At 65.4% G+C, this 41506-nt stretch carries 39 protein-coding genes (1 of these 39 running past the window's edge); 14 read left to right on the forward strand and 25 right to left on the reverse strand.

Annotated elements, in window-relative coordinates:
- The 4 genes from MRBLMU1_RS16440 to recD all read left to right on the forward strand — a co-directional run.
- Window positions 1–2313, forward strand: the 3' portion of a protein-coding gene (locus MRBLMU1_RS16440; RefSeq protein WP_363503236.1) for a CHASE domain-containing protein. 900 nt of this gene lie to the left of the window's left edge; only the last 2313 of its 3213 coding nucleotides appear in the window; its start codon lies beyond the left edge, outside the window; its stop codon occupies window positions 2311–2313.
- 64 nt (window positions 2314–2377) lie between these two features.
- The gene (gene recC, locus MRBLMU1_RS16445) at window positions 2378–5839 is read left to right on the forward strand and encodes an exodeoxyribonuclease V subunit gamma (RefSeq protein WP_363503238.1); all 3462 of its coding nucleotides are present in this window, start codon (window positions 2378–2380) and stop codon (window positions 5837–5839) included.
- Complete coding sequence (gene recB / locus MRBLMU1_RS16450) at window positions 5836–9594, forward strand: exodeoxyribonuclease V subunit beta (protein WP_363503240.1); 3759 nt, start codon at window positions 5836–5838, stop codon at window positions 9592–9594. Before recC ends, recB begins: the two co-directional genes overlap by 4 nt.
- Complete coding sequence (recD, locus tag MRBLMU1_RS16455; RefSeq protein ID WP_363503242.1) at window positions 9584–11566, forward strand: exodeoxyribonuclease V subunit alpha; 1983 nt, start codon at window positions 9584–9586, stop codon at window positions 11564–11566. The genes recB and recD overlap by 11 nt, the downstream gene beginning before the upstream one ends.
- 238 nt (window positions 11567–11804) lie before the next feature.
- Here the strand turns inward: recD and MRBLMU1_RS16460 are convergent, their stop codons facing one another.
- The 3 genes from MRBLMU1_RS16460 to MRBLMU1_RS16470 all read right to left on the reverse strand — a co-directional run bounded on the left by MRBLMU1_RS16460 (window position 11805) and on the right by MRBLMU1_RS16470 (window position 14286).
- A complete protein-coding gene (locus tag MRBLMU1_RS16460; protein WP_363503244.1) occupies window positions 11805–12677 on the reverse strand; it encodes a serine hydrolase in 873 nt (290 codons plus the stop codon).
- Window positions 12678–12934: 257 nt separating this feature from the next.
- Complete coding sequence (locus tag MRBLMU1_RS16465) at window positions 12935–13156, reverse strand: TOBE domain-containing protein (protein WP_019919846.1); 222 nt, start codon at window positions 13154–13156, stop codon at window positions 12935–12937.
- Window positions 13157–13260: 104 nt separating this feature from the next.
- The gene (locus MRBLMU1_RS16470) at window positions 13261–14286 is read right to left on the reverse strand and encodes a sulfate ABC transporter substrate-binding protein (protein ID WP_363503246.1); all 1026 of its coding nucleotides are present in this window, start codon (window positions 14284–14286) and stop codon (window positions 13261–13263) included.
- Between the two features lie 379 nt (window positions 14287–14665).
- Here MRBLMU1_RS16470 and MRBLMU1_RS16475 point away from each other — a divergent pair, with 379 nt between their 5' ends.
- Entirely contained in the window at window positions 14666–15136 is a 471-nt protein-coding gene (locus tag MRBLMU1_RS16475) for a GNAT family N-acetyltransferase (RefSeq protein ID WP_363503248.1), read from the forward strand.
- Window positions 15137–15242: 106 nt separating this feature from the next.
- On the opposite strand, the gene MRBLMU1_RS16480 is transcribed toward MRBLMU1_RS16475, so the two are convergent.
- Window positions 15243–16148: a class II glutamine amidotransferase gene (locus tag MRBLMU1_RS16480; protein WP_363503250.1), complete on the reverse strand. Its 906-nt coding sequence runs from the start codon at window positions 16146–16148 to the stop codon at window positions 15243–15245.
- Between the two features lie 63 nt (window positions 16149–16211).
- Here MRBLMU1_RS16480 and MRBLMU1_RS16485 point away from each other — a divergent pair, with 63 nt between their 5' ends.
- The 3 genes from MRBLMU1_RS16485 to MRBLMU1_RS16495 all read left to right on the forward strand — a co-directional run bounded on the left by MRBLMU1_RS16485 (window position 16212) and on the right by MRBLMU1_RS16495 (window position 18560).
- Window positions 16212–17045: an EAL domain-containing protein gene (locus tag MRBLMU1_RS16485; protein WP_363503252.1), complete on the forward strand. Its 834-nt coding sequence runs from the start codon at window positions 16212–16214 to the stop codon at window positions 17043–17045.
- 174 nt (window positions 17046–17219) lie between these two features.
- Entirely contained in the window at window positions 17220–17699 is a 480-nt protein-coding gene (locus MRBLMU1_RS16490; RefSeq protein ID WP_363503254.1) for a hypothetical protein, read from the forward strand.
- A gap of 93 nt (window positions 17700–17792) precedes the next feature.
- Window positions 17793–18560, forward strand: a complete 768-nt coding sequence (locus MRBLMU1_RS16495; protein ID WP_363503256.1) for a YcbK family protein — start codon at window positions 17793–17795, stop codon at window positions 18558–18560.
- 34 nt (window positions 18561–18594) lie between these two features.
- Here the strand turns inward: MRBLMU1_RS16495 and MRBLMU1_RS16500 are convergent, their stop codons facing one another.
- Window positions 18595–18813 carry a DUF3460 family protein gene (locus tag MRBLMU1_RS16500; RefSeq protein WP_363503258.1) on the reverse strand — a complete coding sequence of 73 codons (219 nt, stop codon included), beginning with the start codon at window positions 18811–18813 and terminating at the stop codon, window positions 18595–18597.
- A 54-nt stretch (window positions 18814–18867) separates the two neighbouring features.
- Here MRBLMU1_RS16500 and MRBLMU1_RS16505 point away from each other — a divergent pair, with 54 nt between their 5' ends.
- From MRBLMU1_RS16505 to MRBLMU1_RS16520, 4 genes are all read left to right on the forward strand, one after another.
- Window positions 18868–19278 (forward strand): hypothetical protein, encoded by a 411-nt coding sequence (locus MRBLMU1_RS16505; RefSeq protein ID WP_363503260.1) that lies wholly within the window; start codon window positions 18868–18870, stop codon window positions 19276–19278.
- 23 nt (window positions 19279–19301) lie between these two features.
- Window positions 19302–20147 (forward strand): transporter substrate-binding domain-containing protein, encoded by an 846-nt coding sequence (locus tag MRBLMU1_RS16510; RefSeq protein ID WP_363503262.1) that lies wholly within the window; start codon window positions 19302–19304, stop codon window positions 20145–20147.
- A gap of 2 nt (window positions 20148–20149) precedes the next feature.
- Window positions 20150–20824, forward strand: coding sequence for an amino acid ABC transporter permease (locus MRBLMU1_RS16515; protein WP_363503264.1), 675 nt, complete (start codon window positions 20150–20152; stop codon window positions 20822–20824).
- Window positions 20825–20961: 137 nt separating this feature from the next.
- Complete coding sequence (locus MRBLMU1_RS16520; RefSeq protein WP_363503266.1) at window positions 20962–23187, forward strand: putative bifunctional diguanylate cyclase/phosphodiesterase; 2226 nt, start codon at window positions 20962–20964, stop codon at window positions 23185–23187.
- Window positions 23188–23220: 33 nt separating this feature from the next.
- Here MRBLMU1_RS16520 and MRBLMU1_RS16525 read toward each other — a convergent pair whose 3' ends face one another.
- The 12 genes from MRBLMU1_RS16525 to flgB all read right to left on the reverse strand — a co-directional run bounded on the left by MRBLMU1_RS16525 (window position 23221) and on the right by flgB (window position 33355).
- The gene (locus MRBLMU1_RS16525; protein WP_363503268.1) at window positions 23221–24258 is read right to left on the reverse strand and encodes a hypothetical protein; all 1038 of its coding nucleotides are present in this window, start codon (window positions 24256–24258) and stop codon (window positions 23221–23223) included.
- A 23-nt stretch (window positions 24259–24281) separates the two neighbouring features.
- Window positions 24282–25199, reverse strand: a complete 918-nt coding sequence (flgL, locus tag MRBLMU1_RS16530) for a flagellar hook-associated protein FlgL (protein ID WP_363503270.1) — start codon at window positions 25197–25199, stop codon at window positions 24282–24284.
- Between the two features lie 9 nt (window positions 25200–25208).
- Window positions 25209–26579 (reverse strand): flagellar hook-associated protein FlgK, encoded by a 1371-nt coding sequence (flgK, locus tag MRBLMU1_RS16535; protein ID WP_363503272.1) that lies wholly within the window; start codon window positions 26577–26579, stop codon window positions 25209–25211.
- A gap of 153 nt (window positions 26580–26732) precedes the next feature.
- On the reverse strand, window positions 26733–27164 hold the full coding sequence (locus tag MRBLMU1_RS16540) for a hypothetical protein (RefSeq protein ID WP_363503274.1): 432 nt from the start codon (window positions 27162–27164) through the stop codon (window positions 26733–26735).
- Window positions 27165–27175: 11 nt separating this feature from the next.
- Entirely contained in the window at window positions 27176–28297 is a 1122-nt protein-coding gene (locus MRBLMU1_RS16545) for a flagellar basal body P-ring protein FlgI (RefSeq protein WP_363503276.1), read from the reverse strand.
- A 46-nt stretch (window positions 28298–28343) separates the two neighbouring features.
- Window positions 28344–29018, reverse strand: a complete 675-nt coding sequence (flgH, locus tag MRBLMU1_RS16550; RefSeq protein ID WP_363503278.1) for a flagellar basal body L-ring protein FlgH — start codon at window positions 29016–29018, stop codon at window positions 28344–28346.
- Window positions 29018–29809 (reverse strand): flagellar basal-body rod protein FlgG, encoded by a 792-nt coding sequence (flgG, locus tag MRBLMU1_RS16555; protein ID WP_363503280.1) that lies wholly within the window; start codon window positions 29807–29809, stop codon window positions 29018–29020. Before flgG ends, flgH begins: the two co-directional genes overlap by 1 nt.
- A gap of 32 nt (window positions 29810–29841) precedes the next feature.
- Window positions 29842–30567, reverse strand: a complete 726-nt coding sequence (flgF, locus tag MRBLMU1_RS16560) for a flagellar basal-body rod protein FlgF (protein ID WP_363503282.1) — start codon at window positions 30565–30567, stop codon at window positions 29842–29844.
- 14 nt (window positions 30568–30581) lie between these two features.
- Window positions 30582–31799, reverse strand: a complete 1218-nt coding sequence (locus tag MRBLMU1_RS16565) for a flagellar hook protein FlgE (protein WP_363503284.1) — start codon at window positions 31797–31799, stop codon at window positions 30582–30584.
- A gap of 24 nt (window positions 31800–31823) precedes the next feature.
- The gene (locus MRBLMU1_RS16570) at window positions 31824–32495 is read right to left on the reverse strand and encodes a flagellar hook capping FlgD N-terminal domain-containing protein (protein WP_363503286.1); all 672 of its coding nucleotides are present in this window, start codon (window positions 32493–32495) and stop codon (window positions 31824–31826) included.
- Window positions 32496–32498: 3 nt separating this feature from the next.
- Window positions 32499–32921, reverse strand: coding sequence for a flagellar basal body rod protein FlgC (gene flgC / locus MRBLMU1_RS16575; protein ID WP_315222252.1), 423 nt, complete (start codon window positions 32919–32921; stop codon window positions 32499–32501).
- A gap of 71 nt (window positions 32922–32992) precedes the next feature.
- Window positions 32993–33355 carry a flagellar basal body rod protein FlgB gene (flgB, locus tag MRBLMU1_RS16580; protein ID WP_363503289.1) on the reverse strand — a complete coding sequence of 121 codons (363 nt, stop codon included), beginning with the start codon at window positions 33353–33355 and terminating at the stop codon, window positions 32993–32995.
- Between the two features lie 302 nt (window positions 33356–33657).
- Here flgB and flgA point away from each other — a divergent pair, with 302 nt between their 5' ends.
- Window positions 33658–34242, forward strand: a complete 585-nt coding sequence (flgA, locus tag MRBLMU1_RS16585) for a flagellar basal body P-ring formation chaperone FlgA (protein ID WP_363503291.1) — start codon at window positions 33658–33660, stop codon at window positions 34240–34242.
- A gap of 108 nt (window positions 34243–34350) precedes the next feature.
- Window positions 34351–36087 (forward strand): DUF3300 domain-containing protein, encoded by a 1737-nt coding sequence (locus MRBLMU1_RS16590; RefSeq protein WP_363503293.1) that lies wholly within the window; start codon window positions 34351–34353, stop codon window positions 36085–36087.
- Window positions 36088–36163: 76 nt separating this feature from the next.
- Here MRBLMU1_RS16590 and MRBLMU1_RS16595 read toward each other — a convergent pair whose 3' ends face one another.
- The 8 genes from MRBLMU1_RS16595 to MRBLMU1_RS16630 form a co-directional block, all read right to left on the reverse strand.
- Complete coding sequence (locus tag MRBLMU1_RS16595; RefSeq protein ID WP_363503295.1) at window positions 36164–36958, reverse strand: glycoside hydrolase family 73 protein; 795 nt, start codon at window positions 36956–36958, stop codon at window positions 36164–36166.
- Window positions 36945–37406, reverse strand: a complete 462-nt coding sequence (gene flgN / locus MRBLMU1_RS16600; RefSeq protein ID WP_363503297.1) for a flagellar export chaperone FlgN — start codon at window positions 37404–37406, stop codon at window positions 36945–36947. The genes MRBLMU1_RS16595 and flgN overlap by 14 nt, the downstream gene beginning before the upstream one ends.
- Window positions 37403–37678, reverse strand: a complete 276-nt coding sequence (gene flgM / locus MRBLMU1_RS16605; protein WP_363503299.1) for a flagellar biosynthesis anti-sigma factor FlgM — start codon at window positions 37676–37678, stop codon at window positions 37403–37405. Before flgM ends, flgN begins: the two co-directional genes overlap by 4 nt.
- Window positions 37679–37730: 52 nt before the next feature.
- Window positions 37731–38792, reverse strand: coding sequence for a flagellar motor protein MotB (locus MRBLMU1_RS16610; protein ID WP_363503301.1), 1062 nt, complete (start codon window positions 38790–38792; stop codon window positions 37731–37733).
- Window positions 38749–39669: a flagellar motor stator protein MotA gene (gene motA, locus MRBLMU1_RS16615; RefSeq protein WP_363503303.1), complete on the reverse strand. Its 921-nt coding sequence runs from the start codon at window positions 39667–39669 to the stop codon at window positions 38749–38751. Before motA ends, MRBLMU1_RS16610 begins: the two co-directional genes overlap by 44 nt.
- A gap of 52 nt (window positions 39670–39721) precedes the next feature.
- Entirely contained in the window at window positions 39722–40456 is a 735-nt protein-coding gene (locus MRBLMU1_RS16620) for a FliA/WhiG family RNA polymerase sigma factor (RefSeq protein WP_090313985.1), read from the reverse strand.
- Between the two features lie 33 nt (window positions 40457–40489).
- A complete protein-coding gene (locus MRBLMU1_RS16625) occupies window positions 40490–40987 on the reverse strand; it encodes a flagellar basal body-associated FliL family protein (protein ID WP_363503305.1) in 498 nt (165 codons plus the stop codon).
- 16 nt (window positions 40988–41003) lie between these two features.
- A partial coding sequence (locus MRBLMU1_RS16630) for a flagellar hook-length control protein FliK (RefSeq protein WP_363503307.1) occupies window positions 41004–41506 on the reverse strand: 503 nt, incomplete at its 5' end.

Raw genomic sequence — 41506 nt, forward strand, 5'->3', positions numbered from 1 at the left:
GGCGACTATCTGGAGTCGGTGCTGCCGATTGATTTCAACGGCAGCCTGTGGAAGGCGCACTTCCAGGTGAAGAAATCGCAGCTGCTGACCGGTTTCGATGCCTACTTCCCGTGGCTGGCGGGGCTGACCGGGTTCGCCGGCACCTTGCTGCTGTATAGCTACCTGGCGGTGTTGTATTCGTCGCGGCGGCGCGCCGTCAAGCACCGGGTGCTGCTCGACACGGTGCTCAATAATGTCGACGCCCACGTCTACATGAAGGACCAGAACCGCCGCTTCATCTATGTCAACGCCCGCATGGCGCACAGCCTGGGCATGCCGGTGCAGGACATCGTCGGCAAACTCGATAGCGAGTTGATGCCGGCCGCCGCCGCCGACGCCGCCTGGGCGCTGGAGCAGCCCGTGTTCCTGGAAAACGTCAAGCGCTCCGGCGAGACGCAGTTCGTCGGCGCCGACGGCGAGGTGCAGTACCACTGGACCGTCAGGGCGCCGGTGGAGATCGGCCGCTCGGTGACGGCGGTGATCGGCATGTCGACCGACGTCACGGAGCTGCACCAGCTCAAGGAAAAGGCCGATACCGCCAACCAGGCCAAGAGCGATTTCCTGTCCAATATGAGCCACGAGATCCGCACGCCGATGAACAGCATCATCGGCATGGCCCACCTGGCGCTGAAATCGGTCACGCATCCGAAGCAGCGCGACTATCTGCTGAAGATCTATCACTCGGGCCAGCACCTGCTGGGCATCATCAACGATATCCTGGACTTCTCCAAGATCGAAGCGGGCAAGATGGATCTGGAGATGCTCGACTTCACGCTCGACGCGCTGCTGGCCAACATCACCAGCCAGCTCGGCGAGAGCGCGCGCGCCAGGGGACTGGAGCTGGTGTACGAGGTCAGCCCGGGCCTGTCGCGTCAATTGCGCGGCGATCCGCTGCGGCTCGAGCAGGTGCTGCTCAACTTTACCAGCAACGCGATCAAATTCTCCGAGAACGGCAAGGTCTTCGTGCGCGCGCGCCAGCTCGAGGATGGCGACTGCAGTATCCTGGTGCGCTTCGAAGTCGCCGACCGCGGCATCGGCATGACGGCGGAGCAGATGTCGCAGCTGTTCCAGTCGTTCCACCAGGCCGACACCTCGACCACGCGGCGCTACGGCGGCACCGGCCTGGGGCTGGTCATCAGCAAGCAGCTGGCGGAGCTGATGGGCGGCGGCGTCGGCGTCGACAGCCATCCGGGCGAGGGCAGCACGTTCTGGTTCACGGCGCGGCTGGCCAAGGGCACGCAACTGCTGCAGCCGAGCGTGGAGACGGTGCAGCCGGAGGTTCTCGACAGCATACGCGGCGCGTCCATCCTGCTGGTCGAGGACAATATCTTCAGCCAGCAGGTCGGCCAGGAGCTGCTGGAGGATGCCGGCGCCACCGTCTGCGTGGCCAACAACGGCAAGGAGGCGATCGACCTGCTGCTCAAGGAGCGCTTCGATTGCGTGCTGATGGACGTGCAGATGCCGGTGATGGACGGCTACGAGACCACGCGCCTGATCCGCGCCCATCCCAAGCTGTCGGCCACCCTGATCATCGCGATGACGGCCAACGCCGGGCGCGGCGACCAGGAGCGCTGCCTGGAGGCGGGCATGGACGAATTCGTGACCAAGCCGATCGCGCCCAAGCTGCTGTTTAACATGCTGTCGAAGTGGATGAGCCAGCGCGCCAGGAGCGCGGCCAGCGTGGCACGGCCGCCATCGCCGCCGCCGCCGTCGTATTTCACGATGGCCGATGGCACGGCGTCGGCGGCGATGGCGGCGTCCAACGCGATCGGCGCGCTGGCGCCGGCCCAGCCGCCGGTGCGGACGATGACGGAAGCGGAAGTGGAAATACGCGCGCAAGGCATCGCGCAAACGAGTTTGCAAACGATGCCGCCGATCTTGGAGCCGGAGCCGCGGCCGGAACCGCAGCCGATACTCGTCGAAGGAGAGTTGTTCGACCTGGCCGCGCTGGCGCAAACCTTCGGCGGCAAGCCTGACAAGATGCGCAAATACGCGCTGCTGTTTGTGGAATCGGCGCGCGACGGCATGCGCGAAGTCGACGCGGCGCTGGCGCGGGAAGACCTGGTGGCGCTGTCGGAACTGGGCCACCGCATCAAATCGTCGGCGCGCGCGGTGGGCGCCATGCAATTCGGGAATCTGTGCCTGGCGCTGGAACGGGTGCGCATCGACCCCGATACGGCCAACGCGCGCCGCCTGGTGGCGCAGATGCACGCCATGCTGGGGGTGCTGGACCGGCACATCGCACAGGAGTTGCTGGCCTACGCGCCGGGCTAGATGAGCGATAATAGGGTCTTGACTGCGGCGTTTTGACCGCGCTTCATCCCCTATAAAGAGTTTTATGCAACCCAGCATCACCCCCGGCTTGTTGATTTTGCACGGTAACCAAATGGAGCAGCTGCGCGCGGCTGTGTTCCAGTGGCTGCGCAATCACCCGCTCGGGGCGCTGGAATCGGACATCTTCCTGGTGCAGTCGAACGGCGTGGCCGAGTGGCTCAAGATCGCGCTGGCCGAGGAGATGGGCGTGTGCGCCGCCACCCGCGTGGCGCTGCCGGCCCGGTTTCTCTGGGAAACCTATCGCGGCATGCTGGGGCGCGACCGGGTGCCGGTGCGTTCCGCCTTCGACAAGGGGCCGCTGACCTGGCGCCTGATGCGCTTGCTGCCCACCTTGCTGGCCGATCCCGTTTTCACGCCATTGCGCCACTTCCTCGCCGACGGCGAGGCCGAGCGGCGCTTGCAGCTGGCCGAGCGGCTGGCCGACTTGTTCGACCAGTACCAGGTGTACCGCGCCGACTGGTTGGACGACTGGGCGCACGGCCGCGATCAACTGCGCAATGCCCGCAACGAAGCCGTTCCGCTGCCGGACGACCAACGCTGGCAGGGCCAGTTGTGGCGCGCCGTGATCGCCGACGTCGATCCGGAGGAGCGGGACCTGGGCCGGGCGACGGTGCACACGGAATTCGTCCGCGCCAGCGCCGCCAGCGAAGCGCCGCTGGGGCGCCTGCCGCGCCGCATCGTCATTTTCGGCGTCTCGGCGCTGCCGTATCAAAGCCTGCAGGCGCTCGCCTCGCTGGCGCGCTACGCGCAAGTGGTGCTGGCCGTGCCCAATCCCTGCCAGTTCTACTGGGGCGACATCATCGAGGGACGCGACCTGCTGCGCTCCGCGCACCGCCGCCAGCAATTGCGCAATGGCCAGGACCTGGGCCAGATCCCGCTCGAGGAACTGCATGCGCACAGCCATCCGCTGCTGGCCAGTTGGGGGCGTCAGGGACGGGACTTTGTCCGCATGCTCGATGAATTCGACGAGGCCTCGGCCAGCGCGGCGGCCATTGCCAGTGAGTCCGGCAAAGACGACCACGTGGCGCCGCTGCGCATCGACTTGTTCAGCGAGGGCGATGGCGGAACCCTGTTGTCCCAGGTGCAGGCGGCCGTGCGCGATCTGCTGCCGCTGTCCGAGCACCCGCATGTTCCGCCATCGGACGACGACCGTTCGATCGAGTTCCACATCACCCACAGCGTGCAGCGCGAGGTGGAGGTGCTGCACGACCAGTTGTTGAAGATGTTCGCCGGCGCCGGGGACGGCGAGCAGCAATTGCGTCCGCGCGACGTGGTGGTGATGGTGCCCGACATCGACACCTTCTCGGCCGCCATCCACGCGGTCTTCGCGCAGCACCGCCGCAGCGATCCGCGCTACATTCCGTTCGAGATCGGCGACGTCAACGACCGCAGCGTCAACCCGCTGCTGGTGGCGCTGGAGTGGCTGTTGCGATTGCCGCAGCAGCGCTGCCGCCAAAGCGAAATCCGCGACCTGCTGGACGTGCCGGCGCTGGCCTCGCGCTTCGGCCTGGGAGAGGAAGATTTGCCCACACTGGGGCTGTGGATCGAAGGCGCCGGCGTGCGCTGGGGACTGGACCAGGAGCACCGCAGCGGCCTGGGACTCGGCCCGGCGGGCGAACAGAACGCCTGGATCTTCGGCGTGCGCCGCATGCTGCTCGGTTATGCGAGTGGCGGTGGAGGCGATATCGGCGCCAGCTTCGCCGGCATCGAGCCGTTTTCTGAAGTCGGCGGTCTCGATGCCGCGTTGGCCGGCTCGCTGGCGCAACTGGTCGAGGCGCTGCTGCATTGGCGCGCGGTGCTGGCGCAGGCACGCTCGCCGGCCGAGTGGGGCGTGCAGGCCCGCGCCTTGCTGGCGGCGTTCTTCAGCGCCGGCGAGGAGGGCGACCGCCTGACCCTGGCGCAGCTGGACGATGCCCTCAACAACTGGCTGGAAACCTGCGAAGGCGCGCAGTTCGACGAAGCGGTGCCGCTGGCGGTGCTGCGCGAAGCCTGGCTCGGCTTGATGGACGAGCCGACCCTGAACCACCAATTCGTCTCCGGCGGCGTGACCTTCTGCACCCTGATGCCGATGCGCGCCGTGCCGTTCCGCGTGGTGTGCCTGCTCGGCATGAACGATGGCGACTTCCCGCGCCGGGCGCCGAAGGCCGATTTCGATCTGCTGGCGCAGCCGGGCATGGCGCGTCCGGGCGACCGCTCGCGCCGCGACGACGACCGTTACCTGATGCTGGAGGCGTTGCTGGCCGCGCGCGACAAGCTGTATATCAGCTGGGTGGGACGCAATGTGCGCGACAACAGCGAGCAACCGGCGTCGGTGCTGGTGTCGCAGCTGCGCGATTACCTGGTCAACGGCTGGCAGCTGGATCTGCACGCGCGCACCACCGAGCATGCGTTGCAGCCGTTCAGCCGCCGCTATTTCGAGGCTGGTGGCCTGCTGACCTATGCGCGCGAATGGCGCGAGGCGCACCGGGCCGGGGAGGATGGGGAGGATGGCCAGGCGCCGGCATCTTCGGAGCTGCCGCCGTTCGACATCGACGACAAATTCAGCCTCAAACTCATTAGCCTGAATAATTTCGTGCGTCAGCCGGTACGCTTCTTCTTCCGCCAGCGGCTGGGCGTGATGTTCGGCGAATCGGCGCTGGTGGGCGAGGACGAGGAACCGTTTTCGCTCAATGCGCTGGAACGCTATCTGCTCGAAGACACGATGCTCGACGACGGCGCCGACGCGGAACAGATCGAGGAAGTCTACGACAAGCTGACCGAACGCGCGGAAAGGCTGGCGCGCGAAGGCGTGCTGCCCATCGGTTTGATCGGCCAGCAGTATCAGCGCCAACTGGTCGAGGCGCTGGTGCCAGTGCGCTGCGCCTGGCTCACCTTGCGCGAGCACTATCCGAAACCCGCCGCCAAGGTGGCATTGAGCCTGGTGCTGGCCGGCGTGCGCGTGGACGACTGGATCGACCAGCTGCGCAGCAACGGCCTGGAGACGGTATGGCTGACGCAGATGTCGTCCAAGGTGACGGATAAGCAGGGCAAGCCGCGCGGCGACAAATTGATCGCCATGTGGCTGCGGCAGCTGGCCGCGGCGGCGGCGGGAATGCCGGTGACCGGCTACCTGGTGGCGCGCGACGCCATCGTGACGATGAAGGCGCTGCCGCGCGACGAGGCGCTGGAAGCGCTGCGCGAGCTGGTATGCCTGTGGCGCGACGGCATGAACCGTCCGTTGCCGACCGCCTGCAAAACCGCGCTGGCGCTGGCGCAGGGTGGCGATCCGCGCGCGGTCTACGACGGCGGCTTTGAAATCTCCGGCGAAAACGAGGAGCTGTGCCTCGCCCGGTTGTGGCCCGACTTCGCGGCGCTGAGCGCGCAGCCGGACTTCGCCGACGTCTCCGAGGCCTTATACGGCCCGTTGGCGAACTGGCTGGAACACCACATCACGATCGAGGCCATCGAGGCCGGGAGCCAGTCATGAGCACCGACGCGCTTCAGCCAACCAATCAACTCGCTCCGCTGACCTTCCCGCTGCACGGTTCGCGCCTGATCGAGGCCAGCGCCGGCACCGGCAAGACCTGGACCATCGCCGCGCTGTATGTGCGGCTGGTGCTGGGCCATGGCGGCGAGAACGGCTACCGCCGCCCGCTGCTGCCGGCCGATATCCTGGTGATGACCTTTACCCGCGCCGCGACGCGTGAGTTGTCGAACCGGGTGCGCGAGCGACTGGTGGAGGCGGCGGCCTACGTGCGCCGCTTCGAGGACATGGACGACGGCGACACCCGTGACGACTATCTGGACGCGATCCTCGAATCGTACCCGGGCCACGCCGAGCGGCAGCGGGCCGCGCACCGCCTGATGCTGGCGGCGGAGACGATGGACGAAGCGGCCATTTTCACCATCGACGCCTGGTGCCAGCGCATGCTGCGCGAGCACGCCTTCGACAGCGGCAGCTTGTTCGACGAGGAACTGGTCAGCGACGAGCAGGCCCTGTTCGAGGACGCCGCGCATGACTACTGGCGGCAGCAGGTCTATCCGCTCAATGCCGTGGCGCTGGAGGCGCTGCTGTCCTGCTGGGGCGACGTCGGCGCGATGAAGAAATCGATCCGCGAGCTGGTCAAGCGCGCCGACATCATCGGCGACGTCGATGCGACGCAGTCGCTGGGGGCGTTGATCGGGGCCGTCCAGCGCGAGCAGTTGGCGCAGCTGGCCGGTCTGAAGGCCGGCTGGAACGAGCGCGCCAACCGCATGGAACAGTGGATCGCCCAGCACCGCGAGATGTCGCCCAAATGCTTCAACGGTAACAAGATGCGGCCCGATTCGCTGGCCGGCTGGTTCAACGGCCTGCGCGCCTGGGCGCTCGATCCCGGCGCTGTCATGCCCGAGATTACCGACACCGCCTGGAAGCGGCTGACGCCCTGGGGCATCGAGGACGCCTTCTCCAAGGGCTTCAGCGCCGCCATCCCGGAAGATTTCGAGGCCACCGAGGTGCTGAAGCAGGCGCTCGATGAATTGGAACCAATGGCGCACGCGTTGTACCGCCACGCCGCCGCCTCGGTCGCCAAGCGCATGGACGAACTGAAAAAGCGCAACCGCCAGTTCGGTTTCGCCGACATGCTGGACCGCCTGAACGCTGCGCTGCAGGGCGAGAACGCCGACGCGCTGCGCAAGCGCATCACCGAGCAGTATCCGGTGGCGATGGTCGACGAGTTCCAGGACACGGCGCCGAACCAGTACCAGATCTTCAACCTGCTGTACCGGGTGGCGGACAACGACCCGGAGACGGGGCTGTTCCTGATCGGCGATCCCAAGCAATCGATCTATGGTTTCCGTGGCGCCGACATCCACAGCTATCTGTCCGCCCGCAAGGCCACGACCGGGCGTCACTATCAGCTGGGCACCAACTACCGCTCCACCAAGCCGGTGGTCGAAGCGGTCAATCATCTGTTCATGATCGCAGAGGGCGAGCCGGCGCAGGGTGGCTTCGGACGGGGCGCGTTCCGCTTCCGCGATCCCGGCACGCGTGTCAATCCGCTGCCGTTCGAGGCGGTCGGCGCCAAGGGCCGCAAGGAACGCATGGTCGACGCCGACGGCGACGTGCCCGCGCTGGTGGTGGCGTGCAGCGCCGCACAGGACTTGAAGGCCGACAGCTACCGCGAATTCTTCGCCCATCACTGCGCCGAGGACATCGTCGCGAAGCTGAACGACGAACGGGCCGGCTTCGACGGGCCGGATGGATTCGAGCGTTTGAAGCCGGCCGATATCGCGGTGCTGGTGCGCGACCGCAAGGAGGCGGCGGCGATACGCCGCGCGCTGCAGCGGCGCCAGGTCGCCAGCGTCTACCTGTCGGACAAGGATTCGGTGACCGACAGCGAGGAGGCGGCCGACGTGTTGCGCTGGCTGTCGGCGGTCGCCAATCCGCTGGACGGCGCGCTGGCGCGGGCGGCCTACGCCACCCGCACGGCGGGGCTGGAACTGGCGCAACTGGCGCTAATGACATCGGACGAACTGGCATGGGAGGAGCGCGTCGAGCAGTTGAAGGCGCTGCATATCGTCTGGCAGCGCCAGGGCGTGCTGGCGATGCTGCGCCGTTTCATCCACGAGCTGCAATTGCCGGCCGCGCTGCTGCGGCAGCCGGGCGGCGAGCGGCGTTTGACCAATCTGCTGCATTTGGCCGAGCTGCTGCAATCGGCCAGCCGCCAGCTCGATGGCGAGCAGGCGCTGATACGCTGGCTCGCCGAACAGATCGAGGGCGGCGAGGGCGCGGGCGACGAGCGCGTGCTGCGTCTGGAAAGCGACGCCGAACTGGTGAAGGTCGTCACGGTCCACAAATCGAAAGGCCTGGAATACCCGCTGGTGTATCTGCCGTTCGCCGTCACGGCGCGCAAGGTGGAACGGCGCAACCGCAGCTTCTTCGAATTCAGCGACGACGACGGCGTGCGCCGGATCGACATGGCGCTGACCGAAACGGCGATGGAACTGGTCGAGCGCGCGCGCCTGCAAGAGGATTTGCGCCTGCTGTATGTAGCGCTGACGCGCGCGCGCCATTTCCTGTGGCTGGGTGTGACGGCGCTGGCCAGCCGCAAGGCCGGCGACAATACCTTGCACGAATCGGCGCTCGGCTACCTGCTCACCGGCGGCGAGGCGCTGCCGTCCGATCTGGTGATGGAGCGCTGGGAGCATACGTGCAAGGGCTGCGCGGCGATCAGCATCGTCGCCCTGGACATGACTCCGGGGCCGTCGACACGCTTGAGCAGGATCGAACACCGCCCGCCGTTGCTGGAACCGCTGCATTACACCGGCCGTTTCGAGCGTGACTGGTCGGTTGGCAGTTTCAGCTCCCTGGCGCGGCGCACCGGGCCGACCGGCATGATCGGCTCCTCCGATAACATCGGCGCGGCGCCGGTGCCGCGCGATGGATCGCAGGCCACCTTGCTTGAAGACGGCGATGTGCCGGGCATCGTGCTGCCGGTGCGGGTCGAGGACGCGCCGTGGCATCGCTTCCCGCGCGGTTCCGTGCCGGGTAACTTCCTGCACGAGCAGCTGGAGTGGATGGGCGAGGAGGGCTTTGCCATCGTCGAACAGGACAATTTCGAGGCGCGCCTGACGCGCAGGGTCGAGCGCGCGGGGTGGGGCAACCGCCTTGGCGACACGCTGGCCTGGCTACGCGAGATCGCCACCACCGAGCTGCCGTATGTGAACGCGCCGCTGAGCCGCATCGAGGCGCCGCTGCCGGAGATGGAATTCTGGTTCCCGAGCGAACGGCTCGACACCGGCGCGCTGGACCAGCTGTGCGTCGCCCATTTGCTGGACGGCGCGGCGCGGCCGTCGCTGCCCGAGCGGCAGCTGCACGGCATGCTGAAAGGCTTCGCCGACCTGGTGTTCGAGCACGAGGGCAAATTCTGGGTACTCGATTACAAGTCTAACGCGCTGGGCGCGGGCGACGCCGCCTACCACGAGCCGGCGCTGGTCGCGGCGATCGCCGAGCACCGCTACGATATCCAGGGCGCCATTTATATGTTGGCGCTGCACAGGCTCCTGCAAAGCCGTCTTGGCGGGCGCTACGATCCGGCCCGGCATCTGGGCGGGGCGGTTTTCCTGTTCCTGCGCGGCATCGCCAACACACAAACGCGGGGCTGCTATTGGATGGCGCCGGACCCGGCGCTGCTGGACGGATTGGATCAACTGCTCGGCTACTCCGGTCCGGCGCATGGCGAGGCACAACATGGGTATTGAAACACGGCTGGCAGCCGACGCGTCCGCGCCGTTGTTCGCACAAATCGACGCGCTGACCGAAAGCGGTCACCTGCGCCGGTTGAGCGGTGCTTTTGCGCGCTTTATCGCCTCCGTTGGCAGCAGTTCGCCGCAATTGATGGCCGCTTGCGTGCTGTTGTCGGAATTGGAGGGCCGCGGACATAGCTGTTTGTTGCTGGACGAATTGTCGGCCGACCCTGCCGCCTTGTTGGGCTGGACGGGCGACGAGTGGCGCGATCTGCGTGCAGCGGCCGGGGCGTGGCCGAAAAACGCGGCAGCGTGGCGGGCGCTGTTGGCCAGTTGCGACCAGGTGTGGCCGGTCGGCGACCTTGATTTCCAGCAGCCGCTGGTATTGGATGGCGAGCGCCTGTACCTGCGCCGCTATTGGCGCGACGAAACGCTGGTCGCCAAGGCGGTGCGCAGCCGCGCGCTTGGCGGCGTCATCGCCAGCGACGCCGACAACGAAGTGGCCGGCGTGCGCCGCTGGCTCGATATCCTATTCCCCCACGCTCCGCGCGGTGGCGGCGTCGATTGGCAAAAGGTGGCGTGCGCGGTGGCCATGCGCGGCAAGCTCGGCATCATTACCGGCGGCCCCGGCACGGGCAAGACTTATACCGTCGCCCGCTTGTTGGCGTTGCTGTTCGCCACCAGCGGCGGACGGCATTCGGACTTGCGTGTCGCCCTGGCAGCCCCGACCGGCAAGGCGGCGGCCCGGCTCAAGCAATCGATCGACGTCGCGCTCGCCGGCCTGGACGAGCGGGTGCGGGAAGTGATGCCGGAGCGCGAACTGGGCGCGGCGCGAACCTTGCACAGTTTGCTGGGCGCGCGGCCCGATACGCGCGCGTTCCAGCATCACGCCGGCAATCAGCTCGATGTGGACGTGTTGATTGTTGATGAAGCGTCAATGATTCACCTCGAAATGATGTCGGCGCTGCTGGCCGCGCTTCCCCCGGACGCCACCTTGATACTGCTGGGTGATAAGGACCAACTCGCTTCCGTTGAAGCCGGCGCGGTGCTGGGCGACCTGTGCCACAACGCCGAAGCCGGCGACTACGGCGCCGAAACGTTGACATACGTACTAGAAAGCACGGGACAGGAATTGCCCGCCAGCTTCGCCGGCAACGGTGGTCCGATCGCGCAGCAGACGGTGATGTTGCGCGAAAGCCGCCGTTTTGGCGGTCCGATCGGCGCGTTGGCGCTGGCCGTCAACGCCGGCGACGCCGCCGCGTCGGTCCATGTCCTGCGCGAGAGCGAAGAACAAAAGGTCGCCTGGATCGATCCGGCGCAGCCGGCTGACCTGCTGCAACTCGCTCTGGCGGGCCGCCGAGGGGCCGCAGGGGGTTATCAGGATTACCTCAAAATGATCGCGGCGGGCGCGCCGGAAGGCGAGGAGATCGTACGACTTGCTTGGGTGAAATCTGTCCTAAATAGCTTCGAAACCTTCCGCATTCTGTGCGCGGTGCGCGAAGGGGAGTGGGGCGTGACCGGCTTGAACGATGTCATCGAGAAAAGATTGCAATCCGCCGGATTGCTGAAGAGAACCGGTGAATGGTACGTCGGACGACCTGTCATGGTCACGCGCAACGATTACGGCACCGGCGTTTTCAACGGCGACATCGGCCTGACTTTGCCGGACCCTGCGCGTCCCGGAGCGCTGCGGGTATATTTCTCGGAAGGCGAAAACGTCCGCAGCGTGCTCGCGACGCGGCTCCGGAATGTGGAAACCGCATTCGCCATGACGGTGCATAAATCACAAGGTTCCGAGTTCAAGCACACCGTCCTGGTGCTACCAAAAGACAGTGGCGGCATGCTCGCACGTGAGCTGATCTACACCGGCATCACGCGCGCCCGCGACTACTTTACGTTACTGACTCCCAACGGCCAAGTGCTGCTGGACGCCATCGCCCAGCGCACCCAACGCGCCAGCGGCCTCCGCGACCTCCTCGACAATTAAACGACCGAAAAGAGCCGCCAGAGGCGGTTCGTCGTCCGGAGTAAGCCAAAAATTAGCACGAAAACACCAAAATCCGGCATGGGAAACACGCCTAACAACGGATCCACGTAAGGCGGATTAGGCGGAACGCCGTAATCCGCCAAGCGCCGCCGACATCGCCGCCGCGAAGCGCCAATCCACCAGACGAAAAAAAACCGGACCCAAGGTCCGGTTTTCAACGTGCCACAACGGCAAAAAATCACATAGCCCGGCGATTGCGTTTGCTAGCCTTGATAACTTTTTTCTTGGTTTTCGCCGCAGCCTTCAATACTTTTGGTTTCTCAATCGGACCCGAAATAAAGCGGCGGATATTAAACGCATCCATCAACCGCGCCGAATTTGCTTTCGCATTCAATAACACCAAAGTGTTGTTCTTCCCACCAGACTTAAAGCGCATGATCAGGCAGCGACCAGCCTCTTCGGTATAACCGGTCTTCGACAAACCCACATCCCAACCCTTGGCCCCGACCAGGCGATTCGTGTTGTGATACTCCACCTGGCGACCCTTGATCTTGATGATGTCCTTGGTGTCGGTGGTGATGCGGGCGATCTCCGGATAGGCCGAAGCGGCCTTTGCCATTTTGACCAGATCGGTCGCGGTCGAGCGGTTATGCGGCGACAAACCGGTCGGCTCCTCGATCACCGTCTGGGTCAAACCCAGCGCGCGGATCTTGGCGTTGACCGCAGCCTTGAACGCGGCGCGACCGCCCGGATAGGTGCGCGCCAGCGATGCGGCGGCGCGGTTGTCTGACGACATCAGCGCCAACTGCAGCACATCGCCACGCGGGATTTCGGCGCCGACCGGCACCCGCGAGGTGCTGTGCTTCAGCATGTCGACGTCGGCCTGGTCGATGCTGATGGGCGCCGTCATGTCCGGTTTGGAGTCGAGCACCACCATCGCGGTCATCAGCTTGGTCAGCGAGGCGATCGGGACTTGAACGGTGGAATTTTTTTCGAGGAGGACCTTGCCGGTGTCGTCTTCGACGACCAGCACGGACTGTGAGCCGAGCGGCACTGCGAGCGCGGCCGCAGTGAACGTACTCAGCAATACAGCGACAATTTTCTTGAGCATGTTAGGTATTCTTGGGAGTGAGGAGTGAAACGGGCGCCTGAAGAAGGCGCGACGCAAAACTAAGACTAGCTGTGCGGCAATACGAAGGATAGACGATAACATTAAAGTGGTTTCTCGTCTATTGTATGTAACCTACGGATTCTATTATTTTGTATCAGCCAGAAATAAAGCCCCGAGGCGGGGGAGCGCTCGGGGCTTTATCGGCTTCAGGCCGCGGCGGCGGCCGGTGATGCGGGGTGCTGCGGCGGTTTGACGGCTCAGCTGCTGATCTTGGCGATCGATACCTCGGTCGATTTCACCAGGGCGATCACTTCGCTGCCCACTTTCAGGTCCAGATCGTGGATCGAGCGCGAGGTGATCACCGAGGTGACGATGCCGTGCTGGGTTTCCACATCGACTTCCGAGACGACCGGCCCGAAGATGATTTCCTTGATCTTGCCGCGGAACTGGTTACGTACATTAATTTCAGAAATGGCCATCGTGCATCCTTTGTCTGGTTTGGCAGCTAGCTACTGCGGCTAATTACTACACGTCCAGATTACGGGCATTCGCGGCCTTTGCAAACGAATCGATCCGTATAACCTTATTTGTTCTGGTAGATCTTGTCGAATTCGCCGCCGTCGTCAAAGTGCTTCTTTTGGGCCGCTTTCCAGCCGCCGAAGACCTCATCCACCGTGAACATGTTGATTTGACGGAAGTTGGCGCTGTACTTCTTGAACGCTTTTTCCGAGCGCGGACGGAAGTAATGCTTGGCGATGATGTCCTGTGCCGCTTCGGTGTAGAGGAAGTTCAGGTAGCCGGTGGCCTGCTTGCGCAGACCGCGACGGTCGACCACCTTGTCGACCACCGCGACCGGCGATTCGGCCAGGATGGAGATCGACGGGTAGACCACCTCGAAGTTGTCGCCGAACTCGGCGCGCACCATGTTCACCTCGTTTTCGAAGGTCACCAGCACGTCGCCGATGTCGCGCTGGGTGAAGGTGGTGGTGGCGCCGCGTCCGCCCGCGTCCAGCACCGGCACGTTTTTGAAGATCTTGGTGACCAGGTCGCGCGCTTGCGCCTCGGTGCCGCCTTTTTTCACCACCGAGCCCCACGCCGCCAGATAGGTGTAGCGGCCGTTGCCGGCGGTCTTGGGATTCGGGATGACAACCTTGACGCCAGGCTTGGCCAGGTCGGCCCAGTCCTTGATCTGCTTCGGATTGCCTTTGCGGACCAGGTATACCATCGTCGAGTAGAACGGCGCGGCGTTGTTGGGGAACTTCTTGGCCCAGTCCTGCACCACCAGGCCGCGATCGGCCAGCATGTCGATGTCATTGGCCTGGTTCATGCTGACAACAGCCGCTTCCATGCCGTCGGCGACCGAGCGGGCCTGCTTGGACGAGCCGCCGTGCGACTGGTTGACGCTGACGGTTTCACCGGTGGTTTTCTTCCAGTCGGCAACGAATACGGGGTTGATATCCTTGAACAGTTCGCGCGCGACGTCGTAGGAGGCGTTCAGCAGCACGGGTTCGGCGGCGGCGCTGGCCTGCAGCGGCAGGCCCATGAAGAGCGCCGAAGCGGCCAGGAACGACGTGACAACGAGGCGGCGAGCAGGATTTTTGTTGGTCATAATAAGCTTTCGTAATAACAGACGCCCATGGTGTAAAATTTCGCCCGGAAAAGATACGAATTTTTCGTAATATGCTTAGACCGTATGGATCGCGCGAAGTTTTCGTTGGAAATCGTATAACGATTTTTGAAAACATTCGTGGGCAAAAGCAGGGCCAGCCACTAGGCTGTCATAGGGAAAACCGGCGCGGCGACACTGAATCCTGGTGCGTCCGCAACGGCTTTGGCAGCTTGGTGTATAGTCGAATCAGGCACTGAGAAGGCGTTAGAACGCTTCATTTTGCTATCGGGAATATTTGTGAGCGTACATGAGTCTTGAAATTCGGAGTCTTGAGGTCCGTGTTGCTGTTTCGACAGATGCGGACGCGGCGTGCAATGTTTTGCGCCGTTCTATCACGGAGTGTTGTGAGCTCGACCATAAGAACGATCCAGCGATCCTGGATGCGTGGCTGGGCAACAAAACTCCGCAGATGGTGGCCAACTGGTTCAGTTCGCCCACCAATTTTTCGCTGGTCGCCGTCAGCGAAGGCGTCGTGGTCGGCGTCGCGTTGCTGACCGGGGCGGGGAAGCTGGCGTTGTGCTATCTGTTGCCGGAGGCGCGCGGGCAGGGCGTCGGCAAGGCCTTGCTGGCGCGGGTGGAGGAGCAGGCGTGCGGTTGGGGCGTCAAGGCCCTGCAGCTGCACAGCACGGCCACCGGACAGGAGTTTTTCGCGCGGCGCGGGTATGTGGATGCGGGCAAGGTCCGCTCGCCGTACGGTGTGGAGACGGTGTTCTTCTGGAAGCAGCTCGACGAGGCCGGCGTTCCCGATGCGGCCAAGCGTAAGCGTTTCTGTAATTGCAATTCAGCGTAGACCTTCGTTCGTGCGTCGCCGGCGGCTCGTCGATGGCGGATTACGCCTTCGGCTAATCCGCCCTACGTGTTTCCCGATTCTGCTGGCTGTTGTGGCCGGGCTTTACTTAGCAGCACACGGCCAACTGCCATTCTTCTTCGCGTCTCGCCGGCGCCGACCCCACTTCCTCGCCACCCACGAACAGCTTGAGCTCGCCCGGCGCCAGCCTGGTCCACGCTTCGTTCGACGTCAACGGCTGCGTGGCGATGACGGCGATGCGGTCGTCAAGATGGTTGTGCTTGCTGAAATCGATGCTGAGATCGCAGTCGATCAGCTTCGCCACCGAAAACGGATATTCCCTCACCACGAAATGCAAGTCCGTGCTGCAATGCGCGAACAGCAGCTCGCCGTTCGACAAAATGAAGTTGAAGGTGCCGTAGTCGGCGATCTCCCCGGCCAGCGTTTCCAGCGTCCGGTACAGCACGTGGCGCGGTGGCGCCTGTTCGAACCGTAGAGCCAGGCCCGACAGCAGGTGGCAGAACGCCCGTTCGCTGTCGGTGTCGCCCCACGGCGCGTACAGGCTGGGATTGGGATTGAACAGCTTCAAATCGCCATTGTGGGCGAACGACCAGGTCTGGCCCCACAGCTCGCGCGTGAACGGGTGGCTGTTTTCCAGCGAAATGCGGCCCTGCGTGGCCTTGCGGATATGCGCTACGACGTTTTTCGCCTTGATCGGATTTTGCTTGAACTGCGCCGCCAGCGGCGAATCGATCGACGGCAGGAAGTCGGTGTAGAGGCGGCAGCCGCCGCTGGTGTGCAGCGCGATGCCCCAGCCATCTTTGTGTTCCCCCGTGCGTCCGCCCCGTTCGGCAAAGCCCGCGAACGAAAAATCCACGGCGGCGGGCTTGCTGCTGTTCATAGCGAGTAGTTGGCACATTGGCAGGTGATCCGGGCTTGGTTGAGGATGTCCCACAATAGCGGCGCGCCCGGGCCAGAGGAAGGAATGTTTTGGCATATCCATAGGTGAAAGCATTCGTTCTGCTTTTTACGGCGCCCGCATACGCTGTCGATATTGCCTGTATCCGTCGAGGAACCCATGTCATTTCCCGTTCTGCAAAAATACCTGGCGCGTTTATCCGACGCGACCGGCGCCGCCACCAGCATCTGGCTCGATCACGAGGGCAAGGCGCAGGGGCGGTTTTTCAATTGCACCATGAGCAGCGCCTTCCAGCCGGTCCGTCAGCTCGAGACCGGCGCCATCCACGCCTACGAGGGGCTGGCGCGCAGCGTGTCGGCGCAGGACCTGGGCCTGTCGTTGTGGAAGCTGCTCGACCACGCGGCCAGCGACGACGAGTCCATCGAACTGGACCGTTTGTGCCGCATGCTGCATGCGATAAATTTCTTCCGCCAGGCCGACACGGCGCCCAACGCCGACGCCGATCTGTACCTGAACGTGCACGACCGCCTGCTCAGCGCCGTCAGCAGCAACCACGGCCACGCGTTCCGGCGCATCCTCGACGCGCTGGAGCTGCCGCTGTCGCGCATCGTGCTGCAACTGCCGGCCGCCACGCCGCAGCAGGGCTGGTTGTTGAATTACGTGTCCGACAACTACCGGCGCAACGGTTTCCGTTTCGCCGTCAATGTGGCCAGCGCGCAGGACGGCTTGCAGGTGCTGGACCGTCTGCGTCCGGACGTGCTCAAGCTCGACGCGCGCGAGTTGCACGACACCGAAAATCTGCTCGGCTTGCTGCGGCGTTCGGCCGCGGCCAACGTGGCCGTGCTGTTCAAGCGCGTGGAGACGACGCAGACGCTGGCGGTGCTGCGGCAACTGGGCGACGCCGCCGGCGTGCCGCTGCTGGCGCAAGGCTATCTGCTCGACGAGCCGCGCGCGGCCTTGCTGCAGCCGGAGCCGGTGGCCGCCGCCGCATAAATACTTGTTCATCGTCATACCGGCCGGGCTTTTCGATACGTTTGTCGCGTGTCGTCTCGGGCCCTGACTCATATTCAATACCGATGCCGCCGCGCGCGTGATAGCGACTTTGCATTTGCGGTTTTCCGCGTGGCTGCTTAAATATAGCCTCGGATTGAATGTAAAGGAGTCATCATGAAACGGGTGAACGTGGTGAAGGCGGTGGCCGGGGCGGCGGTATTGACGTTGGCGTCGGCGGTTCAGGCTCAGCAGCAAATCGAGCCGTCGCAACCGGAACAGCAGTCGGTCCCGGTGCCCTACAGGGCGAGCCAGGCCGGCGATCAGGCGCGCATCGAGCTGCCGGAGAGCTATCGCAGCATGTGGCCGCAAGACTACGACGACTACCGGCGCGGTTATGCGCTGTCCAACGGCCAGACCTTGTCGATCGCGCCCAGGGGGATGCATATGTATGCCCGCGTCGACGATGGCCCGTGGCATAAAATCGTCGTGGCCGCGCCGAACACCTTCGTGGCGCTGGACCGGCAGTTGAAAATGGAGATCAGGCTGCTGGACGACGAGAGGGTCAGCGGCTGGGTGACCATGGTCGTGCCCGGGCAGACATTGGCGAACGGCGTGGTCATGCCTGAACGGGCGGTGAGCCTGGCGCTGCGTTAGCCAGGTGACGCAACGCTGCGCGGCGGCTCTGCCGTGTTTTTCATTTCCCCCTGCTTACGCTATAGTATCCCTATCGAGTTTTACGGAATAGCTATGGCATCGCGCAGAGAGTTTTTACAGCAGGGCTTGGGGTTGACGGCGGCGGGGTTTTTGTCCGTGCCGTTGATAGGATGTGCATCGGACAGCGCCGCGCGCAAAACCAGCGTCGGCGCGGCCGCCAGGCCGGCGTCGGCGCGCGTGGCGGCCCCGGCCGTCATAGCGCAGGCGCGGCCGGCGGCCGGCATGCCGTCGGCGTCGTCGCAGTCGGCGCCGTCGGGCCTGGGCTCGGGCGAGATCGAGCCGCCGCCGGACATCTTCGACGCGCAACTGCTGGACATGGAATTCTGGCTCAAGCCGCGCACCATCGAGGTGTTCCGTCCCGCCAGCAACGAGCGCGCCAAGCTGCTGTACTGGCGCGACGGCGAGATCATCGAGTCCGCCTACCAGGACTTGTGCCACCTGCTGCGCGACGTCAACGGCAAGGAAACCGCCCGCATCGATCCCAAACTGTTCGAGACGCTGTGGGGCACCCAGGCGTTCGTGCAGCGTTACGGCATCGATACGCCGCTGGAGATCCTGTCGGGCTACCGCACGTCGGCATCGAACAACAAGCTGCGCGAGGCCGGCGTGCCCGCCGCGCGCCAGTCGCTGCACATCGAGGGCCGCGCCGCCGACATCCGCATCGCCAATCTGAACGCCGAAGTGCTCGGCGGCCTCGTCAAGAGCTTCCGCCAGGGCGGCGTCGGTTTCTACTACCGCGCCGGCCCGCGCGGCGGCTGGATCCACGCCGATACCGGCCTCAAGCGCACTTGGAAGGGCTGACCGGCCCGCCATGGGCCGCGCCTAACTCGCGCTTTTACTCGTAATAGTAGGAGTGGTAGGCGGTCGGTTTCAGTTCCGCCTGCCGCTCGCGGTCGATGCCGCGCGGGTCGACCGGGCGCTCCCACCAGATCCGCCAGCCGAGCGCCTGGTCGCGCCTGACCTCGGGATGCTCGCGCATGAAGTCGTTGATGAACCGGCCAAAGTCCGACACGTACTCCTTGCGGCCGGGGCCGTACAGGTACTTGAATTTCATCGTCGAGTCCTCCTATCGGGTAAACTGGCGGCTTGGCCAGTCAACGGGATGAGTATGCAAGATAAGAATGAGCCGCCGCGTTTCAAGCCGGTGCCGTGGCAGGGGCTGGAAAGCCCGGTCGATGTGGAACTGTGGATCGAGGAACATAACCTCAGCCTGCAGCAACATATCGGCAAGAATGAAACCGGTTACGGCGTCTGCTTCACGCTGGCCGAAGGCGGCGAGATCTACATGCAGACCACGCAGGACGGCGCGCTGATACTGGATGTTACGCCGGAAGCGCAATGGGTGGCGCCGCTGATCATGGCGGCGGCCCGCGCCGACGAGGCGCCGCAGGGCTCGCTGTGGGTGCTGCCGGACGATAAGCTGGTACAGTTGATGATCGGGCTGAGCGGGCTGATCGCCACCTCGATGCTGGTCGTGGGCCACAATTTCGGCCTGCGCCGCCGTATGGGCGCCTGGTAGCGCCCGCCACCATAGGGAATTCCATGCAGACACCTGAGTTGAGTATTGTTTCCGCCATCAAAGCCGGGCGCCGTCCGGCGCTGCGGACCCTGGGCGCGGCCTTGCTGGTGGCGGCCGGGCTGGCGGCGGGATGGGCGCCGGCGGCGTCGGCGGCGGACCTGCTGGCCACCGTCAAGGCGCGCGGCACGCTGAAGGTGGCGCTGGAGGGAACGTATCCGCCGTTCAACTACAAGGACCAGAAGACGGGCCAGCTGGCCGGTTACGACGTCGATGTCGCGCGCTTGCTGGCGGCCAGGCTGGGCTTGAAAGTGGAATTCGTCAGCAGCGAGTGGGCCAGCATCCTGGCCGGCTTGTCGGCCAACAAGTACGACGTGATCATTTCGCAGGTCGGCATCAATCCCAAGCGCGAGCAGGCCTTCGACTTTTCCACCCCGTATATCTACTCGATGCCGCAGTTGATCGTGCGCAAGGACGAGAAGGCCGTCTACGCGTCGCTGGCCGATCTGAAGGGCAAGAAGCTGGGCGTGGGGCAGGGCAGCGTTTACGAGCAGCAGGCCAAGGCAGTGCCCGGCATCGACGTGCGCAGCTACGCGGCGGCGCCCGACACCATGTCGGACCTGGCCAGCGGCCGGCTCGACGCCGCGCTCAACGACAGCCTGATGTCGGCCTATCTGCTGAAAATCTCCAAGCTGCCGATCAAGGCCGGCGCCCAGGTCGGCGCGGTCGAGCGCATGGGGATTCCCTTCCACAAGGGCAATCCCGAATTCAAGGCCGCGCTCAACAAGGCGCTGGCCGACGCGGCCGCCGACGGCAGCCTGAAGGCGATTTCGATCAAATGGTTCGGCACTGACGTCAGCAAGGCGCCCTGAGCATGGATTGGCAGGGCGTGCTGGAGCTGCGGGCGCTGCTGGCGGAGGCGGCGCCGGTCATGTTGCGCGGCGCCGGTTACACTGTGATCTTCGCGCTGGCCTCGATGCTGGGCGGGTTGTTGATCGGCTTCCCGGTGGCGGTGCTGCGCATCCTGCCGTACCGGCTGCTGCGCTGGCCGGCCACCGTGTATGTCAGCCTGATGCGCGGCACGCCGCTGCTGGTGCAGATGTTCGTCATCTATTACGGCCTGCCCAGCGTCGGCATCGAATTCACGCCGGTGACGGCCGGCATCCTGGCGCTGAGCCTGAACGCCGGCGCCTTCCTGTCCGAAAGCCTGCGCGGCGCCATCGGCGCGGTCAGCAAAGGGCAGTGGTCGGCCAGCTACAGCCTCGGGCTCGGTTACTGGACCACCTTGCGCCACGTGGTGTTGCCGCAGGCGCTAAGGATCGCCGTGCCGGCGATGAGCAACACCCTGATCAGCCTGATCAAGGATACCTCGCTGGTGTCGGTCATCACCATGACCGAACTGATGCTCTCGACCAAGGAGGTGATCGCCACGACGTTTCGGCCGTTGCCGCTGTACCTGGCCGCCGCGCTGATCTACTGGGCGCTCAGCCTGTTGTTTGAGGCGCTGCAACGACGCGCCGAACAACGTTTGAACCGTGCACATCGCTAACTTTCCGTGTTTTCTCGACATCGCCACGCGTAAATGCTAGTCTAGTTCCACACTCCGGGGCGGTCCACCATTGATGCACGAGCCCGTGTAGAAATGGTGGACCTGACCCCGGAGTGGGGGTTACGCAAAGGGAGGGTATGGAGAAGCAAACGTCCAGTACCGAGGCGCTGGGCCGCAGGCAGCCGATTTCCGAGGAGCGCCTCGGCGGGCTGGCGGGCCTGGCGGTCGTCGCCGAGGCGGCGGCCCTGGCGCCCTATGAGGCCATGATGGCCACCATCGGCGAGTCCTCCGTTCCCGACCTCGCCGAAACCGGCAAGGCCGCCGCCGAGACCTCCTATTTCAACGATATCTATCTGCTGGCCCCGGTCGGCTATTTCGTGCTCGGCTTCGATACCGCCATCCTGCAGATGAACGTGGTCGGCGCCGATTTGCTGGGCTTGTCGCGAAGTAAGCCCGAGCAGGCGTCCTTCCGCCAGTTCGTCGCGCCGCGCTTCCACGAGGATTTCGACCGCTTCGTGCGGCACGCCCTCAACAGCGCGCAACCGGAACGGTGCGACCTGCAGATGGTGCGCGCGCGCAACCAGCAGGGCTTCCCGGTCACCCTGCGCGCCAGCGCCGACGCCAGCGGCCAGGCGCTGCGGGTGGTGGTCGAGCTGGCCGAGGGCAAGACCGCCGCGCTCGAACGCAGCGAGGAGCGCTTCCGCCGCATCGTCCATTGCGCCGAGGAGGGTATCTGGGAAATCGACGCCGGCGCCCGCACCAGCTTTGTCAATCCGAAAATGGCGCAGATGCTCGGCTATACGATCGAGGAGATGCTCGACCAGCCGCTGGTGGCGTTCATGGACGACGAGGGCCGCGCCATCCTCGAGCGCAACATCGCGCGGCGCCAGCGCGGCGTGGCCGAGCGCCACGAGTTCAAGTTCCTGCGCAAGGACCGCGCCGAGCTGTGGGTGACGCTGGCGACCAATCCGATCTTCGACGGCGACGGCGGCTATCTCGGCGCGCTGGCGCTGGTGAGCGACATCACGGCCACCCGCGCCTCGGCCGAACTGATCTGGCAGCAGGCCAACTTCGACAGTTTGACAGGCTTGCCCAACCGCCATATGTTCCAGGACCGGCTGGAGCAGGAGGTCAAGAAGGCGCGCCGCGAGGGCGTGCTGCTGGGCTTGCTGTTCATCGACCTCGACGGCTTCAAGCAGGTCAACGACACCCTCGGCCACGACCAGGGCGACGCGTTGCTGATCGAGGCGGCGCGCCGCATCGGCGCCTGCGTGCGCACCTCCGACACGGTGGCGCGGCTGGGCGGCGACGAGTTCACCGTGATTCTCACCGGACTGGAGCAGATCGGCGCCATCGAGCGCATCACGCAGACCATCCTGGCGCGGCTGAACCGGCCCTTCACCCTGGGCGTGGCCCATCCGTCGGTGTCGGCCAGCATCGGCATCTCGGTGTTCCCGGCCGACGCCAATTCCCCCGAGGCCTTGCTGCGCAACGCCGACCAGGCCATGTACGCGGCCAAGCAGGGCGGACGCAACCGTTACAGCTATTTCACGCCGGAACTGCAAAAGGCGGCGCAGGCGCGCCAGCAAGTCACCATCGACTTGCGCTCGGCGCTGTCGGGCCGGCAGTTCGAGCTGCATTACCAGCCCATCGTCAACCTGCGCAGCGGCCAGATCGAGCGCGCCGAGGCGCTGCTGCGCTGGCGCCATCCGCGGCGCGGCCTGCTGGCGCCGGCCGAGTTCCTGCCGTTCGCCGAATCGGGCGGACTGATGATGGAGATCGGCGACTGGGTGTTCCGCCAGGCGGCCAGGCAGGCCCGGCTGTGGCAGGACGAGCTCGGTTCGGGTTTCCAGGTGGGCATCAACCAGTCGACGGCGCAGTTCCGCGGCGACACGGCGCTGTATGTGGGCTGGCTCAACTACGCGGCCGAGCTGGGCCTGCCGCCGCGCAGCCTGATCATCGAGATCACCGAGGGCGTGCTGCTCGACGGCGCCGCCCAGGTCGGCGACCGCCTGCGCGAGTTGCGCGAGATGGGCTTGCAGGTGGCGCTGGACAACTTCGGCACCGGCTATTCGTCGCTGGCCCACCTCAAGCATTTCGGCATCGACCTGCTCAAGCTCGACCACAGCTTCATCCAGCACCTGGCCAACGACAGCGGCGACCTGGCCATGTGCGAGGCGCTGATCCTGATGGCCCACAAGCTGGGGCTGCGGGTGGTGGCGGAGGGCGTCGAGACGGTGGCGCAGAGCAATCTGCTGGAATTGGCCGGCTGCGATTTCGCGCAGGGCTATGTCTACGCGCAGCCGATGGCGGCCGAGGCGTTCAGCGCGCTGGCGCGCCAGGGCTTGCCGAGGCTGAATTGATTTTCGTGTTGGGACGGGAACCTGGAAGCGGGATCAGCGCAGGCTCAGCAGCGAAATCACGCGCTCGCGGCTGATGCCGGCCAAGGCCGACGTGATCGACAGCAGCGACTGGTAGCCGGGCTGTTTGGCGGTCGTGACGAAATGCTGCGCGACTTGCTCCATGCCGTCGGTGGTGCCGGCCGGCACCGCGTTCTTGACACGCGCGGCGGCCTGGTTGAGCGCCGTTTGCACCGAGGCGATCGAGCGTTCCACCTGCGCCAGCGCCTGCAACACTTGCTGCAAGGTGGTGCGGATCGAGTCGACGTCGGCCGTCTGCCAGTTGTCCGGATCGACCACCGGCGCCTGCGCCTCGGCCTTGACGCGGTTCAGTTGGCCGGTGGGGAAGCGCTGGCCGCCGCCCTGCACGGCGATGGTGTCGCGGATGTTGCCCCATTGCGATTCCGATACGGTGAATTCCAGCTGGCCGTCCTCGCCCAGGGTGGCGCGCACGCCGCTCGGCGCCAGCGCCGTGTCGAAGCGCTGGGCGATCTGCTGGTCGGTCAGGCCCGGCTCGAGCACCACCGAGCTGAGGTTTTGGCCGCCCAGCGAGATGGCCAGCACCTCGCGTCCGCCCGGGCGCAGGTTGGTCAGGTTCATGCCGCGCACGGTGAAGCGCGTGTTGGTGGCCTGGTTGCTGAAGTTGAGCTGGGAGTCGAGCGTGCCGCCGGACGCCTGCGAGCGGTTGCGCCAGCTGTTGCTGAACTGGCGCACGCGCGCCTCCAGCGTGCCGTCGGCGCGCTGGCGGTTGGCCAGGCGGGCGCTGAGGTCGGCCTTCAGGTTGCGCAACTGCGCCGCGCTCTGTTCGAGGAAGTCGAGGGCTTGCTGGGCGCCGGAGATGTCGCCCTGCAGCGGCTGGTCCATATTGGTCAGGCCGCGGCGCAGCGGCGCCGCCGACGTCGGCGTCGGGTTGACCGGGGTGGCCGTGGCCGCGTTCTCGCCGTTCAGCCCGAGCGCGGTGCCGTCCACCGCGCTGGCATTGCCGGCGCCGCCGGGGACAATGACGGTGGGGGTGGGTTGGGGCGAGATTTGCATACGCTAGCTTGATGACGACGTGGTTACAGGACGTTGAACAGCGACAGGGTGCTCACCTTGGAGTACGCCTTGTACGACGCTTCCAGCGACAAATTATACCCCGACAGCTCGGTGGCGGCCTCGGCGTAATCGAGTTGTCCCAGGTCCAGGATGGCGGTCTGGTTCGACAGGCTGACGTTGGCGTGGTTGTCGTCGAGCGTGCTCATGATGTTCTGGGCGCCGCCCAGTTCGGCGATCTTGCCGGCGACCATGTCGAGCGAGGCGGTGGCGCCATCCATATTGGCCGCCAGCGTGGCGCGCAGCGCCGGGTCGCCGACCGACAGCAGCGGGTCCGACAGCGCGCCGATGGTCGCGTTCATCTTGGTGAGCAAGTCTTCCAGGCCGGCGATGTTGGCGTTGACCGTTTGCGTGATGCCGTTGCCGATGACGGTCTTTTGTTGGCCGAGGTTGCCGCCATAGGTATAGGTGGCGCCGCCCGGCACGGACGGGTCGAGGGTGACCGTGATGGCCGGGTTGTCGGTCAGGGTGCCGGAAAAGATGTAGCGGCCTTCCTGGTCCTTCTGGTTGGCGGTGTACAGCAGGCTGTCGCGCAGCGAGGTCATCGAGGTGACCATCGCCTTCAGGTCGGCGGGCGAGTTGCTGCCGTCCGAGGCCCACACCAGCAGGTCGTGGACCTGCGTGATGTCGCGCGTCATGCTGCTCAGATATTCCTCGTTGCTCGACAGGCGGATCTTGGCGGCAGCGATGTTGTCGCGGTACTGCCCGACGATGGCTTCCTCGCGCGTCAGGCGCGAGATGCGGACCGCGCCGATCGGATCGTCCGACGGCACCATGATGCGGTTGCGCGATGCCAACTGCTCGGTCAGCTTGGAGACCCAGCTTTGGTTTTCCTGCAGGCCACGGTTCATGGTGGCCTGGAATTGACTGGAGGCGATACGCATGACGTTTCCTTAATTAAACATTTGCAAGGTGGCGTCGAACAGGTTGTTCGCCACGGAAATGACCTTCATATTGGCCTGATACATGTTCTGGTACTCGATCAGGTTGATCGCTTCCTCGTCGCGGTTGACCGCGCTGGTGGACTTCCAGTCATCCTCGGACTGCTGGCGGATGGTGGTGGCGGTCTTGAGCAAGGCCTGGTTTTGCTGGCTGTCGACGGCCAGCTTGCCGACCACCTGGGTGTCGGCGTCGTTGAGCAGCACGCTGCCCAGGCTGGTCAAGGTGATCGGCTGGCTCTTGATATCGACCAGCAGCTGCAAATTGCCGCTGTCGCCGGGGGTGCCGTCGCTGGAGAACGCCAGGTCGGCCGCCTTGAAGGTCGGATCGATGCCCAGCAGGCCGGTGGCGCTGGTCGGGTTGAACACGAACAAGTCCTTGCCGGGCACGCCGGGGGCGGTCTGGCCGAGGTTGAGCTGGGCGTTGACCTTGGTCGACAGCTGCTCGGCGATCTCGGAGATCGACACCTGCAGCGGCTTGAGGGTGTTTTCCAGGAAGTCGCCCAGGCCGCCCAGCTGGCCGCCGACCTTGGTGTCGTCGAGCTTGAACTTGGTGCCGGCGAACGTCAGGTTCAGCGTTTGCGTCCCGGACAGCGTTTCGAAATTGAGCGTGGCGGCCAGGTCGGTGACCACCAGCGGCTGGCCGGTCTTGAGCGAGACGCTGACGCTGCCGTCGGGATTGTTGAGCACTTCGACCGACACCTGCGCCGACACGGCGTCGATCAGCTGTTCGCGCTGGTCGATCAAGCCCGAGGTGCTGGTGCCGGCGGAACCGACCTGGATGATTTGCTTGTTCAGCGCGGCGATGCCGGCCAGCGACTCGTTGATCGACGGCAGCATCGTGGTGCGCTGCTGGTTGACCGACACGCGCTGGGTGGCGGTCAGGTTGTAAATACTGTTGATCTGCTGCGACATCGAGTCGGCCATCGTGATGACCTGCTGGCGCAGCGGGGTCGAGGTCGGATCGACGGCGGCGGCGTTGAGCGCCTTGAAGAAGTTGTCGACCCCGTAGCTGATGCTGGAGGTCTTGTCGGCCATCACCTTTTCCAGCTGGGTCAGGTAGGGCTGGATTTGCGAGCGCTGGCCGAGGTCGGAGTTGGCGCGCCACATCTGCTGCGACTTGTAGGAGTCGCTAAAGCGCAACAACGCGCCGACCTGCACGCCGTTGCCGGGGCTGTTGACACCCGGGTCGGAGCCGATCGACTGCAACAGCACGCCCTGGCGGGTGTAACCCTTGGTCTGGAGGTTGGCGATGTTCTGGCTGGCGGTGTTGATGGCGGCTTGGGCGGCCAAGGCGCCGGACAGTGCGTTGTAAGAGATGCTCATGGTGCTGGGTCTTTCCTGGTGAAGGCCGAAGGAGCGGTCGCTTGCAGCGCTAAAGCTGGCACGAGCGCTCCGTTATCAGTACAAGGCGACAGCTAATGGGACAGGATTAAGCGACGCACGCATAAAATTTCCATCCGGGAATTTTTTCCCGGCTCAGGCCGCAGGCGCGGCGTCCTCCGGCGCGGCCGGGGAGGCCGTGGCGGCCGCCGTTTTCGGCGCTGGCGCCACCGGGGCCGCCGCCGGCAGCAGCTGGCGCAGGATGACGTCGGCCACGCCGAAGGCGCGGCGGCCGGCCATCTGGTCGGCCACCAGGTTGTCGGCCATGTCCAGCATGTCCTGGTTGACCTTGTTTTTGAACACGCTGTCCTCGGAGGCCAGTTCGCGCGTGCCCGAGCGCATCTGGTGCAGCATGTGGCTGATGAAGAAACTTTCGAACTTGACGGCCGCCTCGGTCACCTTGGCGCGGTAGGCCGGATCGACCGTGTCGCCCGGCTGGGCCGCCACCGGCGCCACGTGCACGTCGCTGAGCTTGTCGGCGACGCCGGGCCGCAGCTTGCTGGGATCGAAGGGGGCTGGGATGCTCATGGGAATTCCTCTTAGATGACGACCAGTTCGCCTTCGATGGCGCCGGCGTGGTCGAGCGCCTGCAGGATCGCCATGATGTCGTCGGGCGAGGCGCCCAGGCTGTTGATGACGTCGATGATGCCCTGCAGCTTGGCGCCGGCCGGCCAGTTGAACATCTGGCCCGAGCCCTGGTCGACACTGACCTGCGATTGCGGCGTGGCCACGGTGTTGCCGGCGGCCAGGGCGTTCGGTTGGCTGACCTTGGTGCTCTCGGAGATCACCACCTTGAGCGAGCCGTGGGTGACGGCGGCCGCGCGCACGCGCAGGCCGTCGGCGATGACCACGGTGCCGGTGCGGGAGTTGAACACCACCTTGGGCGAATCGTCGCCGACGTCAATCGACAGCGCCTCGAGCTTGGCCATGAAGGCGATGCGCTGGGTCGGGTTGGCCGGGGCGACGACATCGACGCTGGTGGCGTCGCTGGCGGTGGCGATGTCGCCGAAGCGCTTGTTGATCGAATCGACAATGTTAATGGCGGTCTGGAAGTGCGGGTGGCGCAGCGACAGGCGCACGCTCGGCTTGGTGGCGAAATCGCTGGCGATCTCGCGCTCGATCGCCGCGCCGCTCGGGATGCGGCCCGAGGTCGGGGTGTTGACCGTCACCGACGAGCCGCTCTTGCCCTGGGCGCTGAAGCCGCCGACGACCACGTTGCCCTGGGCCAGCGCGTAGACTTCGTTGTCGGCCGCGCGCAGCGGGGTCAGCAGCAGCGCGCCGCCGCGCAGGCTCTTGGCATCGCCCATCGACGACACCACCACATCGATGTTCTGGCCCTTGCGGTAGCCGGGCGGGAACACCGCCGACACCATCACGGTGGCGACGTTTTTGGATTTGGCGTCGGTGCCGTCGGGCACCTTGACGCCGAACTGCTTGAGCATGTTGATGACCGACTGGCTGGCGAACTTGACCTGGGTCGAGTCGCCGCTGCCGTTCAGGCCCACCACCAGGCCGTAGCCGACCAGCGGATTGTCGCGCATGCCTTCGACGGCGACCAGGTTGCGCAGCACTTGCGCGGCCTGCGCCGGCACCGTCGCGGTCAAGGTCAGGCACAGCGCCAGGGGCAGGGCCAGGAGACGGTGCAGCTTGCGGAAGTTCATGATGTTCAATCCAAAAAGAGTACGGGTAACGACTTGGTACGGCACCTTAGAACGGCATATACGGGCCGGTGAAGAAGCGCGACAGCCAGCCGGCCGACTGCGTCTCGGCCAACGTGCCCTGCGCCGAGTAGGCGATGCGGGCGTTGGCGATGCGCAGCGACGACACCTGGTTGTTGGCGTCGATGTCGGCCGCGCGCAGGTAGCCGCGCAGGCGGACGAATTCCTCGCCCTGGTTCAGGGTCAGCGTTTTTTCGCCGGCCACGCGCAGCAGGCCGTTCGGCAGCACTTCCTGCACGATCACGGTGATGGCGCCGGTCAAAGCGTTCTGCTGGGTGCTGGTGGCGTCGCCGGCGAAGTTGCTCGACGAGCCCAGGCCGATGGACGCCTTGGGGAACACCTTGCCCAGCAGGCTGGGGGCGTTGATGTTGTTGTCCGAATCCTTGGAATAGCTGGTGCCGGCCCGTTTGCTCGCCTGCGTGGTTTCCTGCAGGCTCACGGTGACGACGTCGCCGACGCGGAAGGCGCGGCTGTCGGAGGTCAGCGACAGGCCCAGGTCGGGACTGTAGACGCCGCCCGAGCTGCCCCTCGGTCCCATCACGCGCGAGATCGTGGGCGCCTCGTCGGACGGGCCGGGACGCACCGGCGGCGGTTGCAGAGCGGCACACCCGGCCAGCAGCGAGGCCGCGACCACCAGTGCCAGGGTGTGCGATGCGGCTTTCATCAGCGTGCCGCCTGCGCCAGGTATTGCAGCATATTGTCGGCGGCCGACAGCACCTTGGTGTTCATCTCGTAGGTGCGCTGGGCGGCGATCATGTCGACCATCTCCTCGACCACTTGCACGTTCGAGCCTTCCAGCGTGCCTTGCTTGAGCTTGCCCCACTGGGCGGTGCCCGGCGCGCCCTCGGTCGGCGTGCCGCTCGAGGCGGTTTCGGCGAACAGGTTCTCGCCCAGCGCCACCAGCCCGGTCGGGTTGATGAAGCTGGTCAGGGTCAGCTGGCCGAGCTGGCTCGGCGTGGCGGTGCCGGCGATGGTGGCCGAGACGGTGCCGTCCTCGCCGATGGTCAGCGCGGTGGCGTTGGCCGGCACGGTGATCTGCGGAATCAGCGGCAGGCCGTGGGCGTTGACCAGGATGCCGTTGGCGTCGACCTGCAGCTGGCCGGCGCGGGTGTAGGCGGTCTCGCCGTTGGGCTGGCGCACGGCCAGGAAACCGTTGCCCATGACGGCGACGTCGAGATCGCGGCCGGTGGTTTGCAGGCTGCCGTTGGTGAACACCTTTTGCGTGCCGACCATGTGCACGCCGTTACCGAGCTGCACGCCCGACGGGGCCAAGGTGTTGTTGTCGGCCACTTGCGCGCCCGGCTGCTGTTCGATCGAGTAGAACAAGTCCTCGAACACCACGCGGTCGCGCTTGAAGCCGACGGTGTTGGCGTTGGCGAGGTTGTTGGCGATCGCTTGCAGCTTCTGGTCTTGCGCCTGCACGCCGGTCTTGCTGATCCACATTGCTGGATTCATGAATTGCTCCTGTAAAGGGTATTTGGATCAGCTTAGCCGCTGATCAGGCGGTTACCGGTTTCGGCCATCGAATCGCTGGCCTTGAATAATTTCATCTGGATTTCAAACGTGCGGTTCAGGCTCATGGTGGCCACCATTTCCTCCACCGCCGAGACATTGCTGCCTTCGAGGTGGCCGGCGCGGATCACCACGGTCGGATCGGTGGCCAGCGGCACGCCGTCGCGCGCGATCAGCAGGCCGGCTTCGTTCTTGGTCAGCTCGGACGCCTCGGCCTTGACCAGGCGCAGCTTGTCGACCGTTTGCATGGTCGTCGTGCCCGGATTCTGGATCGAGATGGTGCCGTCGGCGCCGATGTCGATCTTGCTGTATTCGGGCAGGGTGATCGGGCCGCCTTCGCCCAGCACCACGTTGCCGTTGATGCGCAAGGTGCCGTTCTCGTCGAGCGCCATGTTGCCGGCGCGGGTGTAGGCCTCGCCGGTCGGGCCGTCGACGGCCAGGAAGCCGGCGCCGGAGACGGCCACGTCGAGCTCGCGGCCGGTGGCCTTGAGCGTGCCCTGGCGGGTCGACACCGAGTTCGCCTGCAGCTGCGACATGTGGCGGTCGTCGTAGCCGTAGCCTTGCACGGTCTGCGCCGTCGCCAGCTCCATGTTGGCGCGGAAGCCGCCCGTGTCGATGTTGGCCAGGTTGTTGGCCCGCACCTGTTGTCCGCGCAGGGCCCGTTCGGCCCCGCTCACCGCTGTGTAAAGCAACGCGTCCATGGCTTAGTCGTTCCTTAGATCGCTTGCATCAGCGATTGCAGCATCGTGCTCTCGGTCTGGATGACCTTCGAGTTCGCCTGGTAGTTGCGCTGCGAGGTCATCAGGCCGACCAGTTCGGACGTGATGTCGACGTTGGACTGCTCCAGCGACGAGGTGTTGATGTTGCCGCCCTGGCCCACGCCCGGAGCATTGACCAGCGGCGTGCCCGAGTCGATCGACTCGATCCAGCTGGTGCCGTCGATGGCCTGCAGCGAGCCCTCGTCCGGGAAGGTGGCGATCGCCAGGCGGCCGACCGCTTGTTTCTGGCCGTTGTTGTAGCTGGCGATGACGGAGCCGTCGGTGCCCAGCGCGACACCGGTGAAGGTGCCGGCCGCATAGCCGTCGGCGGCGTTGGTGCTCGTGGTCGCTTCGCCGGCGAAGCCGGTGGTGCCGGTGTAGTCGATGTCGATCGTGTTGTACGCGCCGCCGTTGGGGGCGGCGGCCGGCAGGGTCACCGCGAACTTGCCGGTGGCCGGGGCGGTCATCTGGCCGGTGTTGGCGTCGAACGTCAGGGTGGCGGTGGCGCCCGTGCTCACGCCGTCGAGCACGTAGTGGACGCTGATGGAGTTGGCGGCTGCGTCCTGCGCAAAATACTGGGTCAAGGTGTGCTTGCCGCCCAGGGTGTCGTAGATCACCGAGGCCTTGGACATGTTGAAGGTCGCCGGGTCGGGCGGCGCGGCGACGGTGGCGGGCACCCAGGTGGCGGCTGTCGTCCAGTCGGCCGACATATTGCCGACGTAATCGATGTTTTTCGAGACCACGGCCGGGATCGAGCCGGTCGGGATCGGCACGTCGCCCAGCGCGCCGAGCGTGGTGCTGCCTTGCTTGATCGGATAGCCCTGCACCTTGCGGCCGGTGGCGTCGACCAGGAAGCCATCCTTGGAGGCGTCGAAGATGCCGACGCGGGTGTATTCGGTCTGGCCGGTGTTCTGGTCCTTGGTGATGAAGAAGCCGCGGCCGTTGATCGAGGCGTCGAGCCCGCGGCCGGTGTTTAGCACGCCGCCCTGTTTGCTGATGCTCTGCGTGGTCGAACCGATCATGACGCCGGTCTGGACGTCGCCCGAGACCAGCGACGAGAAGTTGGCGCGCGACGATTTGTAACCGTAGGTGCCGGCGTTGGCGATGTTCTGGCTGGTGCTGTTCAGCGATTCGTTGATGGCCTGGATGCCAGACAATGCGATATCGAAACTCATGATGGAGTCCTTCCTAAGTAAAGATTATTGAATGGCAGAGGCGGATTTGCCGTTGAAGGCGGTAATCGAGGTCGGCGCGATTTCGCCGATGTTGCTGACGTTGAGCACCACGCCGCCGGCGGCCGACAGGCGCACGCTGTTGAGGCGGCCCTGGACGTCGACCGGCGGGGCTTCCTTGGAACTGGTCTCGACCGACAGCTTGTAGGTGCCGGCGGGAATCTTCAGGCCGGCCGTATCGATCGTGAACGGCACCGTGCCGGCCGCCTGCGTGCCCAGCTTGACCGTGTATTTGGTGCCGTCGTCGCCGGTCAGCACGACGCTGGTCGCGGTGCTGGAGGCGGCCAGGGTGGTCTGGCCGCTGACGGCGGTCTTGCCATCGATCTTGACGGTGCTGCTCTCGGCCATGACGTCCGAACCGACCTGGGCGCCCAGCGAGATCACTTGCATGCTTTGCAGCACGCTCGAGTTGGCGCTGGTGAGCTGCGACAGGTTCTGCAACGCCTCGGTCTGCGACAGCTGGGTCAGCTGCTGGACGAACTGCGACGGATCGGTCGGCGACAGCGGGTCCTGGTTCTGGATCTGCGCCACCAGCAATTTGGTGAACATGTCCGAGGAAGCGCTGGCGGCGTTGCCGGTCACGCTGGTGCCGGCATTGCCGGCGCTGGCGCTGCTGTTGTTGAGGAGACTGACTGCCATGGCTTAACCTTCAGCGAGTTTGAGGAGGGATTGCTGCATGCCGCGGATGCGGCCCAGGACTTCGACATTGGTTTCGAAGGCGCGCGAGGCCGACATCATGTCGGCCATCTCCGCCACTTCGTTGACGTTGGGGTAGAACACCATGCCCTCGGCGTTGGCCATCGGGTGGCCCGGTTCGTAGACCTTGCGCAGCGGCTCGGCCGACTCGACCACGTCGAGCACCTGGACCTTGCCGCCGGCCTGCATGTCGCCGTCGAAGCTGTCGCTCATGACGGCCGAGAACACCGGCTTGCGGGCGCGGTAGGTGTCGGCCTCGTTGCCGTTGACCGAATCGGCGTTGGCCAGGTTGCTGGCGATGGTGTTGAGGCGCACGCTCTGGGCCGACATGGCCGATCCTGCGATCTCGGAAATATTTTTAAAGGACATGGCTTACTCCGTGGTTGATGCGGGCGATGGTGCGACTGTTGGGGACCACTGCGGCGGCCGGCACGGCGTGCTCACTGGCCATTGATGGCCTTGGCGAGACCGCGCAGGCGCATCGTCACGAACGTCAGGCTGGTCTGGAAGTCGGAGGCGTTCTGCGAGAACGCGGCCTGCTCGACGCCGATTTCGACGGTGTTGCCGTCGCGGGTAGGGTGGAAGGGCACGCGGTACATCGAGGCGGCACCTTCGTCGCCGCCGATGTCGCCGGCCGCCTCGGCCTGGGTGTTGGCCAGGGTCGCGGCGAAATCCATGTCGCGCGCCTGGAAGCCCGGCGTGTTCTCGTTGGCCAGGTTGGTGGCCAGGATGCGGGTGCGTTCGGCGCGCAGCTGGAGCGCGTCGGCGTGGACCCCTGCCGCGTCTTTGAAGTTGATGCCCATAGTCTTCCCCTGTCCAAAATCAGGCTGCGTTGCTAAAAAACGGTGTTGCATGAGTGCAAAACGTTACCGTCAATGTAAAATGACGGCACAGCGGTTTAACTACCATCGCTCTCCGCATCATAGTAGAGGTATTGCCCATGTTCAACAAAAGTATTGTAACTGGTTTAGGTGGAATGTTGCTGATTAGCACAACAATTTTTAACACTTACGCCGCCTCCAGCCCCACAAACGCCGAACAGGTACCCCTTTTGGTCGAGGCGGCGGCGCGTCAGCATGTGTTGCGCTGGGCAGACAGTAGCGGTTTGATAGAGCCTAAATTCGAGTTGAACGTGTTGCGCGGCAGTCGGCCGCTGGCGGCCTGCGGGCAGGCCGTGACGGTCGAGGCGCTCGATACGCGCTCGCCCGGCCGCCTGAAATTCGCGGCGCTGTGCCCGGCCGGCGCCGGCGTCCCCGGCTGGCGCTACGAGTTCGTGGTGCGGGCGCAGGTGTCGGCCCGCATCGCGATCGCGGCCAATGACGTGCCGGCCGGAAAAGTTATTGCCGATGAAGATGTGTTGCTTGAGCGCCACGATATCTCGAACATCCCCGATGCCATTTCCGACCCCCAGGACGTGGTGGGGATGAGCGGCAAGCGGGCCTTGCGCGGCGGCGAGGTGCTGCGCCTGGCGCTGCTGGCGTCGCCGACCCTGGTCAAGCGCGGGGAGGCGGTGCGCATCGTCGCGCGCAACGAGCAAGTCGAGGTGAGCATGGCCGGCGAGGCGCTCGATGCCGGCGCGCGCGGCTCCCTGGTGCGGGTGCGCAACGCCAGCGGCACCATCATCCGCGCCAAGGTGACCGGCGCCGGCACGGTGCAACCGGCCGACATGCCGGTGACCATCAAGCCATAGGCCGGCGGCGGACCCGGTTTGGTTACGCACGTTACAAAGGGTAACAGCTTCAGTCGTAGACGATTGTTAATCTAGTTCCATACTTTTTAGCATGGAAGGACGTCGATCATGGGTATGCCGGCCAACAATCTCAAGACCGTGGCGGCCTCCACTCTGGTGCTGGGCCTGCTGGCGCTGGGTGGGTGCAATAAACCCGCCGAACCTCCAAAACCGAGCACGGCCGCCGCACCGGCCGTGCCTTATACGCCCCCGAGCGCCGATCAGCTGTCGCAAATGGTCGCGCCGATCGCCCTGTTTCCGGACAAGTTGGTCGGCCAGGTGCTGGCCGGCGCCACGTATCCGGAGCAGATTTCCGCCGCCAACCAGTGGTTGGCGCAAAATCCCTCCCTGAAAGGGGAGGCGCTGCAGGCGGCCGAAGCCGGCCAGCCCTGGGATGTGAGCGTCAAATCGCTGACCACCTTCCCAAGCGTCTTGAACCAGATGGCCGGCAATCTCCAATGGACCACGGCGCTGGGCGAGGCCTACGTGAACGACCCGAACGACGTGATGAACGCCATCCAGGTCTTGCGCTTGCGCGCCCAGCAGGCGGGCAACCTGAAAACCTCGCCGCATCTGCGGGTGTCGACGACCATACGCGAGTCGGCGCCGCCGGCCGATTTCACGCCGTCCCCGTCGGAGCCGATGGTGTACGCGGGGCCGGCCGTGATCCCGGCGCCGCCACGGACCATTGTCATCGAGCCGGCCGAGCCCGATGTCGTCTACGTCCCGCATTACGATCCGGCGGTGGTGTATGGCGAGCCGGTGGCGGTGTATCCGGGCTGGAGCTACCGGCAGCCGGCCTACACCGGCGACAATCTCGTCACGACCGGCGTGATTTCGTTCGGCGTCGGCGTGCTGGTGGGCGCGGCCATCAGCCATCATCACGATTGGGGATGGAACTCGTGGGGCGTCAACTGGGGCGCGCCGCGTCCCTACGACGGCGGCTGGCAGCGTCCGGCGGTGGTGTACAACAACGCGACCTATGTATCGAAATCGGTGACGGTCGTGAACCATGTCAATAACATCAATGTCGTCAATAATAACTACCGAACGGGCGGCAACGTCGTCAATCGTACTCCGAACTTCGCGATTCACAATGCGCCGCAGCCGCCCGCCATGATGCCCGGCACGGCCCGTTTCCAGCCGAATTTCGCTCCGGCGGGCGCGGCGCTGGCGGCCCGTGCACCGGGGCCGCAGCCAAGCCGAGCGATGACCGTGCCGCATTTCACCGCCCACGACGCGGTGCCGGGTGCCCGTCCGTCATTTGCCGCGCCGGCGATGCACGCCGCCGTGCCACCCCATGTGAATGCGTTCGCGGCGCCCCCGCACGGCGCGCCCGTTGCGCCGATGGTCCGGCAGGACCCGAATCCGCAGCCAAGGGTGGCGCAGGAGATACGCGCCGCAAAAATGGCACCGCCCGCCGCGAATCCGCCCACGCACGAGCAGGCCAGGATCGACCGTATGCCTGCGCCCGTGGGGATGGTGCATGCCGATGCCATGCATGAGCACGTCGATGCGGCCCGCGAACGGGCGATGGCGGCGCCGGAACGTGGCGGCGCGGCGATGCACATGCCACCGCTCCAGCATGCCGAAGCGGCCATGCCGCGCGCGCCGATGCCGAACCGCGACGTCAACGGTCCCGACCGGTCACATGTCCATGCCGCGCGTCAGGATATGCTGGCCATGCACAACGAACGCCCGCATGCGGCCCCGCCGGCGCCGGCGCCGGCCAGGCACGCGGCGGCCAGGCACGAGGATAACAACCCTCATCACGACAAGCACGACGGACAAGAGCGTCACGGCTAGCGCGGTGTCTGCCACCCCGAAAGAAAAAAAGCCAACCCAGGGGGTTGGCTTTTCATTATCGGGGTAATGATTTGAGTCAGGGTTTCGAATCGAGCGCCGCGCTGGCGCCGCGCTGGACTTGCGCCGCCAGCTTGCTCAGCTTGTCGGCGTAGGCGGGGTCGGTGGCGTAGCCGCCGCGCGCCAGGCCGGTGGCGAAGGCGCGCGCGTCGTTGCCGGTGTTGAGCGCGGCCTGGTAGCGCGGATTGCTCGACAGCAGGTCGGCGTAGTCGCGGAAGGCGCTGGCGGTGTCCGGATAGCTGCGGAAGCGCTCGGTCTTTTTCAACATCGCGCCCTGTTCGTATTCGGTGGTGGTGGCCGCCGCCACCGCGCCTTGCCAGTTGCCCCCGGCCTTGATGCCGAACAGGTTGTTGGTGTCGGCGCCGCCCTTGCGCAGCGGTTGCTGGCCCCAGCCCGATTCAAGCGCCGCGTGGGCCGCCACCACGTCCGGCGAGACGCCCAGCTTGTTGCCGGTCTCTTCGGCCCATGGCTTGATGGAGGCCAGGAATTGTTTCTGGAGATCGCTGTCGATGCCGCCGCCGTTGGCGCCGGGGTTGGCACCATCAATGGCGCCGCTCGAGCGCTGCAACGCCATCGCCTGCAGGCTCATCGCCTGGGACGCGGACGGCGAGGGCGCCGGATCGCCGAAGCCGCCGCCACCGTGGCTGATGAAGGTGGCGACATCCTGCTGCACCTGGCGGAAGGTCGACGCGAAGTTGCCCGATGACGGGGACGACGCAAAAGCGCCCACGGCCGCGACGGGGCGGCTGGAGGTCATGTTCGATACGGTGGCGGCGGTCGGCGCCGTCGCGGGCATAGGGTTAAGCTGGCGCATAAAGTTGGTCCTCGCCATGCAGCACGCGCTGCATGATGCTGTGCTGTTCTAACAGCAAGTCGCTATTGCGCTTGCTGAGACGCTTGCATTCAACCACCATGGTTTCCAGCGTCTTCCAGTCGGACTCTATTTTCTCCCGGGCAGCATTTTTCAGCAAGGCAAATGCCTGGGCCATGTTGGCAGTTGGACCAAGTAAACGTTGCGCCAATGCAACGCGTTGCGCGCGGCGCGCCTGCAGGGTGTCCACCAGGGCCGAGATGGCCTCGGCCACCTGGCCCAGCTGCGCGGCCTGGTGGCGCAGCGCGGCGTGGAACTGCTGCTCCAGCAAGTCCTGCAACGCCGGGTAGTCCCGCAAATCGTCGCCGATGCCCGCCAGCAGCGCGCGCATGGCGTCCTGGCGCGTCATGGCGGCGATGCGACCGTCGCCGCCGCTGGGCGCATCGGTCACTTCTCGCTCCCGTGGAAGCGCTGGATCAGGCCGGCGAGCTTGGCCGGATCGAACGGCAGTTCACCCTTGGCCAGCGCGTCGCGCAGCATGTCGACCTTCTCCTGGTCGATTTCGGGCATGTCGCGCATCGCCTGCAGCGCCGGCTGCATGACGGCCGACTGCAGCGGCGCGGCGGCCGGCGCCGGCGCGGCGGCCTCGCCGGCGTCGACCGGCGCGGCGTCGGCCACGCGCTGGACGGCCATGCCGTCCGGGGTGGAGGTCGTGATTCTCATACGTGTGCCTCTGGTTGGCTTGGTTTCCATACGATATCTTAAATGTTACCGCTTAATTGTTGCCGCCACGACGCGGATCGGCCGGCGGCGGTGGCTGGCGCGGGCCGGCCGTGCCGCCGCCCAGCGAGTTGCGCAGTTTTTCCAGCAGGCCGCGGTCGGGCAGGGCGGTGTCGATGTGCTCGTTCAGCGGCATCGAGTTGTCCGGCATGCCGAACATGGCGGCGATGGTCTTGGCCTGGGCCGTCGTCAGGATCAGCAGTTCGATGCGGCGGTTGACGCCGGCGTCGACGCGCTTGGTGTCGAGCGGCGCGCGGTCGGCCATGCCGACCACCTGCAGCACCGATTCCGGATTCATGGTGCCGGCCAGCAGTTGGGCGCGGGCCGACATGGCGCGGTTCGACGACAGCGTCCAGTTCGAGAAGGCGGCGAAGCTGGTGTCGGCGTATTGCAGCGAGTCGGTGTGGCCGACGATCAGCATCTGGTTTTCCATCTTCCTGAACAGCGGCCCCATCTTGCGCAGCAGCGCGCGGAACTTGTCGGTCGGCACGGCGCTGCCGCGCACGAACATGCCCTGGCGGTCGGTGTCGTGCAGCATCACGCGCAAGCCGTAGGGCGTGATGATGGCCTCGAGGTTGGACGTCAGGCCGAACTCGGCGCTCATCTTGGTCAGCGCCTTCGACAGCGCGGCCAGGTCGGCGGTCGACTCGTACTTGACCTTGGCCGGGGTGGTGACCGGTTCCGGGTCCGGCTCGCCCTGGGCGTTCTTTTTCTCGCCCGGGTCGTCGCTGGTGCCGAAATGCGGCATCGGATAGCGGTCGATCAGGCTGCCGCGCGGGCCGCCGACCTGTTGCGGCATGACGCCCTTGCCCTGGTCGGTCTTGGCACCGTCGGCCTCGGTCAGGATTTGCTCGAGCGATTCGGTGTTACGGGCGGCCATCAGCCACAGCACCAGGAACAGGCACATCAACGCCAGACAGAAGTCGGCGAACGCTACCTTCCAGGCGCCGCCGTGGTCGTCGTGTTTGTGCTTGCCGCCACCGCGCTTGACGATGGTCTGGTCATGCCCCTTGTCATGCGGCTTTAGCACCACGGCCTCCACGACGTGAGCTGTCATCGGCTGGTTCGCTGTCGCGGCCTTCCAGGTCGTTGATCCAGCGTTCGAGCTGGGCGAAGCTCGGTTTGATGTTCAGCGCCACCAGGCGGCGGCCGGCGTCGATCGCCAGCAGCGGCGGTTTGCCGGCCACGTGCGTGACCAGCACCACCTTGACGGTTTCCTTGTTCGAGCCTTCCGAGTTGACCAGCTGCTTCATCATGTTGCACAGCGGGTCGATCAGGCCGTAGCAGAAGAAGATACCGATGAAGGTGCCGACCATGGCCGCGCCGACGTGCTCGGCGATCTCGCCCGAGGTCGCGCCCTCGTTGACGGTGTTCATGGTGATCACGATGCCCAGCACGGCGGCCAGAATGCCGAAGCCCGGCATCGCCTCGCCGATCTTGCCGAGCGACTTGGCCGGCTGTTCGAGTTCGGTGTGGATGGCTTCCAGTTCCTGCTCCAGCACGCCTTCGAGCTCGTGGGCGTTGATCTTGCCCATGGCCATCAGGCGGAAGTTGTCGACGATGAAGGCGAGCAGCTTCGGCTCCTCCAGCACGCGCGGGTAGCGCTGGAACAGCGGGCTGTCCTTGGGCGCCTCGACGTGGGCGTCGAGCGCCTTGAGGCCGCCGGCGGCCAGTTGCAGCAGCTCGTACATCAGCAGCAGCAGCTGGCGCTGGAACTCGGAGTCGTACTTCTTCTTGGTGATGATCTTTTTGATCTGGGTCATCATCTCCTTGAGCACGTGGGTCGGGTTGCCGATCACCAGCGCGCCGAGGCCGGCGCCGGCGATCACGATGAGCTCGATCGGCTGCCAGATTTGATGGAACGCCCCGCCCATCATGAAGAAGCCGCCGAAGACGCTGCCTAAAACGATGAGGATGCCGACTATTTGCTGCATGATGATTCGCCTTTCCGCGTCATTTACTAATTCCTGTGCAGGCCCGAACGATTCAGGCCTGCAGCACGGCTTTCATTTTGCCCAGCGCCGCCTTGTTGAGCTGACAGACGCGGGCGTCGGTCAAGTCCAGCACGGCGGCGATTTCCTTGTAGCTGAGCTCAAATTCGTAATACATTTGCACCACCCGCTGCTCGCGCTCGTCGAGCCCGCGCAGCGCCTGCTCCAGGCTGCGGCGCACCATCAGCTGGTCCTCCGGGCTGGGCGCGCTCTCGTTGCTGACGCTGTCCTGCAGGATCTCGTCGAAACTGGCGATCAGCTCGGCGTTCTCGTCGAGCTGGTAGGCCTGGTAGGCTTCGGCCGTCAGGCCCAGGCCGGTCGTGATCTCCTGCTCGCTCGGTTCGCGGCCGAGCTTGCGGGTCAGCGCGCGCACGGCGTCGCGCAGCTTGTGGCTTTGCTGGCGCACCGCGCGCGGGCGCCAGTCCTGGCGCCGCAATTCGTCCAGGATGGCGCCGCGGATGCGCAGGCTGGCGTAGCTGCCGAACCCCCCGTCGGGCTCGCCGTAACGGCGCAGCGCCTCCAGCAGTCCCATCAGGCCGATCTGCTCCATGTCGTCGCGGTCGATGGCGCCGGCGACCTGCGAATTGAGCTGGCGCACGATGCGCTTGACCAGCGGCGCATAGGCGAGCAGATACTTTTGCTCGTCGGCCGCACTGTGCATGACCGGCGCCTTGCCGTCCTCACTGTAGCCTTCGGCATAAGTTTCCGCATACTGCTCTGTGTAGGCCATGCCCGCTCCACTCGTGTTCATGCCCGGTCCGGCTTACTCGATGATGAGTTTGCCGATCATGACCTCGGAAAATGGTTTTTCCCGGCCTTCCTGCTCGTACGTCTCGTCGAACGCCTTGTTCAGTTCGTTCGCGAACTGGTCGATCGTCATCACCTGCGCGGTCGCCATCGGCAAGTTCGACAGGGTGCGCACGGCCACGCTGCGCAGCATCGGCAAGTGCTCCTTGGCTTCCTTCTCCTGCTTGGCGTTGGTGGTGATCACCAGGTCGGCCGACATGTAGTGGGCCGAGGTGTCGGTGGGCACCCGCTTGAGCATGATGATGACCTTGTCGACCGTCAGGTACTTCGGCGGCGTATCGTCCTTTTTCTCTTCCTTCTTGGCCTTCTTGGCCTTGGCTTCCTTGGTGTCCTTGCCCTTGCCGTCGTGCTCCTCGGCCGCGGCGTCGTCGCCCTTGGACATGTACCACACCGCGCCGCCGGCGACGGCGGCGCCGACCACCGCCACCAGGGCGAACGCGACAATCATTTTCATGTTCTTCATCTACTGATTACTCCTGCTCGGACATGGCAAAGAGGGAGGCGGCGCCATCCTCGGACAGCGCGCGGCCCGGCGTGCGGGCGTCGTCCTGGCCGCGCTGCTGGCCGTTGCGACCGCCGCCGTCGCCCTGGGCCTGCGCTTGCGCGCGGCTCGACGACACCGTCACGGCGACGTCGCCGAACTGGCGCGTGGACAAGTCCTGGCGCACGCTGTCGCCGATGGTGTTGAGCTGGCGCAGCACTTCGCTGTTGTTGGCCGACAGGTTCACCTGCAGCGAACCGGCGCTGTGGCGGATCGAGATCTCGATGCTGCCCATGTTGGGCGGTTCCAGGCGGATCACCGCGTGGTCGTTGTTGCGCTGCAGGTTGACCTGCAGGCGGTCGCCCAGCGCCTGGCGCAGCGGCTGTTGCCACTGCTCCGGCGTGCCGGCGAGCTTGACGGTGGCGCCCGGGGCGGCCGGCGCGGCGGGCGCGCCCGCCGTCAGGCCGGCGCTGGCGCCGGCGTTGTGCGGGC

It is taken from the genome of Burkholderia sp. LMU1-1-1.1 (genome assembly GCF_040675865.1).
GTDB lineage: Bacteria > Pseudomonadota > Gammaproteobacteria > Burkholderiales > Burkholderiaceae_D > Rugamonas.

Bases quoted from the DNA above. Each gene is read 5' to 3' on its own strand.
- recC (WP_363503238.1), top strand. From the start codon at position 2,378: ATGCAACCCAGCATCACCCCCGGCTTGTTGATTTTGCACGGTAACCAA.
- recB (WP_363503240.1), top strand. From the start codon at position 5,836: ATGAGCACCGACGCGCTTCAGCCAACCAATCAACTCGCTCCGCTGACC.
- recD (WP_363503242.1), top strand. From the start codon at position 9,584: ATGGGTATTGAAACACGGCTGGCAGCCGACGCGTCCGCGCCGTTGTTC.
- MRBLMU1_RS16460 (WP_363503244.1), bottom strand. From the start codon at position 12,677: ATGCTCAAGAAAATTGTCGCTGTATTGCTGAGTACGTTCACTGCGGCC.
- MRBLMU1_RS16465 (WP_019919846.1), bottom strand. From the start codon at position 13,156: ATGGCCATTTCTGAAATTAATGTACGTAACCAGTTCCGCGGCAAGATC.
- MRBLMU1_RS16470 (WP_363503246.1), bottom strand. From the start codon at position 14,286: ATGACCAACAAAAATCCTGCTCGCCGCCTCGTTGTCACGTCGTTCCTG.
- MRBLMU1_RS16480 (WP_363503250.1), bottom strand. From the start codon at position 16,148: ATGCTTTCACCTATGGATATGCCAAAACATTCCTTCCTCTGGCCCGGG.
- MRBLMU1_RS16485 (WP_363503252.1), top strand. From the start codon at position 16,212: ATGTCATTTCCCGTTCTGCAAAAATACCTGGCGCGTTTATCCGACGCG.
- MRBLMU1_RS16490 (WP_363503254.1), top strand. From the start codon at position 17,220: ATGAAACGGGTGAACGTGGTGAAGGCGGTGGCCGGGGCGGCGGTATTG.
- MRBLMU1_RS16495 (WP_363503256.1), top strand. From the start codon at position 17,793: ATGGCATCGCGCAGAGAGTTTTTACAGCAGGGCTTGGGGTTGACGGCG.
- MRBLMU1_RS16500 (WP_363503258.1), bottom strand. From the start codon at position 18,813: ATGAAATTCAAGTACCTGTACGGCCCCGGCCGCAAGGAGTACGTGTCG.
- MRBLMU1_RS16505 (WP_363503260.1), top strand. From the start codon at position 18,868: ATGCAAGATAAGAATGAGCCGCCGCGTTTCAAGCCGGTGCCGTGGCAG.
- MRBLMU1_RS16510 (WP_363503262.1), top strand. From the start codon at position 19,302: ATGCAGACACCTGAGTTGAGTATTGTTTCCGCCATCAAAGCCGGGCGC.
- MRBLMU1_RS16515 (WP_363503264.1), top strand. From the start codon at position 20,150: ATGGATTGGCAGGGCGTGCTGGAGCTGCGGGCGCTGCTGGCGGAGGCG.
- MRBLMU1_RS16520 (WP_363503266.1), top strand. From the start codon at position 20,962: ATGGAGAAGCAAACGTCCAGTACCGAGGCGCTGGGCCGCAGGCAGCCG.
- MRBLMU1_RS16525 (WP_363503268.1), bottom strand. From the start codon at position 24,258: ATGCAAATCTCGCCCCAACCCACCCCCACCGTCATTGTCCCCGGCGGC.
- flgL (WP_363503270.1), bottom strand. From the start codon at position 25,199: ATGCGTATCGCCTCCAGTCAATTCCAGGCCACCATGAACCGTGGCCTG.
- flgK (WP_363503272.1), bottom strand. From the start codon at position 26,579: ATGAGCATCTCTTACAACGCACTGTCCGGCGCCTTGGCCGCCCAAGCC.
- MRBLMU1_RS16540 (WP_363503274.1), bottom strand. From the start codon at position 27,164: ATGAGCATCCCAGCCCCCTTCGATCCCAGCAAGCTGCGGCCCGGCGTC.
- MRBLMU1_RS16545 (WP_363503276.1), bottom strand. From the start codon at position 28,297: ATGAACTTCCGCAAGCTGCACCGTCTCCTGGCCCTGCCCCTGGCGCTG.
- flgH (WP_363503278.1), bottom strand. From the start codon at position 29,018: ATGAAAGCCGCATCGCACACCCTGGCACTGGTGGTCGCGGCCTCGCTG.
- flgG (WP_363503280.1), bottom strand. From the start codon at position 29,809: ATGAATCCAGCAATGTGGATCAGCAAGACCGGCGTGCAGGCGCAAGAC.
- flgF (WP_363503282.1), bottom strand. From the start codon at position 30,567: ATGGACGCGTTGCTTTACACAGCGGTGAGCGGGGCCGAACGGGCCCTG.
- MRBLMU1_RS16565 (WP_363503284.1), bottom strand. From the start codon at position 31,799: ATGAGTTTCGATATCGCATTGTCTGGCATCCAGGCCATCAACGAATCG.
- MRBLMU1_RS16570 (WP_363503286.1), bottom strand. From the start codon at position 32,495: ATGGCAGTCAGTCTCCTCAACAACAGCAGCGCCAGCGCCGGCAATGCC.
- flgC (WP_315222252.1), bottom strand. From the start codon at position 32,921: ATGTCCTTTAAAAATATTTCCGAGATCGCAGGATCGGCCATGTCGGCC.
- flgB (WP_363503289.1), bottom strand. From the start codon at position 33,355: ATGGGCATCAACTTCAAAGACGCGGCAGGGGTCCACGCCGACGCGCTC.
- MRBLMU1_RS16590 (WP_363503293.1), top strand. From the start codon at position 34,351: ATGGGTATGCCGGCCAACAATCTCAAGACCGTGGCGGCCTCCACTCTG.
- MRBLMU1_RS16595 (WP_363503295.1), bottom strand. From the start codon at position 36,958: ATGCGCCAGCTTAACCCTATGCCCGCGACGGCGCCGACCGCCGCCACC.
- flgM (WP_363503299.1), bottom strand. From the start codon at position 37,678: ATGAGAATCACGACCTCCACCCCGGACGGCATGGCCGTCCAGCGCGTG.
- MRBLMU1_RS16610 (WP_363503301.1), bottom strand. From the start codon at position 38,792: ATGACAGCTCACGTCGTGGAGGCCGTGGTGCTAAAGCCGCATGACAAG.
- motA (WP_363503303.1), bottom strand. From the start codon at position 39,669: ATGCAGCAAATAGTCGGCATCCTCATCGTTTTAGGCAGCGTCTTCGGC.
- MRBLMU1_RS16620 (WP_090313985.1), bottom strand. From the start codon at position 40,456: ATGGCCTACACAGAGCAGTATGCGGAAACTTATGCCGAAGGCTACAGT.
- MRBLMU1_RS16625 (WP_363503305.1), bottom strand. From the start codon at position 40,987: ATGAAAATGATTGTCGCGTTCGCCCTGGTGGCGGTGGTCGGCGCCGCC.